Raw genomic sequence first — 54,560 nt, forward strand, 5'->3', positions numbered from 1 at the left:
CCGCCCGGAACGCCGATATTGCCCAGCAGCAGCTGCAGCATGGCCATGCCGCGGATGTTCTGCGCGCCCTTGGAATGCTGGGTCCAGCCGAGCGCGTACATCGACGTCATCGTCTTCGTCGGGGAAGACGTTTCGCCGATCATTTCGCAGATCGTCAGGAACTTTTCCTTCGGCGTACCGCAGAGGTTTTCCACGAACTCCGGCGTGTACACGTCAACGTGCTGGCGCAGCAGGTTCCACACGCAGCGCGGGTCGTCGAGCGACGGATCGGTCAGCACATAGCCGTCGTCACCGATCTGGTACTCCCAGCTTTCCTGGTCGTAGCGTCGGTTTTCTTCGTCGTAGCCAGTGAACAGGCCTTCGTGCCAGCCGAAATCCTCCCGCACGAGGTAGGACGCGTTGGTGTAGTTGTTGACGTAATCCCACTGGATCTTGTCGTTTTCCATGCACCAGCGGATCACGCCCATCAGGAAGGCGATATCCGAACCCGGCCGGATCGGGGCGTAATAGTCGGCCACCGACGCGGAACGGTTGAAGCGGGGATCGACCACGATGAGCTTGGCGCCACGACGGCGCTTGGCTTCGGTCACCCACTTGAACCCGCAGGGATGTGCTTCGGCGGCGTTGCCGCCCATGATGATGACGAGGTCTGCGTTACCAATATCCGTCCAGGAATTGGTCATCGCACCACGGCCAAACGTCGGGCCCAGACTGGACACCGTGGGGCCGTGTCAAACCCTTGCTTGGTTGTCGAACCCGACGATACCCATCGAGCGGACAGCCTTGTAGGTCAGCCACGCTGTTTCATTGGTGGTTGCGGACGCGGCCAGAAAGCCGGTGGTCGTCCAGCGGTTCACCGTCACACCGTCCTCGTTGCGCTCGATGAGGTTGGCGTCGCGGTCGTCCTTGACGGTACGGGCGATCTTGTCGAGCGCCTCGTCCCAGGAAATCTCCTCGAACCGGTCCGAACCCGGGCGGCGGATGCGCGGGTGGGTCAGGCGGCTTTCCGACTTCACGTAGGACTTGAGCGCCGCGCCCTTCGGGCACAGGGTGCCGCGGTTGACCGGATGGTCGGCGTCGCCCTCGATATGGATCAGGTCGGCATGCTCGCCGGCGTTCAGATCGCCATTCGAGTACATGATGACTCCGCACGCCACCGAACAGTAGGTGCAGATATTGCGGGTTTCGGTCATGGTGGCCAGCTTGAACTCGCGCACATGGGCTGTAGTAGCGGCTTCCGCCGCCCCAAACCCCATGGCACCGAGCGTACTGGCCGCCGCCCCGGCGCCGGCGAGCTTCAGGAAGCCGCGGCGGGACAGTTCGACTGTCATTTCTTCTTTCTCCTGACACCTGTCGACGGATGGGTGCATCTGGCCATGGTCTACCGCGGGTATGGGGGAGTCAAGGAAGGCCGGCGGGTATGACAGATGCGTGAAAAGCGGACCTTCCGAAGGGACACAAACAGCACGCAATCGCTACGACAAGAACCTTTGTTCCAGAAATGAACGCAAACAGACAGCTCGTGGAAACTAGAATTGGGGCCTGAATTTCCTGTTCCCGTCCCCTATTCACTCCCATAAGGACCCGTTTCCATGACCAGCAACCGCTTCCTCGACGTCGCCCGCAAGCGCCGCAGCCAGTACGCCCTGGGCAACGACCTCCCGATCAGCCAGGACCAGGTGACCAGCCTGATTCAGGAAGCCATGCGCCAGGCGCCCTCTTCGTTTAACTCGCAGAGCTCGCGCGCCCTGATTCTGCACGGTGCGCAGAGCGTCAAATTCTGGGAGATCGTGAAGGACGAACTGCGCAAGATCGTTCCGGCCGACGCCTTCCCGACCACCGAGCAGAAGATCGACGGCTTTGCCGCTGGCGCCGGCACCGTGCTGTTCTACGAGGACAAGGCACCGGTGCAGGCGCTGCAGGAGCAGTTTCCCCTGTATGCCGACAACTTCCCGGTCTGGTCCGAGCACAGCACCGGTATTGCCCAGTACGCGGTGTGGATGACGCTGGCCGAAGCCGGCATCGGCGCCAGCCTGCAGCACTACAACCCGCTGCCCGACCAGGCGGTTGCCGCTGAATGGGACATCCCGGACAGCTGGGTGCTGCGCGCGCAGATGCCGTTTGGCAGCCACGCCAGCGAGATCGGCGACAAGACCTTTATCGACGACGCCGAGCGCTTCCTCGTCGCCGGCTGATCCGGCCGCCCCTCAACCGGCGTCGAGGCGCCGGCTGGGAATCGCCGCGGCGGCTGCAACCACCACCCGGTTGCGCCCGCCGCGCTTGGCCTCGTAAAGCGCGGCGTCCGCCTGCTCCAGGGCCCGTTCGGGAGGGACTCCCCGAACTCCCGAGCCAACCCCGATACTTATTGTCACCGGCATGCCCAGGGACAGGTCGGCGACCGCCTGACGCAGCTGCTCGCATTCCACCTGCGCCCCGGCTGCATCCATTCCCGGAAACAGCATCACGAATTCCTCGCCGCCATAGCGCGCCACCCGCCCGCGTGCGGCATGGCGCGTACGCAACACGGCCGCAACCTCGCGCAGCACCCGGTCGCCCTCGGCGTGGCCGTACTCATCATTGATGGTCTTGAACCTGTCGATATCGCAGATCGCCACCGCATAGGGCTGGCCGCTCGCGCCGATCTCCTCCAGCGTCTGTGAGAAGGCCCGGCGGTTGTCCAGCCCGGTCAGCGGATCGGTGCGACTCATCTCCGTCAGGTCGGCGTTCTGTTTCACCAGCTCATCCTGATGCAGGCGCAGCTGTTCCTCGTACCACTCGCGTTCCTGCAGGTGATGCTGGAGTTCGGTGGACAGGCGGCGCAGCTCGATCAGGTTTGACGCCTGGCGCGACAGCGCCTCAAGCGCCTTCAGCTGTTCGGGATCCAGCTGGCGGGGCTTCTGATCCATGACACAGAAACTGCCCAGTGGAAGACCCTCCGGGTTGAGCAGCGGGGCGCCTGCATAGAAGCGGATCCCGGCTTCACCGGTCACCAGTGGGCTGGTCTGGAAGCGGGGATCGAGCAGCGCATCCTCAACCACCATCGTTTCCGCCGGATTGAGGATCGCATGTGCGCAGAACGAGATGTCCCGCGCTGTTTCCTGCACCCCGATGCCGATCCGCGCCTTGAGCCATTGCCGCTCCGCATCCACCAGACTGACCATCGCCATGGGGACCTGGCAGATCGCGGCGGCGATCCCGATCAGGTCGTTGAATGCCTCGTCCGTGACGCTGTCGAGCTGTCCGGTCCCCCTGAGGGCGACCAGTCGCTCGGCTTCGTTTTCAGGAAGTGGAGGGCAGTGCATGCTGGGCTCCCGCGAAAAGCACCATGATCCCGTCCGCTGCCGCGCAAGACAACCGTGGCGAGTGGTTGGCAAGCCCCGCCTGACGGGCTCACCATGATGCTGCGCCACAAATGGAGATGGGTCGGATGATCGCAATGGCGGTGTTGCTGGGAGGCGTGCTGGTCTGGGCGGTGTTTCTGTACAACCGGCTGGTACGGCTGCGCAACCAGGTCCGGACCGCCTGGGCGGACATCGACGTGCAGCTGATCCGGCGTCACGACCTGGTACCGCAGCTGGTGTCGGCGGTGCGCGCCTATGCCGGCCATGAAGCCGCAGTGCTCGAAGCGGTGACCGCGCTGCGGGCACAGGCCATGCAGCAACAGGCACCGCAGGCACTGGGCGAGGTGGAATCCGAGCTGGAGCAGGCCATCGGCAGGCTGTTTGCAGTCGGGGAGGCCTACCCGGATCTCAAGGCGAGTGAAAACTTTGCCCGTCTGCAGGAGGACCTGGTGGCGGTGGAGGAGCATCTGCAGTACGCACGCCGCTTCTACAACGGCGCGGTACGCGACTACAACAATGCCACCCAGCGGATCCCGGATGTGGCCATTGCCCGGGGGTTTGGCTTCAACGGGGCGGAGTTCTTCCAGGCCGGCAGCGATGCGCGCACCGCCCCCCGGGTGGAACTGAAGTCATGATCCGCCTGCTGGCTCTGCTGCTGACGCTTGCGTGGAGCGTTCCGGCACTGGCCCAGGATCGCTCGGGCGAACGCATCCTGCGCTACGACGTGGACATCGCCATCCAGGCCGACGGCGGCCTGGAGATCATCGAAACCATTGCGGTCCGCGCCGAAGGCAACCGCATCCGCCGCGGCATCACCCGCGAGTTCCCCACCCGCTACCGGGATCGCGACGGCGACCGGGTGGTGGTGGATTTCCAAGTATTGAACGTACAGCGCAACGGCCAGCCCGAACCCTGGTTCACCGAGCGGATCGGCAACGGCGTACGCATCAATACCGGTAACGATGATTTCCTGGCGGTCCCGGGCATCCACATCTTCATCCTGCGCTACCGGACCAATCGCCAACTGGGCTTCTTTGACGCCCACGACGAGCTTTACTTCAACGCGCTCGGCCACGGCTCGGTCCTGCCCGTGGCAAGCGGCAACGTAACGGTGCGCCTGCCCGCCCCTGTGCCGGTTGCCGACATGCAGATCGATGGATTCACCGGTGCCATGGGTCAGCGCGGCAAAGCATTCAGCGCCAGTGCGCCCACAGCGGGAATCGCCCACTGGAAGCTGGCCGCACCGCTGGCGCCGGGGGAAGGCTTGACCGTCGTCCTCGGTTTTCCCAAGGGCATCGTGGCCGAGCCCGGCTGGTTGCAGCGGGTGGTGTGGCGGCTGAAAGACAATCGTGCCGGCATCGTGGCCCTGATCGGATTCGGCCTGCTGCTGGTTTACTGTCTGCGTCGGTGGCGTCTGGTCGGACGCGACCCGCGGCCCGGCACCATCATCGTGCGCTACGAACCGCCGGCTGACTATTCACCGGCCGAGCTGCGCTTCATGCAGCGCAGGCGCTACGACAGCACCGCCTTCAGCTCCGATCTGCTGTTTGCCGCGGTGAACGGTGCAGTGACGATCCATCGCGAGGCACGGAAATTGCGTGCGGATCGCTGGACCGTGCAGCCCGAAGACCCCGGACAGTCCACGCTGCACCCTGACGCGCCCCCGGCCCACCTGATCAAACATCTGCTGCGATCAGGCGGGAAGAATCTTGAACTGCACCAGAAGAATGCCACCCGGATCCGGATAGCCAGGACGGAACATGCCAGGCAACTCCGCAGTCGGATCATTCCCAGCCACTACCGCGCCAATCACGGCAGCGTGGGCATTGCCATCCTGATCGCGGTCGCCACCTGCATCTGCACGTTCGTGGCGATCGCGCTGGCCGGAGGAGGCTGGGTGCTGGCGCTCCCGCTGCTGCTGGCAACGCTGGTGACCACCGTCGTGTTTGGCCTGGTGATCGGCGCGCCCACCCCGGCCGGGCGGCAGCTGCTGGACGAAATCGAGGGTTTCAGGCGATATCTCAGCGTCGCCGAGCGGCAGGACCTGCAGCGGCTGCAGGGCCCAGGGGAGCGCGAACCCCAGCTGGATGCCGAGCGCTTCGAACGGCTGCTGCCCTATGCCGTGGCGCTGGAAGTGGAAGAAGCCTGGACCGACAGATTCACCGCAGCTGCGGGCGCGGCGGCAGCCGCTGCCGCCACTTCATCGATTGCCTGGTACTCGGCCAGCGGTCGTGGTGCGGGCACCGGGGGCATCGGCGGGATGACCCGTGCCCTGTCGCAGGGCCTGAGTTCGCAGATCGCCTCCTCCTCAACCCCGCCCGGCACGTCATCCGGCCGCAGCGGCGGCGGTGGCGGTGGTGGGGGCGGTGGTTTTTCCGGCGGCGGCGGCGGAGGTGGGGGCGTGGGAGGTCGCTGACCAGGACGCGCCCACAGGATCCTGAAACAACAACGGGATCCCGAAGGATCCCGCTGTGGGTGTTGCGGAACGACTGTCCGGATCAGCGCAGGCTGTATCCCGACACGCGCCAGATCTGGTCTTCATCCAGCCGGAAAGAGACCAGCTCACGCACCGGTTCGGCGCTGTTGGCAAACCGGGTGGGGAACGCAATGTTGATGTACAGGCCGGCGGGCACTTCGCCGCCGTCCTGGAACTGGGTACGGGTGACCACCGCCGGGCCGCGCTCGGTGGGAGCGCCCAGCTGTGCGCGGTCGTTGCCCACCTGCTGGACGAAGCTTTCCCGCGGCAGGATCTGCTTGACCACGTTGGTGGACAGGTCCCACACCTCGCCCATCCGGTTGCTGTCGATCAGCTGCACGACCTGCTGCGCAGCATTGGTCATTTCGGCGTCCTGGCGGACCAGCTGGGCCTGCTGTTCCTCAGTGAGTTGCATCTGCTCCTGCGGCTGGGGCTGGGCCGCCGGCTGCTGGGCGGACACCGCACCCACGGCCGCGGAGAGAGCGATTGCGAGCGCGATCGACTTGAACTTCATCCCGGATACCCCTGCATGTGTGTTGAAGAAGGGCGTCAGTGTATCCCGGGTTTAAAACGGGATGTCGTCGTCGGAAAAGTCCTCGGCCGGCGGACGCTGCTGCTGTTGCGACGGCTCGGGGCGACGCTGCTGCTCCTGACGCTGCGGCCTGCCGCCACCGCCGCCGCTACGCTCATAACCGCCACCACCGCCACCGCCACCGCCGCCGCTACGCTCATAACCGCCACCACCGCCACCGCCGCCACCGCCGCCACCGCCGCCGCCTTCACCACGGCCGCCGAGCATCTGCATCTCGTTGGCGACGATCTCGGTGAAGTACTTCTCCACCCCGTCCTGGCCGGTGTACTTGTCATAGCGGATCTCGCCCTCGACGTAGACCTGTGAGCCCTTGCGCAGGTACTCCGCAACGATCTCGCCGAGCTTGCCGAAGAAGGTCACCCGGTGCCACTGGGTGTTTTCCTGGTTGTTGCCGTCGCGATCCTTGCGCATGCTGGTGGTCGCCAGGCTGATCTTGGTGATCGCCATGCCACCCTGGGTGTACTTGGTTTCCGGATCGTTACCGAGGTTGCCGACCAGGATCGCTTTATTGATGCCACGGGCCATGAATTATTTCCTTGCAGAGGTGGCCGGCGCAGGGCGCGGCCGATGGGTTCGGGGACCATTGAAGTATACCGGCGCCACGCCCGCCACCCCCAGCCGGCCCGTCGCCGGGTCAGGGTCCGCCGCGCCGGCGCGTGGGGCAACTCCTGGGCCCGTATAATCCCCGCTCCCCCAGATCCTGCATACCCATGGCCCAGGCAAATACCGCACCCGTCCCCGACCTTGCCGCCATCCAGGCATTCGCCGCCGCCGACATGGCCGGCATCGATGACCTGATCCGGCGTCGCCTGGCTTCCGACGTAGTGCTGATCAACCAGGTGGCCGAGCACATCATCTCCGCCGGCGGCAAGCGCCTGCGGCCGATGCTGGTGGCCCTGGCCGGGCGTGCCTGTGGTGGCGAAGGCGCCGAGCACCACCAGCTGGCGGCGATTATCGAATTCATCCACACCTCCACCCTGCTGCACGACGACGTGATCGACGAGTCGGACCTGCGGCGCGGGCGCAGCACCGCCAATGCGATCTGGGGCAACGCCGCCAGCGTGCTGGTGGGCGACTTCCTGTATTCGCGCAGCTTCCAGCTGATGGTGGAATTGGACCGCATGGAAGTGATGCAGATCCTGGCCGATGCTACCAACCGCATTGCCGAGGGCGAAGTGCTGCAGCTGCTGCACGTGCGCAACCCGGATGTGGACGAGGCGGCCTACCTGCAGGTGATCGAGCGCAAGACCGCGGTGCTGTTTGCCGCCGGAACGCGTCTGGGCGCGCTGGCCTCGGGCGGCGACGCAGCGCTGCAGCAGCGCCTGCACGATTACGGCCTGCAGCTGGGGTATGCCTTCCAGATTGCCGACGACATGCTCGACTACTCCGCCGAAGGCGAGGCGTTGGGCAAGAACCTGGGCGACGACCTGGCCGAGGGCAAGGCCACCCTGCCGCTGATCCACGCCATCGCCCACTCCGACGCGCCGGTGCGCGATCGCCTGCGGGCGATCGTGGAAGCCGGCGATTCCAGCGCCATGGACGAGGTGCTGGCCGCGATCCATGCCTGCGGCAGCCTGGAATACAGCCACCGCCGCGCGGTGGAATACGCCGAAGCGGCCGAAGCCGCGCTCGACGGCCTGCCAGACAGCGACGCCGTCGCCGCCCTGCGCGGCCTGGCCCGGTACGCGGTCGAACGCGGATATTGAGGTCGTCGGGGACGTAGCCCCGACCTACCGGAGGCACGCGGTTAAGCGGTGCCGACGTGCGAAATCCGCTTGCCGTAGGGCGGGGCTACGCCCCCGACGTGCCTTCCGCGCCCTCACACGCCCGGCCTGATCAGGCGATACCGAGGCCAGGAATCGCGGCGATGGCGTCCGGATCAAAGCCGGCTAGCGCGGCGAAGTGCCGGCCGCGCGCGGTGTAATCGCGATAGGGCCCGAAGCTGGGCGCGCCCGGCGACAGCAGCACGACGCCTCCGCCCTCACCCACCGCCCCGCCAAGCAGCCGGCGCGCCGCGTCGACCGCCGCCGGCAGATCAGCCGCGGCCTCAAGCCGCATCCCGGTCCGTGCGGCCAGCGGCTCCAGCACGCTGTGGATGCGTGGACCGTTGGCACCCATGGTCACCGCTGCCCAAGGTGGATGCGAAGCAATCGAATCGGCGAACCCGCTCCAATCCAGCCCGCGGTCATGGCCGCCCAGCAGGATGGCCACGCGCGCATCGCGATACACCTCAAGCGCCGCCAGGCTCGCCGCCGGGGTGGTGCTGATGGAATCGTTGACCCAGCGCAGCCCTGCCTGCTCCCCAAGCGGCTGCAGCCGGTGCGGCAGCGGCACGAACTCCCGCGCATGCCCCGCCAGCGGTGCCGCATCCAGTCCAAACGCCTCGATCGCGGCCAGCGCCGCACACAGATTGATGCGGTTATGGCGACCCGGCAGCGGCACGTCCGCTGCATCCAGCACCGCCAGGTCACCGCGATACACCACCTGATCGCGAAGATGCCAACCCGATTCATGGTTGAACCAGATGACCTTGCTGTCCGGCAGTTCCAGCTCGGACAGCCGCGGATCGGCCGCATTGAGCACGGCATGACGGGGGCGGGCCGCCGTCACCAGGGCCAGCTTGTCCTGTACGTAGCGCTCTTCGCTGCCGTGCCAGTCCAGGTGTTCCGGGAAGATGTTGCTCACCACCGCAACCTCAGGACGCGCGCCCGAGGCGGCCACGTCGCCGGTCTGGAAGCTGGACAGCTCCAGCACCCAGGCCTCGGCCTGGCCGTGCAGCAGCTCCAGCATCGGCATGCCGATATTGCCGGCCAGCGCAGTGCGCACTCCTGCCGCACGCAGCAGATGGGCCAGCATCGCGCTGATGGTGCTCTTGCCCTTGGTGCCGGTGACGCAGATGGTGCGCGCATCGGGCCGCGCCGCAAACCACAGCGCGGTGCCGCCGACGAAACGGGTGCCGCGCGCCTGGGCTTCCAGCAGCTCGGGCCGATAGGCGCTGATGCCGGGCGACTTCACCACCAGGTCGAAGGCGGCCAGCCGTTCGGCCGAAACCACGGTTTCCACCGCCAGCCCGGTATCGGCGACGCTGACCTGCGCGGCCTCTTCGGGCGAGCAGAACAGGGTCAGCGAAGCCGGGCCATCGGCCAGCTCGCGCAGCGCAGCATGAGCGGCCTGGGCCTCCCGGCCCCAGCCCCACAGGGCCACGCGCTGCCCGGCGAGCCGGTCAATCGCCGGGGGCGAAGCGTTCATGCAGACGCTCCCACAGCTGGGCCGGGATCTGGTGCTCATCGCCAGGCACCAGCAGCGGCGCAATGGTGGGCACATCACCCTGCAGCTGCGGCGCGATCACCTTCGCAAAACGCTTCACCACCGCATCCTCGCGCCACTCGGGGCGGGCGGCCAGCGCAGCCATCGCCGCCCGCGACTCGCGCGCTTCGCCCACGCATTCAAACGGCTTGTGGTCGCGGAATTCCATCAGCGCGTCGTAGCCCGGGATCTGCTCTTCGTCATCAAGCAGGTTGCGCCCGAAGATCGCCACCAGCCGCGGTTTGGGCATGAACGGCGCCAGCGCCAGGAACACGAAGTGGCACTTCGGGCACACCCCGCACCAGCGGTTCACCGGACGCTCGCCGAGCAGGTGGAAGTTGCGGTTGCAGCTGGAAAAATGCGCGTCGTAGCGGTTGGACTGGGCAAACTGCCGCGCCACCGCCAGTTCGCTCAGCGGCCGCAGCAGCGAGTAGTAATGCAGGTCCGCGGCCACGGTGACCCGCAGGTGCTCGCCGAAGGCGCGCTCGAACGCCCAGCCTTTGGACCACTGGTGGTTCACCTCGCCCGTCCCTTCGATCAGGCTGCCGTAGCTGGCCGAGCGCTCGTTGGAAAACACCACTTGATCCACGCCCAGCACGATCGCGGCAAAGGCGAGGATCGCCGAGTTGATCGCGGTCACCGGGATATGCCCGTTCCAGGCGCCCAGGCGGTTGTATTCGAACAATTCCGGGGCCAGCTGGCGGCCGATGTTGAGCGTGGCCAGTCCGGTATGCGCGGCGCAGGCGCGGATCAGCTGCGAGCCGCCGATCCACGACACCGTCTGCTCCACGTCCAGCGCCCGCAATGCCTCAATCGAGACCAGCGAATCCTTGCCGCCGCCGATCGCCACCAGCGCGTGCTTGCGCAGGCCCAGCGTCGGGGCCGCCGCCGCCGGCGCGGCATCGTGCGGGAAGCGGATGCGCCCATGCAGGTCCAGCCCGTTGCGATAGGCGAACTCGCCCAGGCCGTGCAGGTAGATCTCATCCATCAGCCCGGCGGTGGCCGCATCGATCGCGTAGCTATCGATGCGGATGTCACCGGGCACCGCGGCCTTGTAATAGCTGACCCCGGCAATCAGGTGCAGCAGCTGCAATGCCTGTTGTGCAGCGGCAGCGCGCGCTTCATCCAGTTCGAATGGTGCACCCGGCAGGGTGATCTTTTCGATCAGCTCTGGGCCATCGTCAAAGCCATACACCAGCTCGGCCAGGCCGGTGGCCGGATCGAAACCGCAGCGCACGAAACGGAACGTGCGCACCGCGTCACGCGAAAACTCCACCGCGCTCACTTGATGATCTCCACGCGCGGCAGTTCGCGCAGGTTATAGGTGTTGGACATGACCATGCCGTAGGCGCCGGTATCGGCCACCAGCAGCACGTCGCCGGGCGCCGTGGCCGCGGGCAGCGGACGGCCGGTGCCAAGTACGTCGCCGGTTTCGCAGATCGGACCAACCACGTCGAAATCGACCACGTCGGTGTCGTCCAGCCGGCTCAGGTTGTGGATGTCGTGCCAGGCCTCGTACAGCGCCGGACGCATCAGCGCGTTCATGCCGGCATCGCCGCCGACCCGGCGCACGCCGTGCTTTTCGACCACCTGGGTGGTGGTCAGCAGCAGCACGCCGCATTCGGCCACCAGATAGCGGCCCGGCTCGATCGCGATGCGGTAGCCCGGATAGGCTGCTTTGACCTCGGCAATGCCCGCGCTCCACGCATCCAGATCGAACGGTTCATCCTCGGCGCGGTAGGGAATCGGCAGACCGCCACCGATGTCGATGGTGTCGATGCTGCCAATGCGATTGGCAATGCCGCCCAGCTCGTCGCACACCGAGCGCCAGTGTTCGGGGGTGTCCACGCCGCTGCCCAGGTGTGCATGCAGGCCGTCGATGCGAATATCCAGCTGTCGCGCGGCCTGCGTGAACTCTTCGATGCGCCCGACCGGCAGCCCGAATTTCGACGCCACGCCGCCGGTCTTGACCTTGGCGTGGTGGCCTTCGCCCCGGCCCAGGTCCACCCGCAGCCACAGCTTGCGGCCGCGAAACACATCCGGCCAGCGCCGCAGCGCTTCCACGTTGTCCAGGGTCACGATGGCGCCCAGCTCGAACGCGGCCGCGTATTCGTCGATCGGCGCGAAGCTCGGGGTGAACAGCAGGCGCCCGGCTTCCAGCCCGGGCACCGATACGCGCGCGTGGCGCAGCTCGGCCAGCGACACGCATTCCAGGCCAAAACCCTCTTCGGCCAGCGCATTGAGAATCTCCGGGTGCGGGTTGGCTTTGATCGCGTAGAAGCGGCGGTCCACCGGCTCCATCGCCGCCAGCGCGCGGGCACGGGCACGCACCGTGGGCAGGTGATGCACGTAGGCGGGCGTGCCTTCAGCGGCCAGCTCCAGCAGTTGCTCCCGCTCGGCGTGCCACCACGGCGTGCCGCGCACCCGCGCCGTGCCGGACAGTTCGTTCCAGCGCGGGCCGAACACGCCCTGCTCGTGCGCCGGCATCGCACCGCTGGCAATCAGCTGCGCGTGCAGGGTGGCCAGCATGCCTTCGGCGTCGGCCTCGTCGATCACGAAGGTCAGGTTGAGATCGTTGGACGACTGCGAGATCAGGTGCACCCGTTCCTGGCCGAAGGTGGCCCAGATATCGGACAGCTTGTGCAGCAGCGAGCGCATGCCGCGCCCGACCAATGTGATCGAAGCGCACGGCGCGATCACCTTGACCCGGCAGCACTTCGCCAGGTCTTCCGACAGCCGCGACAGCACGTCGGTGCTGACCAGGTTCTCGCTTGAATCCAGCGACACGGTGACGTTGGTTTCCGACGAGCCGAGCAGGTCCACCGACAGCCCATGTTCGCGAAAGATGTCGAACACGTCGGCCAGGAACCCGACCTGCTGCCACATGCCCACCGTTTCCATCGACACCAGCACGATGCCGCCGCGGCGGCTGATTGCCTTGACCCCGGGCACGCTGCCGGCGCCATCGTCGATCACCGTGCCAGGCAGGTCCGGGCGCGCGGTATCCAGGATCGCCAGCGGCACCCCGGCCTCGCGGCACGGGCCCAGCGCGCGCGGATGCAGCACCCGTGCGCCGGTGGTGGTGATTTCCTGGGCCTCGGCGTAGTCGAGTCTTTGCAGCAGGCGCGCATCCGGCACTTCGCGGGGATTGGCACTGAACATGCCCGGCACGTCGGTCCAGATCTCCACCCGCTCGGCGCGCAGCCGGCCGCCGAACAGTGCGGCGGAAGTGTCCGATCCGCTGCGCCCGAACAATGCGGTGCCGCCGTCTTCATGACGGGCGATGAAGCCCTGGGTCAGCAGCAGCGGCGCATCGGACTGGGCGGCGAAATTCCGGCGCCACTCGTCACCCGCCTCGCGCCGGCCGGTGGCGGCCATCCGCGCGGTCCATTCGGTCTGGTTGGGCAGCCGCTGTGCCTGCAGCCAGTCGCGCGCGTCCAGCCAGCCGCAATCCAGCTCCTGTGTACGCAGGTACGCCGCCCCGAGGGTCGACGACAGCAGCTCGCCCTGGGCCAGCACTTCGGCCTGCCAGTCCAGCGTGCGATCGGCGGCGCGGGCATCAGTTGCCAGCGCCTGCAGCGTTGCCAGGCGCCCTGCCAGCACCTGGTCCGCATCCAGCCCGAGTTCGGCGGCGAAATCGCGATGCAGCTGCGCCAGCCGCTCGAAGCCCGGCTGCGCTTCCGCAGCGCCGTCGACGATTTCCTGCAGCGCATTGGTCACCCCGGCCAGGGCCGACACCACGACCAGCGCGCGCGCCTGGTGCAGCTGCGCGCGCTCGGCGGCCAACCGGCCAATGGTGTCCCAGCGCTCACGCTTGGAGACGCTGGTGCCTCCGAACTTGAGGACGATCCAGCGGGCGTTCGACGGTGCGTTCTGAGGCATTGGCAGCGAGATTCCGGGCGAGACAGACAGGTGTAACCAAGCATTGTAGGGCGGCTGCATGCCAGCCGCCCAACCCGTTCCCGGTGCGGATCAATCCGCGCTGTAGACCGCCTCTCCGTCCACCCACGTGGAGCGGATGGTCAGGTCGGCCAGGGTCTGACCGGGAACCTGCAGCGGATCTTCGGCCAGCACCACGAAGTCGGCGCGCAGGCCCGGCGCAAGCCTTCCGGTCTCACCCTCGCTGCGGGTCGCCCAGGCGGATCCTGCGGTGAAGCCGTGCAGGGCTTCACCGGCGCTGAGCTTCTGGTCCGGCAGCCAGCCGCCCGGCGGCTGGCCATCGCGGTCCTGGCGGGTCACCGCCGCGTACAGCCCGAGCCGCGGATCAGCCGATTCAACCGGGAAATCCGAGCCCAGCGCCAGGCGTCCGCCCGCCTCCAGGAACCGGCGCCAGGCATAGGCGCCCTCGAGCCGCTCTTCACCCACGCGATCGCCCGCCCAGGGCATGTCCGACGTTGCATGGGTCGGCTGCATCGAGGCGATCACGCCCATTTCGGCGAAGCGCGGAATGTCTTCGACCGCCATGATCTGGGCGTGCTCCACGCGCCAGCGGTGATCCGAGTCCACCGCATCGCCCAGCACGTCGGCATAGGTATCCAGCACCGTGCGGTTGCCGCGGTCGCCAATCGCATGCGTGGTCACCTGCACGCCGCACTCGCGGGCGCGGCGCACGATGCCGGCATAGACCTCGGGCGCGTAGGCCAGCAGGCCGTGGTTTCCGGCTTCGTCGCTGTATTCCTCCAGCAGTGCCGCGCCGCGACTGCCCAGGGCGCCGTCGATGAACAGCTTGATCCCGTGCATGCGCAGGCGACCGCCGTCGTGGGTGTAGAGGCCGTTGGCACACAGGTCTGCAAGTGCATCACCATCACCGGCGGCGAAGGCTGCAATGCGCAGCGGCAGCCGTCCTTCATCGGCGAAGCGGCGGAACAGGGCCAGGTCGTCACGCGAGACACCCATGTCGTGCACGCCGGTCAGCCCGACTGCCACGGCCGCGGCCAGCGCGCGTTCCAGCGCCTGCTCACGCAGCGCTTCGTCCTGCTCGGGGATGACGCGCTCAACCAGCCGGCGCGCGCCGCCGCCGACGAACACGCCGGTGGCCTGATCGCCATCGCGCACGATCCGGCTGCCCTGCGGGTTCCAGTCGCCGGCAAACGATTGCGCATCTTCATGCGCCTGGGCGCGGCGCATCGCCTCCGAGTTGCCCCAACCCGCGTGGCCATCCACCCGCACCAGCCACACCGGCCGATCCGGAAATGCTTCGTCCAGATCCGCAGCGGTGGGGAACTCGCGCTCCGGCCACAGGTTCTGGTCCCAGCCGCGCCCCAGCACCCAGCTGTCCTCGGGCAGGTCCTGTGCATAGGCCTGCAGGCGCGCGATCACTTCGGCCTTGCTGTCGACACCGGCAAGGTCGGCCCACATCAGCGAAAAGCCAAAGTTCAGCAGATGCCCATGCGCATCGATCAGTCCCGGCACGATCGTGGTACCGCCCATGTCCCTCACTTCGGCACGCGGCCATTCGCGCTGCAGGTCGGCCGCGCTGCCGACGGCCAGGATCCGGCCCTCGCCATCCCACACCATGGCTTCGGCGACCGGCCGGGTTGGATCGGACGTGTGGATGCGATCTGCGGTCAGCAGCCGCACTCCATCCACATCATTGGAAACAGCTTCGGTGCGGGCACAGCCCTGTACAAGCAGGCCGGCCAGCACTAGCGGAAGCAGACGACGCATGCAGAAACTCCCATCCCCGTAAACGGTCGTCACTATGCATGCCGCCCGACGGGCCCGCAAACGTCGTTGCCTGCGCTGCCGGCCTCAGCCGGTCAGCTCCGCCTCCAGGGTGACCGGCACCGCGCTGAGCGCCCTCGACACCGGACAATTCTGCTTGGCGTCCTCGGCAATCGCGCGGAACTTCGCCTCCTCGATCCCCGGCACCCTGGCTTTGGTGAACAACCGGATCGCGCTCAGCGAAGGGCCTCCGTCCGTGGACAGATCGACCTCGGCACGGCTGTCCACGGAATCTGCCGGATGGCCCGCCTCGGCCAGGGCATTCGCGAGCGCCATGGTGAAACAGCCCGCGTGTGCCGCGGCGATGAGCTCTTCCGGGTTGGTGCCCTTGCCATCGGCAAAGCGGCTGTTGAATCCGTACGGGGTGTCCTGCATCAGCCCGCTGGTGGGCGTGCTGATACTGCCCCGCCCTGATTTGAGGTCACCTTCCCAGCGTGCAGTTGCCTTGCGTGAAATACCCATGGGCATGCTCCAGTTGAAGAAGCGCCAGCCTATGGTCACGGCCGTTAAGATCATGCAGGCCTACCCCGCCTCGGGCGAAATCGCCACCCGCAGCGGCCATCCAGCGCGTAAAAAACGCGGTTTTTTGCAGTTTCCTATTGGCCTCGGCCATTTCTTGTCCTACATTCCAACTGCCGATGCGATCGGCCAGACCACTCCACCTCCATACGGAAAAGGAAACATGGCGAAGACAGCAGTGAAGAAGGCGACCAAGAAGGCCGCTGTAAAGAAGGCGACCGCCAAGGCCGCTGCTCCCAAGGCGATCAAGGAGTCGCTGACCAAAGCCGGCCTGATTTCCCATCTCGCCGAGAGCACCGATCTCGCGGCAAAGGATGTGCGCGCTGTCCTGGCCGCTCTGGATGACACCATCGCCGGCTCGCTGAGCAAGCGCGGCGTGGGTTCGTTCACCCTGCCCGGCATGCTCAAGATCACCGCGACCAAGGTGGCGGCCAAGCCCAAGCGCAAGGGCATCAACCCGTTCACCAAGGAAGAGCAGGTGTTTGCCGCCAAGCCGGCCTCGGTGAAGGTCAAGGTGCGCCCGCTGAAGAAGCTGAAAGACGCGGCTTCCTGATTGATCCGCTCCGGGGCGTTTGCCCCGCGATGCTGAAAGGCCGGTTCCAGGGGGAGCCGGCCTTTTTTGTTTCCCGACAGTGCGTTCATTGCCGTTGATCCATTGTGCAGGCGATGTTGGATGCGAATCCCCCGCCACCACCGACCCGCAGGAACTATGCAGCTGCAGCCCGGGCCCTCGTCGTCTGGGCCATTGCGCTGATAGCGGGTGCCTATCTGGCGGGCTGGGCATGGCAGCAGCCGTTCATGGACAAGCCGAAGATGAGCTGGCAGCTGGCCCGCATGCCTCCGCCGGACACGCTGTTCATGCCGGTTCGCAACGTGCAGGCCGCGCGCATCGCCGACACCTTTGGTGCCCCGCGGGGTGCGGATCGCCGGCACGAGGGCGTCGACATCTTTGCGCCGCGCGGCACCGATGTCCTCAGCGTCACGCCCGGCATCGTTACCGCCATTCGCGACACGGGGCTGGGCGGTCGCCAGGTATGGGTGCTCGGCCCGGCCAACCAGCGTCACTACTACGCCCATCTGGACGACTGGGATCCAGAGCTTGCCGTGGGCGATGTGGTCCTGCCCGGCACCGTGCTGGGCAGCGTGGGCGACACCGGCAATGCGCGGGGCACCCCGCCGCACCTGCACTACGGCGTATATGGGGCCGACGGCGCATATGATCCGCTGCCGCTGCTGCTGGCAGCTGTCGCCAGGCTGGAGCAGCCGGACGCTGCGCGTTAGCATCGGGCGCACACCACAGGGGCCAGGCGGAATTTCCATGGGCAAGCGGTTCTGGATCTGCAGCGCAATAGTCGGCATGGCCGCGCTGGTACTTGGCCTGCTCGTTCACGGCCTGCTGCTGCGCGGCGACTACATCGCCCACGCCGAGCTCTATCGAAGCCAGGCCGATGCCAACGCGCGGTTCGGCTGGATCCTCCTGGCCTATGCGCTCATTGGCCTGTCGATGACCTGGCTCTACTACCGCCTGCACGACAGCGTCGAAGTGCGGCTGCAGCAGGGCCTGGCGTTCGGGCTGGCCATTGGTCTGGTGTCATTCGTGCCCTGGCACCTGCTGGTCCACGTGGCCCAGCCGCTGCCGCTGTCCATGATGCTGCGCCAGTCCGTGCTGGATCTGGTGGCCGCTGGCCTGCTGGGCATGCTGCTGGCCTGGCTGCGCCCGCACCGTCGCGAGCTCACCCTGCCGGACTGACCCCTGGCAGCGCGGCCCCGCGGATCAGGATGCCGCGCGTCGCCGCTTGGGCTGCAGCATGGTGCCGGTGCAGTTGTCGGCCCCGCAGCGGCAGGCCCAGAGTTTTTTCAGCTTCGGCGTGTGTCGCTCATCCAGCACGATGCCGTAGTTGTAGGTCAGCTCCTCGCCCTCGGCGATATCTCGGATCGCCTCGATGAACACCTTGTCCTTGTGTGAGCGACCCTTGTCGTCTTCCTCCACCACCGCTTCGCAATTGGGGTCGCAGCTGTGGTTGATCCAGCGCGCCACGTTGGAGTTGTGGTTGCCGTCGATCACGTAGTCATCGTTGACGGTGAACAGGAACGTGTGACCGTTTTCCTCCAGCCCACCGTATTCCTCGTCGACTTCATCGTGGCTGCGCAGGTCGCCCTTGTAGCGGATGATGCGCTCGCCGGCGGCGATATCCGCGGTCGCGAAGACGCCGTTGCCATGGATCGGCGACAGGCGGGCCTCGATTTTACTTTCCTTCTTCTTTTTCTTGGGCATCGGCTGCGGCTTGAGGGATCGGCCGACTATTGTGGCCAACAGCGGGCTGGGATGCGACAGGCTCCGGGAGCATGCGGCTGCACACCTGGCTGAACATCGTCAGCGCCGGACAGCTGGCGGCATTTGAGCCGCGCAGTCTGAAAGAGTACAATTTCGGTCCTCTTTGGAATTTCTCCCCCGCATGCTTCGCGTTACCCGCCTGACCGACTACGCCACCGTGGTACTGACCGCGCTCGCCGCCGAGCCGGAAACCGTGCTGAGCGCGGCCGGGCTGGCCGATCGTGCAGGCCTGGAAGCACCCACAGTGAGCAAAGTGCTCAAGCCGCTGGCCCAGGCCGGGCTGGTTGAAGGCTTCCGCGGCGCCCATGGCGGCTACCGGCTGACCCGTCCGCCAGGCGACATCACCCTGCTTGAGATCGTCGAGGCCATGGAAGGCCCGATCGCAATGACCGAATGCAGTCTCGACCAACACGTGTGCGGCATTGCCAGCCAGTGCGGCGTGCGCGCCAACTGGCGCCGCATCAACGATGTGGTCGCCGCGGCGCTACGCGACGTCAGCCTGGCGCAGATGTTTGCCGACGCACCCGTGTCTGCAGACGCTCCTCCCCCACCCCCGTCCGGGGCCAGGCGCATCGACGCCCGCCTCGCCGGCAACTGAAATACAGGCAGCCTATGGCCACCCAGATCATCGAACCCGTATTGGAAGAAGAGCGCCCCAACGCGCTGGTCCACGAGCAGCTTGGCCGCAAGTATTCGGCCGGCTTCGTCACCGACATCGAGTCCGAGTCGCTCCCGCCGGGGCTGGACGAGGACACCATCCGCGCCCTTTCCGCCAAGAAGGAAGAGCCTGAGTGGATGCTTGAATGGCGCCTGGCCGCCTACCGCCATTGGCTGACCATGCCGGTGCCCAAGTGGGCCAGGCTCAACATCGAGCCGATCGATCTCCAGTCGCTGAGCTACTTCTCCGCGCCCAAGGGCCCCAAGTACAAATCCCTGGACGAGGTGCCGCAGGAGCTGCTGGACACCTACGACAAGCTCGGCGTGCCGCTGCATGAGCGCGCCAAGCTGGCCGGCGTCGCGGTGGACGCGGTGTTCGATTCGGTGTCGGTCGGCACCACGTTCCAGAAGGAACTCAAGGAAGCCGGGGTGATCTTCTGCTCCATGTCCGAGGCGGTGCGCGATCACCCCGAGCTGGTAAAGCAGTACCTGGGCACCGTTGTGCCGGTGGGTGACAACTACTTTGCCGCGCTGAACTCTGCGGTGTTTTCCGACGGCAGCTTCGTGTACATCCCCAAGGGCGTGCGCTGCCCGATGGAGCTGAGCACCTACTTCCGCATCAACGCCAGCCACACCGGCCAGTTCGAGCGCACCCTGATCATCTGCGAGGACAAGGGCCACGTGTCCTACCTTGAGGGCTGCACCGCGCCGATGCGCGATGACAACCAGCTGCACGCGGCGGTGGTCGAGCTGGTGGCGCTGGAAGACGCGGAGATCAAGTACTCCACGGTGCAGAACTGGTACCCCGGCGACGAGAACGGCGTGGGTGGCATCTACAACTTCGTGACCAAGCGCGCCGAGTGTCGCGGTGCGCGTTCGAAGGTGACCTGGACCCAGGTGGAAACCGGCTCGGCGATCACCTGGAAGTACCCGTCCTGCGTGCTGCTGGGCGACGACTCGGTGGGCGAGTTCTACTCGGTCGCCCTCACCCACCACCGCCAGCAGGCCGACACCGGCACCAAGATGGTCCACGTCGGCAAGCGCACCAAATCCAAGATCATCAGCAAGGGCATCAGCGCCGGGCGCGGGCAGAACACCTATCGCGGCCTGGTCAAGATGGACCGCAACGCCGAGGGCGCGCGCAACTTCACCGAGTGCGACTCGCTGCTGATCGGCAAGAAGTGCGGCGCGCACACCTTCCCCTACATCGAGGTCAAGAATCCGACCGCGACCGTCGAGCACGAGGCCACCACCTCCAAGATCAGCGACGACCAGCTGTTCTACTGCCGCTCGCGCGGGATCTCGGAAGAAGACGCGATCAGCCTGATCGTCGACGGCTTCTGCAAAACGGTCTTCCGCGAGCTGCCGATGGAATTCGCGATCGAGGCCAAGGCGCTGCTCGATATCTCGCTGGAAGGCAGCGTCGGCTGACCGTCGCAGCAACCCTATTCGGAAGCGGGCCCTGCCCGTTTGCACAGGAAAAACCAACCGGCGGGCTCCCCGCCTTACGGGAAACACATCATGCTCAAGATTGAAAACCTCCACGCCAGCATCAACGGGCGCGAAATCCTCAAGGGCCTGACCCTGGACCTGCAGCCGGGCAAGGTGCACGCCATCATGGGCCCCAACGGGGCCGGCAAGTCCACGCTGGGCAACATCCTCGCCGGCCGCGACGGCTACGAGATCACCGAAGGCACCGTCGAGTTCGACGGCAAGCCGCTGCTCGAGCTGGAGCCTGAGGAGCGCGCCGCCGCCGGCCTGTTCCTGGCATTCCAGTACCCGGTGGAAATCCCCGGGGTGAACAACACCTACTTCCTGCGCAGTTCGCTCAACGCCCAGCGCAAGGCGCGCGGCGAGGAGGAACTGGATTCCATGGAGTTCCTCAAGCTGGTGCGCGAAAAGCTGTCCGTGCTGCATCTGGACGACAAGCTGCTGCATCGCGGCGTCAACGAGGGCTTCTCGGGCGGTGAGAAAAAGCGCAACGAGATCTTCCAGATGGCCGTGCTTGAACCGAAGCTGGCGATCCTGGACGAGACCGATTCTGGCCTGGACATCGACGCCCTGCGCCACGTGGCCGAAGGCGTGAACGCCCTGCGTTCGCCGGACCGTGCGTTCCTGGTCATCACCCACTACCAGCGCCTGCTGGAATACATCAAGCCCGACGTGGTGCACGTGCTGGCCGACGGCCGCATTGTCGAAAGCGGCGGACCGGAGCTGGCCGAGCAGCTGGAAGAGCACGGCTATGCCTGGGTCAAGGACCGCATTTCCCCGGAGGCAGCATGAGTACCCTGCTCCAGTCGCTGGCCAGCGGCTTCGAAGGCGACGCCGCCCGCCGCTCCGCGCTTGACGCGGCGCTGGGCGATGGCCTGCCCGGCCCCCGCAGCGAAGCGTGGAAGTACACCCCGCTGCGCGCGCTTGAGCGCCGCGAGTTCGCGCTCTCCCGGGACGTGGTGGAGGTTGATCCGTCGCTGCTGGCGGGCATTGCCGCGCCTCGGCTGGTGTTCGTCAACGGTCGCCTCTCCGAATCGCTGTCGGATCGCACCGGTCTGGACGAAGCGATTGAAGTGCTCACCGATGCCCCGACCGGCAGCGATGACACACGCTATGCGGATCGCGACGCGGTTTTCGCACGCCTGGTGACCAGCCTGGCCAAGCAGGGCGTGCAGGTCCGGGTGCCGGCCGGCGTCCGGGTGGCCCAGCCGCTGCAGCTGGTATTCGTCGGCGCACCGCAGGACGGGGCCGAGCTGGCCTGGCATCTGCGCCACCGCATCGACGTTGGCAAAGGCGCCCGCCTGGCTGTCGCCGAGCACCACATCGCCGCCGGCGCACACCGTCATCTGGACAACGCGCTGATGGAAATCAGCCTGGGTGCCAATGCCGAGCTGGAGCACGCACGCGTCCAGTCGGGCGCCGACGGCGCCACCGCATTTCTGCGCACCGAAGCCGAGCTGGCCGAATCGTCCCACTACCGTCGCGTCGACGTGGAGCTGGGCGGCGCGCTGTCGCGCCACGAGCTCAACGTGCGCCTGACCGGCGAAGAGGCCCGCCTGGACGCCAACGGCGTGCTGCTGGCCGCGGGACGCCGCCATCTGGATACCCGCCTTGCCATCGACCACGTTGCAGGCAACACCTCCTGCGGCCTGCTGTGGCGTGGCATCGGCACCGGCCGCGGCCGCGTGGTGTTCCACGGCGGCATCACCATCGAGGCCGGCGCTGACGGCACCGATGCCCGGCTGTCCAACAAGAACCTGCTGCTGTCGCCCGATGCCGAGATCGATACCCTGCCGGTGCTGGTGATCCACGCCGACGAAGTGGAAGCCGCCCACGGCGCCACCGTCGGCCAGCTGGACGAATCCTCGCTGTTCTACATGCGCTCACGCGGCCTGTCCGAGCGCGAGGCGCGGGTGCTTCTGACCCAGGCCTTCACCCGCGAGCCGCTGTCCGCGGTGCAGGACCCGGCCCTGCGCGAGGCGATGGACGCCCGCCTGATCGCCACCCTGGAAACCGTTTCCGGCGTGACGGGCGGATGAGCGTCCGCGCGCAAGGGGCCGACGCCCCGGGAGGAGCGGCCCCGGCAGTGGACTGGGAACGCATTCGCGCGGACTTCCCGCTGTTGCAGCGCCAGGTACACGGCAAGCCGCTGGTGTACCTGGACAGCGCCAACACCGCGCAGAAGCCGGCCCCCGTGATCGAGGCGGTGGACCGGTTCTACCGTCACCAGAACGCCAACGTCAGCCGCGCCGTGCACCAGCTCGGCAGCGAGGCCACCGAGGCCTATGAGGGCGCGCGTGCCAAGCTCGCCCGCTTCATCAATGCCCGCCCCGCGGACCTGGTGCTGTGCAGCGGAACCACGTTCGCCATCAACCTGGTGGCGTATTCCTGGGCCCTGCCGCAACTCAGGCCCGGCGACACCATCCTGGTCTCGCGCATGGAGCACCACGCCAACATCGTGCCCTGGCAGCTGGTGGCTGAGCGCACCGGGGCCAGCATCCGCGTAGCCGAAATCAAACCTGACGGCAGCCTGGACCTGGACGCCCTGTACGCAGCCATGACCCCGGACGTGAAGCTGCTGGCGGTCACCCATGTCTCCAACCTGCTCGGCACCGTCAACCCGGTGCGCGACATCTGCCGCGAAGCCCGCAAGCGGGGCATCGCCACGCTGGTGGACGGCTCGCAGGCGCTGCCGCATCGGGCGGTGGATGTCACCGCGATCGGCTGCGATTTCTACGTATTCACCGGCCACAAGATGTGCGGGCCCACCGGTACCGGCGCATTGTGGGCGCGTCGCGAACACCTCGAGGCGATGCCGCCGTTCATCGGTGGCGGCGAGATGATCAAGGAGGTCAGCTTCGACGGCACCGTGTTCAACGATGCTCCGCACCGCTTTGAAGCGGGCACGCCCAACATCGCCGGCTTCGTTGGCCTGGGCGCGGCGGTGGATTACCTCGACGGCATCGGCATGGGCCATATCGAAGCGCGCGAAGCCGAGCTGCTGGCGCACCTGACCGAAGAGATGGACCGCATCGAAGGCGTGCGCATCATCGGCCGCGCGCCGGAGAAGGCCGCGGTGGTGTCATTCCTGGTGGATGGCGCCCACGCCCACGACCTGGCCACGCTGCTGGACCTGGAAGGCATCGCGGTGCGCTCGGGCCAGCACTGCGCCCATCCGCTGCTGCAGTACTTCGGAGTCGCTGCCACCTGCCGCGCGTCGCTGGCGTTCTACAACACGCATGCGGAAATCGAAGCGTTCGTTGCCGGGCTGCACAAGGTCCGCAAGCTGCTCGGCTGACCGTGACCAGACTGGAATTCAGGCCGGCGACGGCTGCCGACATCGATGCCATCGTCGCCCTGGTGACCTCGGCGTATCGGGGCGATGCCAGCCGCGCCGGGTGGACCACCGAGGCCGACCTGCTCGATGGCCCGCGCATCGACCCGGAGGTGCTGCGCGCCGACATCGAGCGCCCGCACAGCATCGTGCTGCTGGCCTCCTCCGACGCGTCCGCCGACGCGCTGCTGGCCTGCGCCCACGTGGCGGTGGAGGACGGCGCGGGTTACTTCGGCATGTTCGCGGTCCAACCCGGCCAGCAGGGCGCGGGCACCGGCAGGGCCATGCTTGACGCGTGCGAACGCATCGCCACTGACACCTGGGGCATGGACACGATGCGCATGACGGTGATCACCCAGCGCGCGGAACTCATCGCCTGGTACGAACGCCGCGGCTATCGCCGCACCGGCGTCTTCAAGCCCTTCCCCTACGGTGACGAACGCTTCGGCATCCCCAAGCGCGACGACCTGCGCTTCGAGGTCCTTGAAAAGCCAACCACGTCGGCCGCGTAGGGCCGACCTACGACAAGCACGCACCGAGACGATGAACCACATGGAAAACGAAGGCTGGATCCGCGTCTGCGCAACCTCCGAACTGCTGCCCGGCGAGATGCAGGTGGCATGGGACGGCGACACCCCGATCCTGGTGTTCAACCGCGACGGCGACCTGTATGCGCTGGAAGACCGCTGCAGCCACGAGGACTTCGAGCTGTCGGCGGGTGAATTCGACCCGGCTACCGGCACCATCGAATGCGTCCTGCATGGGGCGAAGTTTGACGTCAGTGATGGCCGCGCCCTGTGCGCGCCGGCCTACGCGCCGGCGGTGAAGTTCCCGGTGAAAGTCCACGACGACGCCGTCTGGACCCGCGACGACCGCCACTGACTCCTCGCAAGCGCGCACGACGCGCTCCCGCGAATATTGCTGAACCCTATTGAAACAATAACCATTCTCATTACAATTCTCATTGTTGTGCCGGGCCGGGTGCCCGGCATTCCACTATTCCGCCCGCCTTCATGCCTGGCAGCCGCCGCCAGCCCAGGTTGAAGCGCGCACGTTCATGAACCTGGAGTTGTCTGATGTCCCCACGTAACACCCGCCTGTCTGCGGCCCCGCGGCGCAACCTGCTTGCCCTCACCATTGCCCTGGCCTTCGCCGCCCCCGCTGCGGCGGACACCGGCGCACGCGATCCGGTCAATTTCGACGCCGTGGTGGTGACCGCCTCGGGCTTCGAGCAGAAGATCACCGACGCTCCGGCGAGCATCAGCGTGATCAGCCGCGAGGAGCTTGAGCGCAAGCAGTACGCCAACCTGGCCCAGGCCCTTGGCGACGTGGAAGGCGTGGACATCAACCAGGGCACCGGCAAGACCGGCGGCCTGAACATCAGCATCCGCGGCATGCCCAGCGCCTACACCCTGGTGCTGGTGGACGGCCGCCGCCAGAACAACGGCGGCGACATCACCCCGAACGGGTTTGGCGAAACCGCCAACAGCTTCATGCCGCCGCTGGCGGCCATCGAGCGCATCGAGGTGATCCGCGGGCCGATGTCGACCCTGTATGGATCGGACGCCGTCGGCGGCGTGGTCAACATCATCACCCGCCGCGTGGCCGACGCCTGGATGGGCTCGGTGGGCCTGAACCACGCCTTCCAGGAAAACACCGGCTACGGCGCCTCCACCGGCGCCAACGTGTACGTGGCCGGCCCGCTGGCCGCCGACCGCCTGGGCCTGGCCATCCGCGGCAGCATCAGCGAGCGCGGCGCTTCGGACCTGAGCTTCGATGACGGCTCGGTGGTCAGCCGCCGCGGCGCCGCCGCTGTGGAAGGGCGCAACACCAACTGGGGCGCACGCCTGACCCTGACCCCCAACGACCTGCACGAGGTGTCGTTGGATATCGAGCAGGGCCGGCAGGTGTACGAGAACGGCGACTGCCAGCTCGGCACCCTGGATGGCTGGGGCGGCAACGCCGTGGCCGGCTGCACCACGCCGGACGACAGCGCCGCCGGCTACTCCGACGAGCTGCGTTTCAACCGCGAACAGGCGGTGCTGGCCCACCGCGGCACGATCGGCTTCAGCCTGTGGGAAAGCGCCCTGACCTGGAAGAGCACCGAAACCACCGGCCGCACCATCCCCGGCACCATCGACCTGGCGTGGACCAACTTCCCCGGCATCGTCGGCGGCGCGCCGCGCAAGCTGGAATCGGAAGACCTGATCCTGGACACGCGCCTGGTGACGCCGCTGGGCGAAAGCCACACGCTGAGCGTGGGCGGACAGTACATCGACGCGCAGGTGGAGGACGGCATCGCCGCCGAGCGCTTCGAGCGCAGCTCGTGGGCGATCTTTGTCGAGGACGAATGGCGCATCGTCGATTCGGTGGGCCTGACCTTCGGCGGCCGCTACGAGGACCATGATGCATTCGGCGGCCACTTCAGCCCGCGCGTGTACCTGACCTGGGCGGCCAGCGATGCCTGGACCGTGAAGGGCGGCGTCAGCCGCGGCTACCGCACCCCCAGCGTCAACGACCTGCACGACGGCATCAACGGGGCCACCGGCCAGGGTCGCACCATCACCATCGGCAGCCCGCACCTGAAACCGGAAACCAGCCGCAACCACGAGATCGGTTTCTACTACGACGGCGGCCAGGGCTTCAACGCCAACCTGACCCTGTTCCATACCGAATTCGAAGACATGATCAGCTCCGGCACCCCGGTGGCGAACTGCTGGGCGGCCAGCGGCCAGAACCTGCCGGGCTGCCTGGACATGGGCAGCGGCTTCACCCAGGACAGTTTCTCCCAGAGCACCAACGTGGGCGAAGCCACCAGCCGCGGCGCCGAGCTGGCCGCACGCTGGCACTTCACCGACACCTGGTCGGTGGGCGGCAACTGGACCTGGGCCGACACCGAGCAGAAGAGCGGTGCCGACCGCGGCGCGCCGTTCACCAACCAGGCCCGCAACTCGGCCAACGCCAGCCTGGACTGGGAGACCACCGATGACCTCAGCCTGTGGCTGCGCGCCGAGTACCGCAGCGAGCGCGACCGCTTCACCAGTCTCTACGAGAACCTGAGCGCGTCCGACAGGGCCATCGTGGACGGCCTGGGCCAGCTGAGCTCCTACACCCAGTTCCACCTGGGCGGATCATGGCGCGCATCGGAGAACGTGACCCTCAACGCCACCATCTACAACCTGTTGGACAAGGATTTCCTGGACGGCGACTACTACGTGACCAATACCGGGGACACCAGCTGGGGCTCGCACTACGCCCAGATCGGCCGTTCGGTCACCGGCACCCTGCAGGAAGGCCGGCGCCTGTGGCTGTCAGTCAACGTCGGCTTCTGAACCGGCCGGGCTCGGGCTCAATCGAGGACGCAGGCGCATGGCGATCAGTTCGCCACCGCCTTCGAGCATGAACCGGCTCCGCTGCGAGGACGCCAGCACCGCGGCATCTCCCTGCTCCAGTGCTGGCAGCCCGCTGGCCTGATCGAAGCGGCCCTGGCCTGCCAGCAGGAACAGGAGCCAGCCTTCTGCCGGATCGGCGAAAAACAGCATCGGCCCAACCAGGGGCCGATGCCAGACATCGACTTCCACCAGATCGCGTTGCCACATCAGGTTCAGCGCCACGACCCGTCCGTCGATGGGCTCGCCGGTCACCGGCTCGCCGCCGTCATAGCGTGCCCGCCCATGCGGCGGCAGCAGCTCTTCCGCTCGGCCGTCGCCAAACCGCAGCCGCAGCCCTTCGCCTTCCACCAGCACCTGTTCCCGGGCGACCCCCGGGAACAGCGACCAGGGCGCGGCCTGTTCGATCTCCGCCAGCGACAGCCGCCACAGCCAGTCGCTGTCATCCGGCCAGGCCGCGATTGCCCGGGTCCAGCCGAGGCCATTGCGCCAGCGCTCGCGGCGATGCGTATATGCCGGCAGCACCTGGGGTTTGGACGGAAGGACCATCATCTGCACAGTCTATCCACTGCCTGCTGCCCGACGACCCTGTCCGCGCCTTCCCGCAGAAAAGGCACCGCCCATGCACAGCAGGGTGGGCACGGGCGGCTCTACATCCATGTAACGGCATCCTGCCGGTCCTCGAGGGCTCCCTGCCCCCGTCTTCCGGGAGCACGCGGCTCCCGGAAAGATCAATCAACGCTGCTTGGACACGCCTGCAGTGGCGGGCGCACGCCGGGTCGGGGTGCCGGTCTCGATCCGGTCGCGGTTGCGCTCCACCGTGGCCAGGCCGATGCCCTTCACCAGAGCCAGCTCATCGGCGCTCTTGAACGGTCCGTTGGCGGCGCGATGGGCAACGATTTCCTCGGCCTTGGCCGGTCCCACGTTGGACAGCACCTGCGACAGCTTCTCCGCATCGGCTGTGTTGATGTTCACCTTTTCGCTGGCCGAGGCGCCGCCGAGCATCAGCAACGACAACAGCAAGCTGGCAAAAACGATCCTGATTCCTTTCATGATCCTGCTCCTTGATGGTGTGGTGTCTTTCCAGTCCCCGAACCGGGAGCGTCCCGGCCGGCATGCACAGTCTCCCCATCGGTGCCCGCCGCTCCCATCGCCAAACGCCCCGCACCGGGCCCGGCGGACCCCGCGCCACCGGGTAGGAAAAGCCTGAAGCCGGGCCGCGCTAAAATGGGCGTCTCCCCGCACAGCGAGCACCTCTCCATGGATACCAGCAAGATCAGCCAGTACGTCTCCAGCAAATGGGACGACGAACTCATCGACCAGCTTTCCGACTACATCCGCATCCCCGCCAAGTCGCCCATGTTCGATCCCGATTGGGAGAAGAACGGCCACATGGACGAAGCAGTAAAGCTGATGGCCGGCTGGGCGAAGTCGCAGCCGATCCCCGGCATCCAGGTCGAGGAGATCCGGCTGGAAGACCGCACGCCGGTGATCCTCATCGAGATCCCCGCTGCCAACGGTGGCAGCAACGACGACTGCGTGCTGATGTATGGCCACCTGGACAAGCAGCCGGAAGTCACCGGCTGGGACGAGGACAAGGGCCCGTGGAAGCCGGTGCTGCAGGACGGCAAGCTGTACGGCCGCGGCAGCGCCGACGATGGCTACGCGCTCTACAGCTCGCTGGCGGCGATCACCGCGCTGCACGAGCAGCAGCTGCCGCATTCGCGCATCGTGCTGCTGATCGAGTCGTGCGAAGAGTCGGGCAGCTACGACCTGCCGGCCTACGTTGAACACCTGTCCGACCGCATCGGCATCCCTTCGCTGGTGGTGTGCCTGGATTCGGGCTGCGGCAACTACGAGCAGCTGTGGTGCTGCACTTCGCTGCGCGGCATGACCGGCGGCGACCTGACCGTGGAAGTGCTGACCGAAGGCGTGCACTCCGGCGATGCGTCGGGAATCATTCCTTCCAGCTTCCGCCTGCTGCGCCAGCTGCTGACCCGCATCGAAGACGAGGACAGCGGCCGCATTCTCATCGACGCCCTGCACGCGGCGATCCCGCAGGATCGCGTGGACCAGGCCCGCGAGGCCGCCAAGGTGGTCGGTTCGGAGGTGTACAACAAGTTCCCTCTGGTGCCGGGCCTTGAGCCGGTCACCGATGACCCGGCCGAGCTGATCCTCAACCGCACCTGGCGCCCGGCGCTGTCGATCACCGGCGTGGACGGCCTGCCGAGCCTGGACGACGCGGGCAACGTGCTGCGTCCGAAGACCGCGGTGAAGCTGTCGCTCCGCCTGCCCCCGACCATCGACGGCAAGCGTGCCGGCGAACTGCTGACCGAAGCCCTGGTGCGCGACACGCCCAACGGCGCCAAGGTGACCCTGGAGCTGGAGAAAGCCGCCACCGGCTGGAACGCCCCGGCCCTGGCTCCGTGGCTGGACAAAGCCCTGGATGAAGGCAGCCGCGAGTTCTTCGGCAAGCCGGCGATCCACATGGGCGAAGGCGGCTCGATCCCGTTCATGGGCCTGCTCGGCGAGAAGTTCCCCGGCGCGCAGTTCCTGATCACCGGCGTGCTGGGCCCGCACTCCAACGCCCATGGGCCGAACGAGTTCCTGCACATCGACATGGTCAAGAAGGTCACCGCCTGCGTGGCCAAGGTGCTGGCCGACCACCACCACGCCAGCGCGCGCGGCGAAACCATACGCTGAGCGCGGCGCTCGCCTGGCAACGGGCGATCGGCTAGGCTTTTGCCGGTCGCCCGTCGGGCAAGGGGAACAGAACATGCCAACTCCATTCGGCAGCGAAAGCTGGCTTTACATCATCCTGCTCGGGCTGATCGTCGGCATCCTGGCGCGGGTCATCACACCCGGCCGCCGGCGCCTGGGGATCATCCTCACTTCGCTGCTGGGCATCGGCGGCGCGCTGCTGGCCACGTGGCTCGGCCAGCAGCTGGACTGGTACTCCGCCGGCGAGGCGGCCGGATTCCTGGGTGCACTGGTCGGTGCCATCCTGATCCTCGGCGTGGCCCAGCTGATCCGGCGATAGCCGAGGTGTTCCGGGCCCACTCCATGACGCCCATCACTGGAATCCTGTTCGCCGTTCTCGCCCTGGCTCCACTGGTTGCCGCCGGCAGCCCGCCTTCCTCGAAACTTGACCGGGCCGCAACCGCCGTGCAGCCGCTGGTGGAAGAGGCCGCGGGCAACGGCATCCGCATCTCGGTGGGGCTGGCGGACGTCTCGGGCGGTCACGGCGGCACCCGCATCGTTGGCTCGCCGGACAGCTACAACCCCGCCAGCACGATCAAGCTGGCGCTGCTTGCCACCGTAATGCGCCAGGCGGATCGCGGCATGCTCAACCTGGATGCACCCATCAGCATTTCGCCCTACATGGTCGTTGGCGGCTCCGGCGACCTGCAGCGTGAAGAGATGCCCTTCACCACCACCGTGGGCGACGTGGCCCGGCGCATGGTGGTGCTCAGCGACAACACAGCCACCAACGTGCTGCTCTATTACGTCGGCCTGCCTACGGTGCAGGCACTGCTGGACGATCTGGATCTGGGCACGATGAAGTTCCACCGGCAGATGTTCCCCGGCGACAAAATCCCACCGCCCGCAAATGTCACCGACGCCGCCGATACCGTAGCCCTGCTGCAGGCGGTCTACACCGGTGACCTGCTAACCGAAGCTTCGCGCACCCAGGTGCTGGACTGGATGCGCGCGCAGGAAGTGAACACCAAGTTCGGCGCCGTCCTCGACGGAGACCACATCGCCCACAAGACTGGGGAAACCGGCAAGGTCACCCACGATGTGGGGTATTTCCTGGTGCCGGGCAGCGAAACGATCGTCGCCGTGTTCACCGAAGTGGACGAGTCCACCGGCTACGAGGACACCATGCGCATCGGCAACCCCGTCGTGCAGGAGATCGCCAAAGCGATCCATGCGGAGTTGGAAAGATAGCCCGAGCCGCGCATCCCTCCGATCAAATGAAGGAATCCGGCGCTGCCGTGTAGAAGAAGGGGAACGGCCCTCACGCGGCCGGAAACGAAGGGAGCAGATCTGGCATGCGGACGATGAAATTATGGAGCGTGGCCCTGGCGGCCGTTGTGGTACTGGCGGCGTGTGGCCGCGACGATGCCGCCGCCCCGGGCGAGGAGGCCCAGGCACTGCAGATTTACGAGGTTCCGCCGGCGCAGCTGCAGTCGGTGCACCGCGCGCTGCGGGAAGTCCTGGAGGTCAACAAGACCGGCTCGGTCTCAAGCAGCGACGGCAAACTGGTGGTGTTGGCCCCTGCCAGCACGCAGGCTTCAATCGGCAGCGCCATAGAAAGCCTTTCCCAACTTCCGGCGGACGCCGGGCCGGCCAACGACGTGCCGATCCGCCTGCGCTTCTGGCTCCTGCAAGGCAGCGCCGAAGAGAACCCTGCAGACCCACGCCTAGAGCCGCTGAAGCCGGCCCTGGACGCGGCCTCCAGAGGGCTCGGGCTGCACGGATACAGCCTGCAGGGATTCACCGAAGTGCTCACCACGCCCGGAAAGAGCTTCACGACAGAAACCAGCAACCTCATCGCCCGGGGCGGCGCCAACCTGTCCGGGGCCGGCGTAACGCTCGACATCACGATGGACATGAAGCAGCACGACGCTTTCTGGGACGCCAAGATCGAAACGGGCGCCCTGCTGGAACCGGGCCAGTTCCTCGTCCTGGGGACCAGCGCCGCGGCGGATGGCAGCATGCGGCTGATCGTCGCACAGGCCCAGCTGGCCGCTGACGAAATCTGACGGGATGCCGATCGACGAGGGCGAGCTCGTCGCGTCCTGGCGGCGCGTCGAGCATCCGCTTTATAACGCGCTGTACCGCATGCTGTGGGACGCGCAGGAATGCCAGGACATGATCCAGGATGCCTACCTGCGCCTGTGGAGCCGAAGGACCCGTGTGGATGCGGACCGCATCGACGCACTGGCATGGACCGCCGCGCTCAACCTGGCACGCAATCGCCTGCGCTGGCGCAGGCTACGCGGCTGGCCGGTCGCTCCGGACACGCTGGATGGAATCGCCGGCGGGGAGGATCCGCAGGCCGCAGCCGAACAGGCGGGCCTGCATGCCGCTTTGCGACGGCTTCCCGTGGCGATGCTTGAAGTGGTATTGATGGCCGAATTCAGCGGGATGTCCACGCGCGGGATCGCGCAGGCCCTGGGCATCCCCGAGGGCACCGTCGCCTCGCGCAAGCACAAGGCAGTACAGCGCCTGAAACAATGGCTGGGAGATCAGTGATGGACGAACGCATGCCAACCCGCGCACTGGCCAGGCTGTCACCGCCGCTAGGCGGAGAACAGCGGCTGCGCGCGGCCCTGCACGGCCGTGAGGCAGGCTTTGGCTGGCTCCTGCCGTCTGCTGTCACCTTCGCCTGCCTGTGCGTACTGGCCATCCTCCTCGCGCTGCGGCCCGATCCAATGGACACCCGGATCCGGCACGCGATCAACGAAGCAGTCACGCCGCCTACCGGCGGCATCCGCGTGGCGGATGTGAACGTGGAAAGGGTAGAGAGCCTGGATCCAGCCGTGCGCATCTATCGCCTGGCCGGAGAGCCGGCCGCCGTTCGATCCACGGGAGGCTGACCGCGGGCTGACGCCCACCGCCGCTAAGAGCGCCCGTACACGTCTTCGTAACGGACGATGTCGTCCTCGCCCAGGTAGTCACCGGACTGCACTTCGATCAGCTCCAGCATCTCGCTGCCCGGGTTTTCCAGCCGGTGCTTCGCGCCCAGCGGGATATAGGTGGACTGGTTGGCGTGCAGCTCGAACACGTCGTTGTCGCGCGTGACCCGTGCGGTGCCGCGCACCACGATCCAGTGCTCGGCGCGGTGTTTGTGGGACTGCAGTGAGAGCCGCCCGCCCGGCTTGACCTTGATCCGCTTGACCTGGAATCCATCGTCCTGGTCGATCGAATCGTAGCTGCCCCAGGGGCGATGGACTTCGCGGTGCAGCACCGCGTGGCTGCGGTCGCCGGCCTTGAGCCTGGCCACCACGTCCTTGACCTGCTGCACCCGGTCCTTGTGCGCCACCAGCACGGCATCGTCGGTTTCCACCACCACCAGATCGTCAACGCCGACCATGGCCACCAGGCGGCGCGAATACGCGTAGCTGTTGCGACTGTCGATGGCGATCACGTCGCCGTGGTGGGCGTTGCCATCGGCGTCCTGCTTGCTGACTTCCCACAGCGCCGACCAGGATCCGACATCGTTCCAGCCGATGTCGACCGGCAGCACCCTGGCTTCGGCGGTCTTCTCCATCACCGCGTAGTCGATCGAGTCCGCGGGCGATGCGGCAAAGGCATCCCGGTCCAGGCGGATGAAGTCACCGTCGCGGGCCGCTCCTTCGAACGCCTTGCGCACGGCCGCCACCATCTCCGGCTGGAACTTCTCCAGCTCCTCCAGATAGCGCGATGCGCGGAACAGGAACATGCCGCTGTTCCAGTAGTAACCGCCTTCCGCCAGATAGCCCTGCGCAGTCTCCGCATCGGGCTTTTCGACGAAGCGCAGCACGTCACGCACGCCCGTATCGGTCTGACCCACGTCTGCCTGTATGTAACCGAAGCCGGTTTCCGCGGCTTCCGGAACAATGCCGAACGTCACCAGCGCGCCGGCTTCCGCCGCCGGCATCGCTTCACGCACGGCCGCCTGGAAGGCCGCCGGATCACGCACCACGTGATCGGAAGGCAGCACCAGCAGCAGCGGATCTTCACCCCCGGCAACGGCCTGCAGGGCGGCGGCGGCGATGGCCGGCGCCGTATTGCGCCCGACCGGCTCCAGCACAATTGCCGCACCCTCAACACCCACCAGTCGCAGCTGCTCGGCGGCCAGGAAACGGTGATCCTCATTGGCGACCACGATCGGAGCGCTCTGGGCCAGCGGCGCCACGCGCTGCCAGGTCTCCTGGAGCATCGTGGCCTCGCCCGCCAGGGCAAGGAACTGCTTGGGATAGGCCTCACGCGACAGCGGCCACAGCCGTGTACCGGAGCCTCCCGACAGCAACACCACCTGCAGATTCGACATCACCAACTCGCCTGGACTCGCCCGAAAAGGAGCCTGAGTTTACCCTGTGCCCCATCGCCCACCGCTTCGTTCCCCGCCATGTCGCTGCAACCCTGCTCCGCTTCAACCCATTGGCCCAGCGCGGCGATCCGTCAATGAAGGCGCTGATCTTCGCCGCCGGCCTCGGCCAGCGCATGCGGCCGTTGACCGACACCACCCCCAAGCCGCTGCTGCAGGCCGCCGGCAAACCGTTGATCGTGTGGCATCTGGAGCGACTGGCGGCGGCCGGCGTGCAGGAAGTAGTGATCAACACCTCCTGGCTGGCATCGCAGTTCCCCGCTGCACTCGGTGACGGCAGCCGCTGGGGCCTGGCGATCCATTACTCGTATGAGGGCGAGGTGCCGCTGGAAACCGGCGGCGGCATGTGGCGGGCGCTGGCCCGGCTGGGCAACGATCCCTTCATCGCCGTCAACGGCGACATCTGGACCGACTACGACTTCAAGCTGCTGCCGCCACAGCCGCGCGGCGACGCGCATCTGGTGCTGGTGGACAACCCGGATCACAACGCGGCCGGGGATTTCGCCCTCTGCCCCAACGGCATCCTGCGCAATGACGGCGACGGGCGGCTGACCTTCTCCGGGATCGGGATCTACCGCGCGTCGCTGTTTGATGACTGGCGGCGGATCATCGGTGACGCGCCCGGCGCGGAACGGACCCCACCCGGATTCAAGCTGGCGCCACTGCTGCGCGCTGCCATCGCCGAGAGCCAGGTCACCGGTGAGCACCACACAGGGCGATGGACAGATGTGGGCACGCCCGAGCGGCTTGCCGGATTGGACGCGGAACTGGGCGAGTAGGGAGTTCGTCGCCATCGCCGGCATGGCGGATGTCACGCGGTTTCGCGCGCACGGCGCGCTCCTACTGGAGCCGATGCACACGCAGGTGCGAACGGAAACGCGTGGCCCTTCAGCCCTCGGCCATCACCTGGCGCAGGAAAGGCACGGTGATGCGCCGCTGGGCCGCAAGGGATTCGCGGTCCAGCCGGTCAAGCAGCCCGGTCAGGCGGCCCAGGTCGCGGTCCACCCGGCGCAACAGCCAGTCGATCGCGGCTTCGTCGATCTGCAGTCCGCGCCGGTCGGCACGCACCCGCAGCACCTGCCGGCGGCCCTCATCATCCAGCGCCTCCAGACGGATACGCGTGCACTGCCCCAGCCGCGAGCGCAGGTCGGGCAAGGTCAACGGCAACTCGTCCGGCTGCACCCGCGCGGCGTACAGCACCCCGGTTCCGGACACCCGGGCCCGGTTGTGGAAATCGAACAGGGCAATCTCGTCGCTGCGCTGGCCGGCCATCAGGTCCAGGCCATCCAATGCCACCAGATCGTACTCGTGCAGCCCTGTCAGGGCCTGCTCAAGGCGCCCAACGGCGCTGGCCATGGGCACGTAGGCAACGCGCCGACCCTGCACCTGGGCATGGGCACAGGCGGCCATCACCAGATGGCTCTTGCCGGTGGAAGGGGGGCCAGACAGGTACAGCCAGTCACCAGCCGACCCCGCCGCCAGCGCGCTCAGCTGTTCCACCGCGCCCGGCGGCGCCGCCACGAACGTGTCGAATCGCTGGTCAGGCGGATAGCGCAACGCCAGGGGCAGCTGTCGCCCGCTGCCCGGAGAGCCGATCGGCGGGTTCACGCTGCCGGCGTCCCCTTGCCGTCGCCGCCGGTCACGATGCTGCCGGAATCGACCATCAGTCCGGAAGGACTGCCCGCATACAGGCGGCTGTTGGTGTAGCGCTCGTGCGCGTAGCGCAGCAGCACGTTGGCCACCGCCGCCACCGGCAGCGCGATCAGCATGCCCAGGAACCCCAGCAGCTGGCCGCCGGCCATCACCGCGAAGATCACCGCCACCGGGTGCAGGCCAATCCGGTCACCCACCAGCCGCGGCGTCAGTACGTAGCTTTCCAGCAGCTGGCCGGCAGTGAACACCGCGGTCCCCAGGATCAGCAGCTGCCAGTCGATGCCCTGCGCCTGCACCAGCGCGGCGACCAGCATCAGGATCGCGCCCACCGTCGCCCCCAGGAAGGGCACGAAGCTGATCAGCCCGGCAATCAGGCCAACCAGGATGCCCATCTCCAGCCCGATCAGCTGCAGGCCGACGGCGTAGAACACGCCCTGGGCCACCATCACCAGGAACTGTCCGCGCAGGAAGCCGCCCAGGCGATCATCCGATTCGCGCGCCAGGCGGGCGACAGTGTCGATATGGTCACGCGGAACCAGCGAAGCCACCCGCTCCACCAGCAGATCCCAGTCGCGCAGGAAGTAGAACGTCAGGATCGGCACCAGTACCAGGTTGACGATCCAGGTAATGAACACGAAGCCCGAACGCTGCAGATAGCCGAAAAACGACGCAGCTGCCCCACCCGCCTGCTGCCAGTGCTCACGCACCAGGTCGAACAGCCGCTGCGGATCCGCCCAGTCCGCCAGGGAGAAGCCGGTGCGCCCCTCGACCCACGGAATCGCGGTTCCCACGATCCATTCCTGGATGGAAGGCAGGGATTCGCCAAGGGTCCTGACCTGGCGCTCGATCATCGGCACCAGGATCAGCATAGCCAGGGTCACCAGCAGCACCAGCAGCAGGTACACCAGGCTGACCCCGAAGATCCGCGATCGTCCGGTGCGTTCCACCCGGTCCACCAGCGGATCGCACAGCCAGGCCAGCAGCGCCGCCATCACGAACGGAGTCAGGATCGGCCCCAGCGCAATCAGCAGCCACAGCACCACCGCCAGCACCAATCCCCACTGCAGACGCTTGAGGAACAGGGCGATCGACGCGGTGTCCTGCAAAGGCGCCATGGTCAGCGCACCAGCCGGTAAATCGGGGTGCCGGTATCAAGCAGCATGTCCACCTCCGCCAACACCCGCTCATCGGCCAGGCTGCGGAAGCCCGGCAGCCCGGTCAGCAGCTCCAGCTCCACTTCCAGGCCCTGGGCCGTGGCCCGCACCGGGGTGATCCGCTGGACCACCGACATGCCCTGCAGGTAACCCGCCAGGCGGATGAAATCATCGCTGCTGTCGATCCCGGTGAACGTCACCTGGTAGCTGCCGGCCGGCCCCGTCTCCGGCGCGCGCGCATAGCGCTTGACCAGCGCATCGGCGGCACCGTCGGCGCCGCCGGCCATCGCGGCCTGCGGCCGTGCGTTTTCGGTGGACCACTGCGACAGCACCCGGCCGTTGTCGACGAAGGTCCAGTCGGCCTTCCAGCCGCCGTCGTGCCGGTACAGCTTGCCCAGCAGCTGCATCGGCGGCGCGTAACGGGCCGACAGCCGCGCGACGGCGGCGTGGTCACCCCGCCAGATTGCGCCCGTGGCGGCCTGCTCGGCGGCACTTCCCCGCGGCAGGCCAAGCCCATACCCGCGTTCGCCGGCGCGATCGAGCACCGGGCGCACCGCGTTGTTCTGGTTGAGGGTGACCAGCCGCGCGCCGCGGCCATCATCAATGGCCAGCCACAGCACCGGCCGCGGTCGCGGCTCCGGCCACACCGGCAGGCCCAGCGCGGCAGCCATGCTCTCTACCGCTTCCTCACGGAAGCGCACCACCAGCGTGGTGTGGAAGGTGGGCGCGCCACTGGCCGAGGTGCCCTCGTCCTGACGGTAATCGAAGTTCTCCACGTAGCCTTCGGCGCGCCGCAGCTCGGCCGCCACACCCGGCCGCTCGGCCACCGTCCGGTCTCCGGACAGCTTGCCCAACACCTGGGCCAACGCGCGGCCCAGTGCGGTGCGGCGCTCATTCTCACGCTGGCTGTGGACGCGCACCTCGGCCTCGTACAGGCCCTGCGCGCCGGCGCGGTCTCCTTCCATCCGCTGGGCCTGGACATTGCCGGCCAACAGCAGGCAGCCGGCAACCAGCCAGGCCATCCAGCATCCGATGCGGTTCACGTGCAGCATGTGGTGTTCCCGGAACGTACAGATCGCGGAATGTTGCCACAAAGCCGATGTGCTGTTTGTTGGGGCGCCGTCCCGCCGCGCCAACAACCATGGAGGCCGCGAGGCGTCCCCGGCTGCTAAAATCGCGCATTGTCCTTTACTGGCGGCGCACCCGTGACCACCCCCACCCCGCTCACCTACCGCGATGCGGGCGTCGATATCGATGCCGGCAACGCCCTCGTTGAACGCATCAAGCCGCTGGTCAAGCGCACCCACCGTCCCGGCGTGATGGGCGGGCTGGGCGGCTTCGGCGCGCTGTTCGACCTGTCCGGCCGCTACCGCGAGCCGGTGCTGGTCTCCGGTACCGACGGCGTGGGCACCAAGCTCAAGCTGGCCCAGCAGCTGGGCCGCCACGACAGCATCGGCATCGACCTGGTGGCCATGTGCGTCAACGACATCGTGGTCCAGGGCGCGGAGCCGCTGTTTTTCCTGGACTACTTTGCTACCGGCAAGCTGGATGTGGATACGGCCGCGGCGGTGGTGGGCGGGATTGCCGCCGGCTGCGAGCTGGCCGGCTGCGCCCTGATCGGCGGCGAAACCGCGGAAATGCCGGATATGTACGCCCCCGGCGAGTACGACCTCGCGGGCTTCTGCGTGGGCGCGGTGGAAAAAGCCAACCTGGTGGATGGCTCGCGCGCCCAGGCCGGCGACGTGCTGATCGGCATCGGCTCCAGCGGTCCGCATTCCAACGGTTATTCGCTGATCCGGCGGATCTACGAGCGCGCCGGCAGCCCGGCCGACCTGGACCTGGGCGGCACCCGCCTGGCCGACGCGCTGATGGCGCCGACCACCATCTACGTGAAGCCGCTGCTGGATCTTCTGGCCAACCATGGCGAATCGATCCATGCCCTGTCCCACATCACCGGCGGTGGTCTGACCGAGAACATCGTGCGGGTGATCCCCGACGCGCTGGGCATCGAGGTGGATGCCAGCGCCTGGACACTGCCGCCGGTGTTCGAATGGCTGCAGCGCGAAGGCGCCGTGGCCGATGCGGAAATGTGGCGCACGTTCAACTGCGGCCTGGGCTTCGTGCTGGCCGTGGACGCCTCGGCGGCGACCCAGGTGGAAGCGGGGCTGGCACAACACGGGCTGGACAACTGGCGCATCGGCCAGGTGAGCGACGACGCCGGCGACCGCGTCCGCATCGGCTGAGCAATTGTCCGTGAAGTCCTCCAGCCCGCATGGCGGGCCTTTGCGCATCGCCGCCCTGGCCTCCGGGCGCGGCAGCAACCTGCAGGCCCTGATTGACGCTATTGCCGCGGGCACGCTCAACGCACGCCTGGTGGGAGTGTTTTCCGATCGCGCCGGGGCGGTGGCGCTGGATCGCGCCCGCGCAGCCGGCGTGCCCTGCGCCGCGGAAAGCCCCAAGGCATTCCCGTCGCGCGCCGCCTACGACGAAGCCCTGTTCGCCCACGTTGACGCGGTCCAGCCCGATCTGGTGGTCTGCGCCGGCTACATGCGCCTGATTGGCGCTGCGGCCGTGGAAGCCAGGCCCGGCCTGCTGATCAACATCCATCCGTCGCTGCTGCCCCGGTTCAAGGGCCTGCACACCCATCAACGCGCGCTGGAAGCCGGCGAAACCGAGCATGGCGCGAGCGTGCACTACGTCACTGCTGACCTGGACGGCGGGCCGGTCATCGCCCAGGCCCGGGTGCCGGTGCTGCCCGGCGACGATGAGGACAGCCTGGCCGCACGGGTGCTGGAGCGTGAACATCCACTGCTGGTGGAAGTGGTGCGCTGGATCGCCGACGGGCGCATCCGATTGGGGGAACACAGCGTTCAGGTCGATAACGCCGCTTTGGACACACCGCTTCAGCTCGGGTCAAACAACCGCTTTGCATGATGTCGTCCATGCGACCTCTGGCCCTCTTACTCACCCTGCTGGCCACCCTGCCGATCTGCGTCCTCCCCGGCGCCGCACGCGCGGCTGAGCTCGAGCCTTTCTTCGCCACCTACGAAGCCTGGTACGGCGACCGGCATGTGGGCGAAGCCAGCATGAAACTGGAGCGGCGCGAGACGCCCAACTGGGAAATCGAGCTGCACATCCGCGCCAATCGCGGGCTGATCGGCCTGGCCCGGCTGAACATGCTGCAGAGCACAGTGTTCGACGTGCACCACGATGGCCAGTTTTTCCGCCCGCTGACCCAGCGCACGGAGCGCAAGGCGATCCTGTTCGGCCGCAACACCACCGGCATCTACGACTGGCATACGCATACCGCCCAGTGGAGTGGCGATGTCAGCGAGCGTCGCAGCCAGCCGGTCCCGCTGCAGGACGGCGACATGAGCGCCCTGCTGATCAACCTTGCGGTGATCCGCGACGTCGAGCCCGGAACCACCCTGCGCTACCGCTATGCTGACAACGGTCGCGCCCGCGAGCACGAATACCAGGTGGCCGAATCGCCCGAATCGATCCAGGTGGCCGACATCGGCTACAGCGCCCTGCGCGTTTCACGCATCGAAGACGACGATGATGACGAAATGGTCGTCTGGGTCGCCAACGGCGTACCCACCCCGATCCGCATCCTGCAGCGCGATGGCGACGACACCATCGACCTGCGCCTGATCGAATACCGAGGGACTGAATCACCATGATCAACCAGCCACATCACCACAGCATCCTGCGCAGCGCCGCCCGCCTCCCGGCGGCTGGCAGCGTGCTTCTGAGCGGCCTGCTTCTGTCGGGCGCGCTCCTGGCCGCGGCCCCGGCATTGGCCCTGGAGCCCTTCAACGCGGAATACCGCGCCAGTTACATGGGCATGCAGGCCACCGGCAACATGACCCTGACCCGCAACGGCCAGGACCAGTGGGAGTACAAGGTGGAAGTAGCCGGTATGGGCGCGCGCCTCACCCAGAGCACCACCTTCGATGAACACGACGGCCACTGGCGCCCGCTCAAGAGCGTCGACTCGCAGGCCGGCGAATCCGGCCTGGCCGCGATGCTGGTCAAGAACCGCAGCGTGGAAGCCATCTACGACTGGGACGCCAAGCAGGCCCGCTGGAGCGGCGACGTGGACAGCGATGCAACCGGTCCCGTGCAGCTGCGCGCCGGCGACATGGACGGCATGCTGATCAACCTGGCGGTGGCACGCGACGCAGCCGCCGGGCAGCCGCTCAACTACCGCCTGGTGGAAGACGGCCGCGTGCGCGGGCAGCAGTTCCGGGTCGATGGCACCGAAACCATCAGCGTGGCCGGCGAGCAGCGCGAAGCCACCCGCGTGGTGCGCACCAGCGGCCGTCGCGAAACCATCGCCTGGGTGGTCGACGACCTGCCGGTACCTGCCCGCATCCTGCAGCGCCGCAATGGCCGCGACCACCTGGACCTGCAGCTGCAGTCGTTCAACTGACGACGTACTGTTACCAGCCGCTGCCCGGGAGCCTGCAATGAACCTTTTCAAGACCGCCCTGCTGGGTCTTTCCGTCACTTTGGCCACGGCCTGCAGCCAGCCTGCACTGGCCGAAGAAAGCCTGCAGCCGGGCGACCGTGCGCCGGTGTTTGCGGCCCCGGCATGGCTGGCCGGCGAAGCATTCCAGTTCGATATGGGCGCCGCGCTGGCCGAGGGACCCGTGGTGCTGTACTTCTTCCCGGCGGCCAATACGCCCGGATGCAATCTGGAAGCGGCGCTGTTTTCGCAGAGCATCGACCGCTTCGCCGAACTGGGTGCCACGGTGATCGGCGTGACTGCCGGCAATACCGACCAGCTGCAGGCGTTCTCCGCGGACAGCTCAACCTGCGCCGGCAAGTTCCCGGTCGCAGCCGACGAGGGCGCACGCATTGCCGCCAACTACCGGGCCGTGAGCGGAGACAGCGATTATTCCTCGCGCACCTCATTCGCCATCCGCCAGGACGGAACGATTGCCGCGGTGCACGCGGACGGCAATCCCAACCGCCACGTGCAGGCCATGCTGGCCGGCCTGGACGAGGCTGAATGAACAGATAACCCGTCGCCGACTTTCATCACTTCCCCATAAGGGATGATCAGCAAAAATAGGCGCATCATTTGCCCATTCATGAACCTGGAGGTTCGCATGAAAACCCGGATGACCCTGCTTGCTCTGTCCTGCACCCTGGCCCTTGCCGCATGCGGCGGTGACAGCACCCCGGACGACGCCGATCGCACGATGACGGCGCCGACGGATACCACCATGGACAGCACTGCGATGGATCCCGCCGCACCAGTGGGCGAGCCGGCCATTGGCGAAACCGGTGACCTTGACGACACTGTCGAAGCCGACCCGCTGGACCGTCCCTACACCGAACATTCCACCGGCGGCGCCGAGAATGTCGACGAACAGGCAGGCACCCCCGGACCCCAGGTGGTCGATTGCGGCATCACCATCGAAGGCAATGACCGGATGCAGTACAACACCGACTCGATCGATGTGCCGGCGTCGTGCAGCGAGTTCACCATCACCCTCAACCACGTCGGCAACATGCCGGTCCTGGCGATGGGCCACAACGTGGTGGTGACCGACTCTGACAACTTCACCGCCGTCGCCGCCGATGGCCTGGCCGCCGGTGCGGATGCCGACTACGTCAAGCCGGACGACGAGCGCGTGATTGCTGCCACGGACATGATCGGCGGCGGCGAGTCCACTTCCGTCACCTTCTCCACCAGCTCGCTCGACTCGGGTTCGGAATACACGTTCTTCTGCTCGTTCCCGGGCCATTCCGCACTGATGCGCGGCACCCTGAATTTCGGCAGCTGATCCCCAGCTGACGCTGATTGAAAACGCCCGGTATTGCCGGGCGTTTTTTTGGGTCAGGTCCGCGAAATCTGCGCGCCCAGGCCGGACAGCTTGGCTTCGATGTTCTCGTAGCCCCGGTCCAGGTGGTAGATGCGGTCGATCACCGTCTCACCGGAGGCCACCAGCCCCGCCAGGATCAGCGAAGCGGACGCGCGCAGGTCGGTAGCCATCACCGGAGCGCCGCTGAGGGCCCGCACGCCGGTCACCGTCGCGCGGCTGCCTTCAACGTGGATCTCCGCACCCAGGCGCATCAACTCGTTGACGTGCATGAAACGATTTTCGAAGATCCGCTCATCGATGGTGCCGATACCCTCGGCAATGCAGTTCATGGCCATGAACTGGGCCTGCATATCGGTGGGGAAGCCCGGATGCGGCTCGGTGACCAGATTGACCGCCTGGGGCTTGCGGCCGCGCATGTCGATGGTGATGCGATCACCTTCGATGACGGGCCGGGCGCCGGCGTCCGCCAGCTTGTCCAGCACGGCGGTCATGGTGTCGGCGCGAGTGCCCGTGGCGGTCACGCAGCCACCGGTCATCGCAGCGGCCACCAGGAAGGTGCCGGCTTCGATCCGGTCCGGCAGCACCGCATGCCGGCCTCCAGCCAGGCGCTCCACCCCGCGCACCACGATCCGGCCGGTCCCGGCGCCTTCAATGTCGGCACCCAGCGCGACCAGACAATCGGCCAGGTCCACCACCTCGGGCTCGCGCGCGGCGTTGTCGATCACCGTGGTGCCCCTGGCCAGGCTGGCGGCCATCAGGGCGTTCTCGGTAGCGCCCACGCTGACCATCGGGAACTCGATGTGCCCGCCCTTCAGCTGTTTGGCGCGGGCGCGGATGAAGCCGTGTTCGACTTCCACCTCCGCTCCCAGCGCCTGCATGGCGTGGATGTGCAGATCAACCGGGCGCGAGCCGATCGCGCAGCCGCCCGGCAGCGACACTTCCGCAGCGCCGTGGCGGGCCAGCAGCGGGCCCAGCACCAGCACCGAGGCGCGCATGGTGCGCACCAGCTCGTAGGGAGCCACGTGGCCGGTGGCCGGACAGGGATCGATCCGGAAGCAGGAGTTGGCGACGTCGTGCTCCACTCCCGCGCCCAGCTCACGCAGCAGTCGCGCGGTGGTCAGCACATCCTGCAGGTTGGGCACGTTGTTGATTTCCACCGGACCGTCGGCCAGCAGGCTGGCGCAGAGGATCGGCAGGACGGCGTTCTTGGCGCCGGAAATGGCTACTTCGCCCTGAAGCGCAGTGCCACCGAGGATTCGGATTTTTTTCATGGGAGTAGGCAGCCGCGCGTGGGCGCTCAGCAGTCGCCGGCCGGGATCAGGAAGCAGCCTGGTCCGGAGTCAGCGTGGTCAGGGCCAGGGCGTGGATTTCACCGGTCTGGATACGGTCGCCCAGCGTGGCGTACACCATGCGATGGCGGGCCAGTGGCAATTTTCCGCGGAAGGACTCGGACACGACCACCGCTTCGAAATGGACGCCGTCGGCGCCCTGGACTTCAACGCGGGCGTCAGGCATGCCCTTCTCAATCAGTTCACAGATGGTTTGTGCGTCCAACGTGCGCCAGCTCCGGCTCGTGAAGCCCGCCTGAGCAGCAACCCGCGTCACGGGCGACGGCGGGGTATTCACGGCGGGACATGCGTAAAATGAACAGCTTAGCCTAACGGAAAGCCACCGGCTTGGATATGGTCACCCCTGCAACGCAACCGTCCGCCCCCTCCGGTTTCGCCGCCAGCGGCCGGCGTGTGATCGAGATCGAAATCGACGCGCTGCGGGCGGTCCGTGATCGCCTGGACGGCGCTTTCAGCGACGCCTGCGAGCGCATCCTGGCCTGCCAGGGCCGGGTGGTGTGCACCGGCATGGGCAAGTCCGGCCACATCGCGCGCAAGATCGCCGCCACCCTCGCCTCCACCGGCACCCCCGCGTTCTACGTACATCCGGGTGAAGCCGGGCACGGTGATCTGGGCATGATCACCGATGCGGACGTGGTGCTGGCGCTGTCGTATTCCGGCGAATCCGACGAAATCCTGATGCTGCTGCCGGGCCTGCGCCGCCAGGGCAATGTGCTGATCGCCATGACCGGGCGCCCGGAATCCTCGCTCGGGCGCGAGTCCGACGTGCATCTGGACGTCAGCGTGCCGGCCGAAGCCTGCCCGCTGAGCCTGGCCCCCACCTCCAGCACCACCGCGAGCCTGGCCGTCGGCGACGCGCTGGCCGTGGCCCTGTTGAACGCGCGCGGCTTCACCGCCGATGACTTTGCCCGCTCCCATCCCGCCGGCGCGCTCGGACGGCAGCTGCTGCTTCGCATTGTCGATGTGATGCACGGCGGCGATGACGTGCCGCGCGTGGACGCTGAAGCCACCCTGGCCGAGGCACTGCTGGAGATCAGCCGCAAACGCCTGGGCCTGACATCCATCGTTGACGCCGAAGGCCGCCTGCTCGGCCTGTTCACCGATGGCGACCTGCGCCGCACGCTGGCGGACGAGCGCGTTGATGTGCGCACTACCCTGGTATCGGAAGTCATGACCCGTACCCCGGTGACCATCAGCAGCGACGCATTGGCCGTGGAGGCCGCCCGGCTGATGGAAACCCACAAGATCAACGGTCTGCTGGTGGTCGATGCCGGCGGCCACGTTGTGGGTGCGCTCAACATCCACGACCTGCTGCGTGCGAGGGTGGTGTGATGGACGCATACGCACCCATCTCCACCGAACTGCTCGCCCGCGCCGCACGCATCCGCCTGGCCTGTTTCGACGTGGACGGCACCCTCACCGATGGGCGCCTGCACTTCGATGCCCAGGGCGGCGAGATGAAGGCCTTCCACGTACACGACGGCCAGGGCCTGGTGCTGTTGCGCAAGGCCGGCATCCGCGTGGCGCTGATTACCGCCCGCACCAGCGCCGCGGTGGAACGGCGCGCGGCCGAGCTGGGCGTCGATGCGTTCTGCGCGGTGGCGGACAAACTCGCCAAGGTGGACGCCCTTTGCAGAGAAGCGGGTATCGACCGCGACGAGGTCGCTTTCATGGGCGACGACCTGCCTGACCTTGCCTCCATGCGCGCGGTCGGCCTGGCAGTGGCTCCTGCCAACGCCCACATCTGGACCGCTTCCCACGCCCAGTGGCGTACCACCGCGCGCGGCGGCGAAGGCGCGGCCCGCGAGCTGTGCGATCTGCTGCTGACCGCACAGGGCGCGGTGGAAGGCTTGCTGCAGGCCCGCGTTGACGGGCGCCGGGCATGAGCTGGCGCACCGTTGTCGCCGCGGTCCTGTTGGTAGCGGCCCTCGTTTCCGGCTGGTCGGCCTGGCGCCAGCGTGCCGAGCCGGTGGTGAACACCATCGACCCGCTGCGCTCGGATTACGTACTGACCGACTTCGAGTTGACCGCGCTCAGCGGCGAAGGCAGCGAAGCCTTCACCCTTCGCGCACCGCGGCTGGAACAGCATCCCGAAGACCGTACGATCAGCATCCAGACCCCGCTGTTCCTGGTGCCCGATTCCCACGGAGCACACTGGGAAATCCGCTCGCAGAACGCGCTGGTCACCGCCGAGCACGACGAGATCATGCTGCGCGAGGATGTCCAGGCCGACGGCACCGACAACAATGGCAAGCCGGTCACCATGACCACCGAGCAGCTGAACGTATTCCCGGAAAAGCGCACCGCGAGCAGCCAGGAGCTGGTGATCGTGCAGCAGCCCGGCTCTACAATGCAGGGCCGCGGGCTTGACGTGGACCTGTCCAGCAAACGCTATGAGCTCCATTCCGAGGTAGAGACCCGCTATGTCCCCACGCGCCGTTAGTGCCCTGCTGCTTACTGCCGCCCTGCTGGCGGCCGCGTCCGCGCATGCGCGCCAGTCCGACCGCGACCAGCCGATGGATATCCATTCCGGCCACCAGGTGGGCGGTCTGAACGATGGCGAGCCCATCATCATGTCGCGCGGCGTGGTGATCACCCAGGGCACCCTGGAGATCAAATCCGATCGCGCCGAAGTCACCCTGCGCGGCGGCGAGGTGGACCGGGTGGTGCTGACCGGCAGCCCGGCCACCATGTTCCAGGAGACCGATGAGGGCGAGCCGCTCAACGCGCACGCCAGCCGCATCGTCTACGACATGCGCAACGACACGCTCACCATGACCGGCAATGCGCTGGTGGAGCAGCCGCGCGGTGACATGCGCGGTGAGCGCATCGTCTACAACCTGCAGACCGAACGCGTGGAAGCCGGCGGCGAAGGCGCCGGGCGCGTGCACATGCGCATCCAGCCGCGTACCCAGCGCCAGGACAGCAACTGATGCTGGCCGCGGAAGGCTTGCGCAAGCGCTACCGTTCGCGCGAAGTGGTCAGCGATTTCGGGCTGACCCTGGATGCCGGCGAAGTGGTCGGCCTGCTCGGCCCCAACGGCGCCGGCAAGACCACCTGCTTCTACATGATCGTGGGCCTGGTGACGGCCGACGCCGGACGCATCGTGCTGGACGGGCGCGACATCACCGACGAGCCCATGTACCGGCGCGCGCGCCTGGGTGTGGGCTACCTGCCGCAGGAACCATCGGTATTCCGCAAGCTGTCGGTGGCCGACAACATCCGCCTGGTGCTGGAGATGCGCGACAACCTCGGCCGCAAGGAGCGGGAAGCCGAGCTGGCCAACCTGCTTGAAGAACTGCAGATCAACCACGTGGCCGACCAGGCCGGCGCGAGCCTGTCCGGTGGCGAGCGCCGACGCGTGGAGATCGCCCGCGCACTGGCTGCCCAGCCGCGCATGATCCTGCTCGACGAACCGTTTGCCGGCGTCGACCCCATTTCGGTCAGCGACATCCAGCGCATCATCCGCCACCTCAAGAACCGCGGTATCGGCGTGCTCATCACCGACCACAACGTGCGCGAGACCTTGGGCATCTGCGACCGTGCGTATATCCTCAATGAAGGCAGCGTGCTCGCGCAGGGGGCTCCGGATGCGCTGCTGGCCAATCCTGATGTGCGCAGGGTGTACCTGGGGGATTCGTTCCGCCTGTAACGCTGCGCAGGCGGGATGAACTGAATGTCCGGATCCGGCCAGCCCGGACGTTGCATCATGGAAAACAATGAAGCAGCGCCTGCAAACATCGTTGGGACAACAGCTGGTGCTCACGCCGCAGCTCAGGCAGGCGTTGCACCTGCTGCAGCTGTCCGCGCTGGACCTGGAAGCCGAGGTCAGCGCAGCGGTCGAAAGCAATCCGCTGCTGGAATGGAAAGAGGACGCCGCGCAGACAGGTGACTCCACCCCGGAAGCCGACATCCCGGCACCTTCGGATGACAGTCCGACAGACACCCGGAACGAAGACTGGGGCGGTGGGGAAAGCTGGCAGGGTTCCGGCACGGGCGGCAGCTTCGATGACGACAGCGACTCCACCGACCGGGCGGCGGACCCGGACACCCTGCGCGAACACCTCAGCTGGCAGCTGAATCTTTCCCAGCTATCTCCGCACGACCGCCTGATCGGCGAAGCGATCATCGATGCCATCGAAGACGATGGCTACCTGCGCTGCGGCTTTGACGACATCGTCGCGGCGCTGGGCCCCGAGGCCACGTGCAGTCACGAAGAGATCCAGGCCGTGCTGTGCCGGATCCAGCACATGGATCCAATTGGCGTGGGCGCCCGCGACCTGCGCGAATGCCTACTGCTGCAACTGGCCGTGCTGGACCTCGCAACTCCGGGCCACGAGCTGGCCGTACGCATCGTCGATGAGCTTCTGGAAAAACTGCCGCGACTGGGTGAAGACCGCCTGGCCGAATCGCTGGGCTGTGGGCGTGATGAAGCCGATGTGGCGCTGCAGCTGCTGCGCTCGCTTGACCCCCACCCGGGCAGCTGCATCGGGGCGCTTCCCCAGGACACCTACGTTGCGCCGGACTGCATCATCAGTCGCCACGAAGGCGTGTGGAAGGTCAGCCTGGTGGACGGCCCGGCCAACCGCGTCACCATCCACCGTGGCTACCAGGGCATGATCGGCCAGACCAGCGAGGCCGACGGAACGTACCTGCGCGGCCGCCTGCAGGAAGCGCGATGGTTGCTGCGCAACCTGCAACAGCGCGGCGAAACCCTGCTCAAGGTGACCAACTGTCTGGTCCGCCAGCAGTCGGGTTTTCTCGAATTCGGCCCGCAGGCGCTGCGCCCCCTGACCCTGCGCGAGGTGGCCGCTGAAATCGGGGTGCACGAATCCACCGTATCGCGCGCGGTTGCCGGAAAGTTCGCACATACCCCGCGTGGCACGCTGCCGCTGCGCGACTTCTTTGCCTCGGGGGTCAGCACCGACACGGGCGGCCAGGCCTCCAGCACCGCCATCCAGCAGATGATCCTGGGCCTGGTAGAAGCCGAAAACCCGGGCAAGCCGCTGTCCGACGCCCGGCTGACCGAAGCACTGAAAGCCGAAGGCGTCATGGTGGCCCGGCGCACGGTCAGCAAGTATCGCGAAGCGCTCAGCATCCCCTCTTCCCACGAACGGGTGCGCCTGGGCTGAACTGCTGGTCGATTCCGGTGTCATACACGGTGCAGGCCCTGTGCTTGCCTGTCCGCAGCGTTGGGTTACTCTGTCAGTACGCGCTGCGTACACCCGATCCCTGATGCATTAGGAGAGTTGCCGATGCGAATTGAGACCCACGGGCACCAGATCGAAGTCACCCCCGCACTGCGCGATTACGTTGAAACCAAGCTCAAGCGCCTGTCGCGCCACTTCGACGACCCGTTCGAGATCCGTACCCAGTTGAGCATCGACAAGCCCAGGCACAAGGCCGAAGCCACGGTCACCCTGCGGGGTCGCACCCTGCACGCGGATGCGACCGGCGTGGACATGTACGCCGCCATCGATGTGCTGGCCGACAAGCTCGACCGCGTACTGGTCAAGCACAAGGGCAAGATGGGCGATCACCATCGCGGCGAGAACCCCATCCGCGACGGCAGCTTCGGCTGAGTCCCGCTGCCGGACGATTGCCGCTTGCGACCAGTCAGGAAACACCCATGACCGAGGTATCGGGTTCATCACTGCTGATCGTCAGCGGCATGTCCGGCAGCGGCAAGTCGGTAGCACTCAAGACCTTGGAGGACCTGGGGTACTACTGCACTGACAACCTGCCTGCCGACCTGCTGCCCGACTTCGTGCGCAGCGTGGGCCAGGATGAGGGGCGGGCCCGCAAGCTCGCGGTCGGCATCGACGTGCGCAACCGCCATGATGACCTGGCCAATATCCCGCGGTGGCTGTCGGCTGTCGCAAGCCTGGGATTTGATCCCCGGCTGGTGTTCCTGGAAACGGGCGACCAGCAGCTGCTAAAACGCTATGCCGACACGCGGCGGCGTCATCCGCTGAGCCACCTGGGCCTGTCGCTCCACGATGCCATTGCGCTGGAGCGCCAGGTGCTGCGTCCGCTGCGGACGCTGGCCGACGTGGTGATCGACACGACCACGCTCAATGTCCACCAGCTGCGGCGGAGCATCATCGCCGAGCTTGATCTTTCGGTGGAAAAGTCGTTTTCACTGCTGTTCCAGTCATTCGCGTATCGGCACGGGGTGCCGTCCGACGCGGACTTTGTGTTCGATGCCCGCGGCCTGCCCAATCCCCACTGGGAACCGGAACTGAGGCCCCTGTCCGGCCGCGACGAGGCTGTCAGCGATTACTTCGCATCCAGTCCCGACGTGCAGGAGTACTTCCGCCAGGTGGCAACGTTCCTCGATCACTGGCTGCCAAAAATGCGCTCGGATACCCGTGCCTACTGCACGATTGCTTTTGGCTGCAGCGGTGGCCGCCACCGTTCGGTCTATCTGGCCGAACGCATGGCCAGGCATGCGCGCGGCCAAGGCTGGGAAGACGTCACCACTTTCCACCGGCAGCTGGATTGAAGCAGCTGGATTAAGGCAGCTGGATTGAGGACGGGGCGCTTCAGCGCCCGCCCTGTCCAATCCGGTCAAGTTCAAGCTGGTCAGCGAAGCTCAGCTCTTCCAGTGAGCGGCGCAGGTTCTTGCCATTCTCAACGCCCAGCTCGTGAGTCCGGGCCTGGATCCACTCATCTGCGGATTCCTTGCCGTCCTCACGGATGCGCTGGGCGTATTCGGGTGCCATGGCCTGCATGGATTCCTTCACGCTCTGCTGCATCCGGTCGTATTCCCGATACAGGATCTCGCTGTCCTGCTCGGTAATGGCATCGCCTTCACGCAGACCGGTAATTGCTTCGATCCAACGCTGGCGATGCTGCCAGGCTTCCCCTGTATCTGTCATCGATCAGGCACCCAGGCCCTGCATGAGGCCATCGAAGAAGCTGTTTGCCAGCTGGCCCTGGTCAGCATCCATGCCACCCAGTGAATCGCCGATGGCCGGCATGACCACTTCGTGGAATGCATTTTCGAAGGCGTAGACAGCCGCTTCGACGATCGGACCTGCGAAGGCCTGCACCAGTGCTCCGGAGCCCGGCAACACCTGATTGGCGGCAGCCGACAACGCGGTGGTCAACAGGCTTGGAGCCAGGTCCACCAGGCGATCAAGCAGGTTGCCGGTGAAGTTTCCGGCAAAGTTGGAAACTGTATTGCCTATGGAACCGAGCATGGCCATCTCCTTGGTGGCTTGGTTTCAAAATCTGCACCTCGGGCCTGCGGTCGCTGCCGGCGTCTTGGTGAGACATGGTTTTCACTGATACATGTTCTTCGACAGGGATCGTGCCCCAACCATTGCGGCCCGCGTAAGCTGGGGCGGACCCTAGGATCCGCCCGTGCCGCCCAAGCGATGCTGGCCCGGCACTCCACGCACGTGCAGAATTGCGCCAAGCAGGGATAATGTGCGGATGAACGCCTGACCTGTCGCGCCTGCAAGTGGCGATGGAACCACCCAGGGGCCGCCGCCCACGGCGCGAGTGCCCGCCAGCCGACCTTCCATCCATGGCCGAAGCCGCCCGCCACGACAAGACCGCGCGCCAGCTGCGCCTGCTCTCCGACGCGCTCGACAGCGGTCGGCTGGGGCCCGTGCGGCGGATGGTCAACACCCTCGCCCCGGCCGAGATCGGCAATCTGCTTGAATCACTGCCGCCTGCCAAGCGCATGGTGGTGTGGGGCCTGGTGGACGCGGAAGACGACGGCGAGGTGCTGGTCCACGTTGGTGACGAGGTCCGCGAAAGCCTGATCGCGGACATGGACCCGGAAGAAATCGTTGCCGCGGTTGAAGACCTGGACATCGACGACCTGGCTGACCTGGTCGAAGACCTGCCCGAAGCGGTCACCGACCAGATCCTGCGCTCGATGGACCGCGAGAACCGCGAGCGCCTGGAGCAGGCGCTGTCCTACGACGAGGACACCGCCGGCCGGTTGATGAATCCCGACGTGGTCACCGTACGCGCCGACACCACGGTGGACGTGGTGCTGCGCTTCCTGCGTCTGCGCGGCGAGCTGCCCGAGCACACCGACCACCTGTACGTGGTCAACCGTCGTCACCAGCTGATGGGCTGGGTGGCACTGCAGGATCTGGTGACCCGCGATCCAGCCACCCCGATCAACGAGCTGATCGACGAGGAGCTGGATTCGCTGCACGTGGACGAATCGGCCCAGGAAGTGGCACGCCAGTTCTCCGACCATGACTGGGTTTCCGCACCGGTGGTCGATGACGGCAACGTACTGCACGGGCGCATCACCATTGATGACGTAGTCGACATCATCCGCGAGCAGGCCGAGCACCAGGCGCTGGGCGCCGCCGGCCTGGACGAGGATGAGGATCTGTTTTCTCCGGTCCCCCGTGCCGTGCGCGGACGCGTGGTGTGGCTGTGCATCAACCTGATGACCGCCTTCCTGGCAGCGATCGTGATCGGGCAGTTCGAGGGCACGATCGAGGAGATCGTGGCCCTGGCGGTGCTGATGCCGGTGGTCGCCGGCATTGGTGGCAACGCCGCGGTGCAGGTACTGACCCTGATGGTGCGGGGCCTGGCCCTGGGCCAGGTGGGCGCAAGCAACGCCAGGATCCTGTTGTGGAAGGAAATCCGGGTGGCACTGATCAATGGCCTGCTGATCGGCAGCCTGGTGGGTATCGTCGCGCTGGTCTGGTTCCGCGACTGGCTGCTGTCACTGGTGATCACCATCGCGCTGGTGATCAATTTCAGCTCCGCGGCGCTGGCCGGGGTACTGGTGCCGCTGCTGTTGCGGCGCATGCGGGTAGATCCCGCCGTGGCCGGCACCGTGGTGGTCACCGCGGTGACCGACGTGATGGGCTTCTTCAGCTTCCTGGGCCTGGCAACGCTGATCCTGCTGAACTGATCTGCTGAACTGATCTGCTGGGCTGAGAAAGCCCGTCGGCCGCGCAGGGCCGACCTACGGAGTCGTTGTAGGTCGGGGCTACGCCCCCGACGCTCCGCGGGCGCCGTTCTGGGGCGCAAGCAGCGCCTCCAGCACCGCCATGCGCACGGGAACGCCGTTGGCGACCTGGCGCAGGATCAGCGACTGCGGGCCGTCGGCGACCTCGTCGTCGATCTCCACGCCGCGGTTCATGGGGCCGGGATGCATCACCACGGCGTCCGGCGCCGCGCGACGCAGGCGCCCAGTGGTCAGGCCCCAGTCGCGGTGGTATTCCACCAGCGAGCCGATCAGCCCTTCTTCCATACGCTCGCGCTGCAGGCGCAGCATCATGACCGCGTCCACGCCGTCGATCGCAGCGTCCAGGTTGTCATCCACGAAACAGCCATCCAGGGTGCCATCGTCGGGCAACAGCGTTGCCGGGCCGCACACACGGATCTGACCGGCTCCCAGGGTACGCAGCGCCTGCAGGCCCGAGCGGGCCACGCGGGAGTGCTTCACGTCCCCGACCATCAGCACCTTGAGCCGGGAAAAATCACCGCCCTTGGCCTGGCGCAGGGTGAGCATGTCCAGCAGCCCCTGGGTGGGATGCGCGCTGCGCCCGTCGCCGGCGTTGATGATGGCGGTATCCGGGCCTGCCGCTGCAGCCAGCGCTGCCGCCGCGCCCTCCTCCCGGTCACGCAGGACGAACCCGCGCACGCCCATCGCCTCGATCGTGCGCAGGGTGTCGATGGCCGACTCGCCCTTGGTGGTCGAGGATGTCGAGGCGTCGAAATCAAGTACGTCCGCGCCCAGCCGCTGGGCCGCCCGCTGGAAGCTGAGCCGGGTACGGGTGGAAGGCTCGAAGAACAGCGTGCACATGGCCTGGCCCGACAGGGCATCCGCAGCCGGGCCGCGACCGTCGATGATGGCCTGGGCGTGATCCAGCAGGTTCCAAAGGGTCTCGGCCGGGAGGCCATCCAGGGTCAGCAGGTGACGCAGGCGGCCGGTGGCATCAAGCTGGGAAATCATGGCAAACCGTGCAGACGAAGTGAGCTGATTCTACGGCACAGGCACCGCGTCTTCGGGCGCTTCCATCCAGCGCTGGACGATGATCGCCGCTGCCTCGGCATCCTGCATGGCACCGTCGCGGCGCCGGCGCTTTCCCGCGATCCGGTCCGATGCAAACTGCCGCGCTGCTTCGCGCGAGCTTGAACGTTCATCCACCAGCAGCACGGGCAGCCGGTAGCGCTCGCGCAGCTGGCGGGCAAAGCGCTGCGCGCGCTTGCGGGCCGGCTGGTCGCCATCATCCAGGGTGATTGGATCACCCACGATCAGCGCCTGTGGAAGCCATTCCTGCCGCAAGCGATCGATGTGCGCCCAGTCAGGCGCA

59 protein-coding genes (2 of these 59 only partly in view) are annotated in these 54,560 nt (G+C 66.9%); 37 read left to right on the forward strand and 22 right to left on the reverse strand.

Features of this window, described 5'->3' with window-relative positions:
- Positions 1 to 1,331, reverse strand: the start of a protein-coding gene (gene fdnG, locus WCE59_RS04810; protein WP_343257579.1) for a formate dehydrogenase-N subunit alpha. 1,735 nt of this gene lie to the left of the window's left edge; the window shows 1,331 of its 3,066 coding nt (coding positions 1-1,331); the start codon lies at positions 1,329 to 1,331; the stop codon falls past the left edge of the window.
- A 261-nt stretch (positions 1,332 to 1,592) separates the two neighbouring features.
- Here fdnG and WCE59_RS04815 point away from each other — a divergent pair, with 261 nt between their 5' ends.
- Positions 1,593 to 2,195, forward strand: a complete 603-nt coding sequence (locus tag WCE59_RS04815; RefSeq protein WP_343257580.1) for a nitroreductase family protein — start codon at positions 1,593 to 1,595, stop codon at positions 2,193 to 2,195.
- A 12-nt stretch (positions 2,196 to 2,207) separates the two neighbouring features.
- On the opposite strand, the gene WCE59_RS04820 is transcribed toward WCE59_RS04815, so the two are convergent.
- On the reverse strand, positions 2,208 to 3,302 hold the full coding sequence (locus tag WCE59_RS04820) for a GGDEF domain-containing protein (RefSeq protein WP_343257581.1): 1,095 nt from the start codon (positions 3,300 to 3,302) through the stop codon (positions 2,208 to 2,210).
- A gap of 125 nt (positions 3,303 to 3,427) precedes the next feature.
- Between WCE59_RS04820 and WCE59_RS04825 the strand changes: the two genes are divergently transcribed.
- On the forward strand, positions 3,428 to 3,976 hold the full coding sequence (locus tag WCE59_RS04825; protein ID WP_343257582.1) for a LemA family protein: 549 nt from the start codon (positions 3,428 to 3,430) through the stop codon (positions 3,974 to 3,976).
- Positions 3,973 to 5,757 (forward strand): DUF2207 domain-containing protein, encoded by a 1,785-nt coding sequence (locus tag WCE59_RS04830; RefSeq protein WP_343257583.1) that lies wholly within the window; start codon positions 3,973 to 3,975, stop codon positions 5,755 to 5,757. The genes WCE59_RS04825 and WCE59_RS04830 overlap by 4 nt, the downstream gene beginning before the upstream one ends.
- Positions 5,758 to 5,839: 82 nt before the next feature.
- On the opposite strand, the gene WCE59_RS04835 is transcribed toward WCE59_RS04830, so the two are convergent.
- Positions 5,840 to 6,331 carry a DUF4019 domain-containing protein gene (locus tag WCE59_RS04835; RefSeq protein ID WP_343257584.1) on the reverse strand — a complete coding sequence of 164 codons (492 nt, stop codon included), beginning with the start codon at positions 6,329 to 6,331 and terminating at the stop codon, positions 5,840 to 5,842.
- A gap of 51 nt (positions 6,332 to 6,382) precedes the next feature.
- Positions 6,383 to 6,934, reverse strand: coding sequence for a single-stranded DNA-binding protein (ssb, locus tag WCE59_RS04840; protein WP_343257585.1), 552 nt, complete (start codon positions 6,932 to 6,934; stop codon positions 6,383 to 6,385).
- 185 nt (positions 6,935 to 7,119) lie between these two features.
- Between ssb and WCE59_RS04845 the strand changes: the two genes are divergently transcribed.
- On the forward strand, positions 7,120 to 8,115 hold the full coding sequence (locus tag WCE59_RS04845; RefSeq protein ID WP_343257586.1) for a polyprenyl synthetase family protein: 996 nt from the start codon (positions 7,120 to 7,122) through the stop codon (positions 8,113 to 8,115).
- A gap of 130 nt (positions 8,116 to 8,245) precedes the next feature.
- Here the strand turns inward: WCE59_RS04845 and murD are convergent, their stop codons facing one another.
- The 5 genes from murD to WCE59_RS04870 all read right to left on the reverse strand — a co-directional run bounded on the left by murD (position 8,246) and on the right by WCE59_RS04870 (position 15,901).
- A complete protein-coding gene (murD, locus tag WCE59_RS04850) occupies positions 8,246 to 9,658 on the reverse strand; it encodes a UDP-N-acetylmuramoyl-L-alanine--D-glutamate ligase (RefSeq protein ID WP_343257587.1) in 1,413 nt (470 codons plus the stop codon).
- Positions 9,633 to 10,991: a UDP-N-acetyl-alpha-D-muramoyl-L-alanyl-L-glutamate epimerase gene (gene murL / locus WCE59_RS04855; protein ID WP_449284112.1), complete on the reverse strand. Its 1,359-nt coding sequence runs from the start codon at positions 10,989 to 10,991 to the stop codon at positions 9,633 to 9,635. The genes murD and murL overlap by 26 nt, the downstream gene beginning before the upstream one ends.
- Positions 10,992 to 10,996: 5 nt before the next feature.
- On the reverse strand, positions 10,997 to 13,597 hold the full coding sequence (locus tag WCE59_RS04860; protein WP_343257590.1) for a bifunctional aspartate kinase/diaminopimelate decarboxylase: 2,601 nt from the start codon (positions 13,595 to 13,597) through the stop codon (positions 10,997 to 10,999).
- A 90-nt stretch (positions 13,598 to 13,687) separates the two neighbouring features.
- Positions 13,688 to 15,382 (reverse strand): amidohydrolase, encoded by a 1,695-nt coding sequence (locus WCE59_RS04865; protein ID WP_343257591.1) that lies wholly within the window; start codon positions 15,380 to 15,382, stop codon positions 13,688 to 13,690.
- 84 nt (positions 15,383 to 15,466) lie between these two features.
- Positions 15,467 to 15,901, reverse strand: a complete 435-nt coding sequence (locus WCE59_RS04870; protein WP_343257592.1) for an OsmC family protein — start codon at positions 15,899 to 15,901, stop codon at positions 15,467 to 15,469.
- Between the two features lie 220 nt (positions 15,902 to 16,121).
- On the opposite strand from WCE59_RS04870, the gene WCE59_RS04875 reads away from it, so the two are divergent.
- The 3 genes from WCE59_RS04875 to WCE59_RS04885 all read left to right on the forward strand — a co-directional run bounded on the left by WCE59_RS04875 (position 16,122) and on the right by WCE59_RS04885 (position 17,708).
- Complete coding sequence (locus WCE59_RS04875) at positions 16,122 to 16,511, forward strand: HU family DNA-binding protein (RefSeq protein WP_343257684.1); 390 nt, start codon at positions 16,122 to 16,124, stop codon at positions 16,509 to 16,511.
- 113 nt (positions 16,512 to 16,624) lie between these two features.
- Positions 16,625 to 17,239, forward strand: coding sequence for a M23 family metallopeptidase (locus tag WCE59_RS04880; RefSeq protein WP_343257593.1), 615 nt, complete (start codon positions 16,625 to 16,627; stop codon positions 17,237 to 17,239).
- 37 nt (positions 17,240 to 17,276) lie between these two features.
- The gene (locus WCE59_RS04885) at positions 17,277 to 17,708 is read left to right on the forward strand and encodes a hypothetical protein (protein WP_343257594.1); all 432 of its coding nucleotides are present in this window, start codon (positions 17,277 to 17,279) and stop codon (positions 17,706 to 17,708) included.
- A 24-nt stretch (positions 17,709 to 17,732) separates the two neighbouring features.
- Here WCE59_RS04885 and WCE59_RS04890 read toward each other — a convergent pair whose 3' ends face one another.
- Entirely contained in the window at positions 17,733 to 18,233 is a 501-nt protein-coding gene (locus WCE59_RS04890) for an SET domain-containing protein (RefSeq protein WP_343257595.1), read from the reverse strand.
- 181 nt (positions 18,234 to 18,414) lie between these two features.
- On the opposite strand from WCE59_RS04890, the gene WCE59_RS04895 reads away from it, so the two are divergent.
- From WCE59_RS04895 to WCE59_RS04930, 8 genes are all read left to right on the forward strand, one after another.
- Entirely contained in the window at positions 18,415 to 18,891 is a 477-nt protein-coding gene (locus tag WCE59_RS04895) for an SUF system Fe-S cluster assembly regulator (protein ID WP_343257596.1), read from the forward strand.
- Between the two features lie 14 nt (positions 18,892 to 18,905).
- On the forward strand, positions 18,906 to 20,381 hold the full coding sequence (gene sufB / locus WCE59_RS04900; RefSeq protein ID WP_343257597.1) for a Fe-S cluster assembly protein SufB: 1,476 nt from the start codon (positions 18,906 to 18,908) through the stop codon (positions 20,379 to 20,381).
- Positions 20,382 to 20,471: 90 nt separating this feature from the next.
- Entirely contained in the window at positions 20,472 to 21,233 is a 762-nt protein-coding gene (gene sufC / locus WCE59_RS04905; protein ID WP_343257598.1) for a Fe-S cluster assembly ATPase SufC, read from the forward strand.
- A complete protein-coding gene (gene sufD / locus WCE59_RS04910) occupies positions 21,230 to 22,480 on the forward strand; it encodes a Fe-S cluster assembly protein SufD (protein WP_343257599.1) in 1,251 nt (416 codons plus the stop codon). Before sufC ends, sufD begins: the two co-directional genes overlap by 4 nt.
- Positions 22,477 to 23,739 (forward strand): cysteine desulfurase, encoded by a 1,263-nt coding sequence (locus WCE59_RS04915; RefSeq protein WP_343257600.1) that lies wholly within the window; start codon positions 22,477 to 22,479, stop codon positions 23,737 to 23,739. Before sufD ends, WCE59_RS04915 begins: the two co-directional genes overlap by 4 nt.
- 2 nt (positions 23,740 to 23,741) lie before the next feature.
- Positions 23,742 to 24,287, forward strand: coding sequence for a GNAT family N-acetyltransferase (locus tag WCE59_RS04920; RefSeq protein ID WP_343257601.1), 546 nt, complete (start codon positions 23,742 to 23,744; stop codon positions 24,285 to 24,287).
- Between the two features lie 40 nt (positions 24,288 to 24,327).
- Positions 24,328 to 24,657, forward strand: a complete 330-nt coding sequence (locus tag WCE59_RS04925; protein WP_343257602.1) for a non-heme iron oxygenase ferredoxin subunit — start codon at positions 24,328 to 24,330, stop codon at positions 24,655 to 24,657.
- Between the two features lie 194 nt (positions 24,658 to 24,851).
- Positions 24,852 to 27,107: a TonB-dependent receptor domain-containing protein gene (locus WCE59_RS04930; protein ID WP_343257603.1), complete on the forward strand. Its 2,256-nt coding sequence runs from the start codon at positions 24,852 to 24,854 to the stop codon at positions 27,105 to 27,107.
- On the opposite strand, the gene WCE59_RS04935 is transcribed toward WCE59_RS04930, so the two are convergent.
- Positions 27,087 to 27,716 (reverse strand): HutD/Ves family protein, encoded by a 630-nt coding sequence (locus WCE59_RS04935; protein ID WP_343257604.1) that lies wholly within the window; start codon positions 27,714 to 27,716, stop codon positions 27,087 to 27,089. The two genes, WCE59_RS04930 and WCE59_RS04935, sit on opposite strands and share 21 nt — an antisense overlap.
- A 183-nt stretch (positions 27,717 to 27,899) precedes the next feature.
- Positions 27,900 to 28,217 carry a ComEA family DNA-binding protein gene (locus tag WCE59_RS04940; protein ID WP_343257605.1) on the reverse strand — a complete coding sequence of 106 codons (318 nt, stop codon included), beginning with the start codon at positions 28,215 to 28,217 and terminating at the stop codon, positions 27,900 to 27,902.
- A 207-nt stretch (positions 28,218 to 28,424) separates the two neighbouring features.
- On the opposite strand from WCE59_RS04940, the gene WCE59_RS04945 reads away from it, so the two are divergent.
- The 6 genes from WCE59_RS04945 (at position 28,425) to WCE59_RS04970 (ending at position 32,770) form a co-directional block, all read left to right on the forward strand.
- Positions 28,425 to 29,867, forward strand: a complete 1,443-nt coding sequence (locus WCE59_RS04945; RefSeq protein ID WP_343257606.1) for a M20 family metallopeptidase — start codon at positions 28,425 to 28,427, stop codon at positions 29,865 to 29,867.
- A 73-nt stretch (positions 29,868 to 29,940) separates the two neighbouring features.
- Positions 29,941 to 30,204: a GlsB/YeaQ/YmgE family stress response membrane protein gene (locus WCE59_RS04950; protein WP_343257607.1), complete on the forward strand. Its 264-nt coding sequence runs from the start codon at positions 29,941 to 29,943 to the stop codon at positions 30,202 to 30,204.
- Positions 30,205 to 30,227: 23 nt separating this feature from the next.
- Complete coding sequence (locus WCE59_RS04955; RefSeq protein WP_343257608.1) at positions 30,228 to 31,115, forward strand: serine hydrolase; 888 nt, start codon at positions 30,228 to 30,230, stop codon at positions 31,113 to 31,115.
- 128 nt (positions 31,116 to 31,243) lie between these two features.
- A complete protein-coding gene (locus tag WCE59_RS04960; protein ID WP_343257609.1) occupies positions 31,244 to 31,933 on the forward strand; it encodes a hypothetical protein in 690 nt (229 codons plus the stop codon).
- Positions 31,934 to 31,937: 4 nt separating this feature from the next.
- Positions 31,938 to 32,426, forward strand: a complete 489-nt coding sequence (locus tag WCE59_RS04965) for an RNA polymerase sigma factor (RefSeq protein ID WP_343257610.1) — start codon at positions 31,938 to 31,940, stop codon at positions 32,424 to 32,426.
- Entirely contained in the window at positions 32,426 to 32,770 is a 345-nt protein-coding gene (locus WCE59_RS04970; protein ID WP_343257611.1) for a hypothetical protein, read from the forward strand. Before WCE59_RS04965 ends, WCE59_RS04970 begins: the two co-directional genes overlap by 1 nt.
- A 23-nt stretch (positions 32,771 to 32,793) precedes the next feature.
- Here WCE59_RS04970 and WCE59_RS04975 read toward each other — a convergent pair whose 3' ends face one another.
- Positions 32,794 to 34,206, reverse strand: coding sequence for a mannose-1-phosphate guanylyltransferase/mannose-6-phosphate isomerase (locus WCE59_RS04975; RefSeq protein ID WP_343257612.1), 1,413 nt, complete (start codon positions 34,204 to 34,206; stop codon positions 32,794 to 32,796).
- 134 nt (positions 34,207 to 34,340) lie between these two features.
- Here WCE59_RS04975 and murU point away from each other — a divergent pair, with 134 nt between their 5' ends.
- Complete coding sequence (gene murU / locus WCE59_RS04980) at positions 34,341 to 35,042, forward strand: N-acetylmuramate alpha-1-phosphate uridylyltransferase MurU (RefSeq protein WP_343257613.1); 702 nt, start codon at positions 34,341 to 34,343, stop codon at positions 35,040 to 35,042.
- 109 nt (positions 35,043 to 35,151) lie between these two features.
- Here murU and hda read toward each other — a convergent pair whose 3' ends face one another.
- Genes hda through WCE59_RS04995 form a run of 3 tightly spaced genes read right to left on the reverse strand, consistent with a single transcriptional unit; the run spans position 35,152 to position 38,092 of the window.
- Positions 35,152 to 35,871 (reverse strand): DnaA regulatory inactivator Hda, encoded by a 720-nt coding sequence (gene hda / locus WCE59_RS04985; RefSeq protein WP_343257614.1) that lies wholly within the window; start codon positions 35,869 to 35,871, stop codon positions 35,152 to 35,154.
- On the reverse strand, positions 35,868 to 37,031 hold the full coding sequence (locus tag WCE59_RS04990; protein WP_343257615.1) for an AI-2E family transporter: 1,164 nt from the start codon (positions 37,029 to 37,031) through the stop codon (positions 35,868 to 35,870). Before WCE59_RS04990 ends, hda begins: the two co-directional genes overlap by 4 nt.
- 2 nt (positions 37,032 to 37,033) lie before the next feature.
- On the reverse strand, positions 37,034 to 38,092 hold the full coding sequence (locus tag WCE59_RS04995; RefSeq protein WP_343257685.1) for a DUF2066 domain-containing protein: 1,059 nt from the start codon (positions 38,090 to 38,092) through the stop codon (positions 37,034 to 37,036).
- A 183-nt stretch (positions 38,093 to 38,275) separates the two neighbouring features.
- Here WCE59_RS04995 and purM point away from each other — a divergent pair, with 183 nt between their 5' ends.
- The 6 genes from purM to azu all read left to right on the forward strand — a co-directional run bounded on the left by purM (position 38,276) and on the right by azu (position 42,868).
- Entirely contained in the window at positions 38,276 to 39,313 is a 1,038-nt protein-coding gene (gene purM, locus WCE59_RS05000) for a phosphoribosylformylglycinamidine cyclo-ligase (RefSeq protein WP_343257616.1), read from the forward strand.
- Positions 39,314 to 39,323: 10 nt separating this feature from the next.
- The gene (gene purN, locus WCE59_RS05005; protein ID WP_343257617.1) at positions 39,324 to 40,004 is read left to right on the forward strand and encodes a phosphoribosylglycinamide formyltransferase; all 681 of its coding nucleotides are present in this window, start codon (positions 39,324 to 39,326) and stop codon (positions 40,002 to 40,004) included.
- Positions 40,005 to 40,012: 8 nt separating this feature from the next.
- Positions 40,013 to 40,753, forward strand: a complete 741-nt coding sequence (locus tag WCE59_RS05010) for a DUF3108 domain-containing protein (RefSeq protein WP_343257618.1) — start codon at positions 40,013 to 40,015, stop codon at positions 40,751 to 40,753.
- Positions 40,750 to 41,505, forward strand: coding sequence for a DUF3108 domain-containing protein (locus WCE59_RS05015; RefSeq protein WP_343257619.1), 756 nt, complete (start codon positions 40,750 to 40,752; stop codon positions 41,503 to 41,505). Before WCE59_RS05010 ends, WCE59_RS05015 begins: the two co-directional genes overlap by 4 nt.
- 37 nt (positions 41,506 to 41,542) lie before the next feature.
- On the forward strand, positions 41,543 to 42,091 hold the full coding sequence (locus tag WCE59_RS05020) for a peroxiredoxin (protein WP_343257620.1): 549 nt from the start codon (positions 41,543 to 41,545) through the stop codon (positions 42,089 to 42,091).
- A gap of 108 nt (positions 42,092 to 42,199) precedes the next feature.
- On the forward strand, positions 42,200 to 42,868 hold the full coding sequence (gene azu / locus WCE59_RS05025; protein WP_343257621.1) for an azurin: 669 nt from the start codon (positions 42,200 to 42,202) through the stop codon (positions 42,866 to 42,868).
- A 53-nt stretch (positions 42,869 to 42,921) separates the two neighbouring features.
- Here the strand turns inward: azu and murA are convergent, their stop codons facing one another.
- On the reverse strand, positions 42,922 to 44,178 hold the full coding sequence (gene murA / locus WCE59_RS05030; protein WP_343257622.1) for a UDP-N-acetylglucosamine 1-carboxyvinyltransferase: 1,257 nt from the start codon (positions 44,176 to 44,178) through the stop codon (positions 42,922 to 42,924).
- A 46-nt stretch (positions 44,179 to 44,224) separates the two neighbouring features.
- Positions 44,225 to 44,461 (reverse strand): BolA family protein, encoded by a 237-nt coding sequence (locus tag WCE59_RS05035; RefSeq protein WP_343257623.1) that lies wholly within the window; start codon positions 44,459 to 44,461, stop codon positions 44,225 to 44,227.
- Positions 44,462 to 44,589: 128 nt separating this feature from the next.
- Between WCE59_RS05035 and WCE59_RS05040 the strand changes: the two genes are divergently transcribed.
- The 8 genes from WCE59_RS05040 (at position 44,590) to rapZ (ending at position 50,761) form a co-directional block, all read left to right on the forward strand.
- Complete coding sequence (locus WCE59_RS05040) at positions 44,590 to 45,588, forward strand: KpsF/GutQ family sugar-phosphate isomerase (RefSeq protein ID WP_343257686.1); 999 nt, start codon at positions 44,590 to 44,592, stop codon at positions 45,586 to 45,588.
- Positions 45,588 to 46,142, forward strand: a complete 555-nt coding sequence (locus WCE59_RS05045) for a KdsC family phosphatase (RefSeq protein WP_343257624.1) — start codon at positions 45,588 to 45,590, stop codon at positions 46,140 to 46,142. Before WCE59_RS05040 ends, WCE59_RS05045 begins: the two co-directional genes overlap by 1 nt.
- Positions 46,139 to 46,699 carry an LPS export ABC transporter periplasmic protein LptC gene (gene lptC / locus WCE59_RS05050; RefSeq protein WP_343257625.1) on the forward strand — a complete coding sequence of 187 codons (561 nt, stop codon included), beginning with the start codon at positions 46,139 to 46,141 and terminating at the stop codon, positions 46,697 to 46,699. The genes WCE59_RS05045 and lptC overlap by 4 nt, the downstream gene beginning before the upstream one ends.
- Complete coding sequence (lptA, locus tag WCE59_RS05055; protein WP_343257626.1) at positions 46,680 to 47,189, forward strand: lipopolysaccharide transport periplasmic protein LptA; 510 nt, start codon at positions 46,680 to 46,682, stop codon at positions 47,187 to 47,189. Before lptC ends, lptA begins: the two co-directional genes overlap by 20 nt.
- Positions 47,189 to 47,908 (forward strand): LPS export ABC transporter ATP-binding protein, encoded by a 720-nt coding sequence (gene lptB / locus WCE59_RS05060; RefSeq protein WP_343257627.1) that lies wholly within the window; start codon positions 47,189 to 47,191, stop codon positions 47,906 to 47,908. Before lptA ends, lptB begins: the two co-directional genes overlap by 1 nt.
- A gap of 67 nt (positions 47,909 to 47,975) precedes the next feature.
- Positions 47,976 to 49,388 (forward strand): RNA polymerase factor sigma-54, encoded by a 1,413-nt coding sequence (locus tag WCE59_RS05065; protein WP_343257628.1) that lies wholly within the window; start codon positions 47,976 to 47,978, stop codon positions 49,386 to 49,388.
- Positions 49,389 to 49,511: 123 nt separating this feature from the next.
- The gene (gene hpf, locus WCE59_RS05070; RefSeq protein WP_343257629.1) at positions 49,512 to 49,838 is read left to right on the forward strand and encodes a ribosome hibernation-promoting factor, HPF/YfiA family; all 327 of its coding nucleotides are present in this window, start codon (positions 49,512 to 49,514) and stop codon (positions 49,836 to 49,838) included.
- A 47-nt stretch (positions 49,839 to 49,885) separates the two neighbouring features.
- Positions 49,886 to 50,761, forward strand: a complete 876-nt coding sequence (rapZ, locus tag WCE59_RS05075; RefSeq protein WP_343257630.1) for an RNase adapter RapZ — start codon at positions 49,886 to 49,888, stop codon at positions 50,759 to 50,761.
- A 40-nt stretch (positions 50,762 to 50,801) separates the two neighbouring features.
- Here the strand turns inward: rapZ and WCE59_RS05080 are convergent, their stop codons facing one another.
- Both WCE59_RS05080 and WCE59_RS05085 read right to left on the reverse strand, forming a co-directional pair.
- Positions 50,802 to 51,137: a hypothetical protein gene (locus WCE59_RS05080; RefSeq protein WP_343257631.1), complete on the reverse strand. Its 336-nt coding sequence runs from the start codon at positions 51,135 to 51,137 to the stop codon at positions 50,802 to 50,804.
- Positions 51,138 to 51,140: 3 nt separating this feature from the next.
- Positions 51,141 to 51,461: a hypothetical protein gene (locus WCE59_RS05085; RefSeq protein WP_343257632.1), complete on the reverse strand. Its 321-nt coding sequence runs from the start codon at positions 51,459 to 51,461 to the stop codon at positions 51,141 to 51,143.
- 329 nt (positions 51,462 to 51,790) lie between these two features.
- Between WCE59_RS05085 and mgtE the strand changes: the two genes are divergently transcribed.
- Positions 51,791 to 53,152, forward strand: a complete 1,362-nt coding sequence (mgtE, locus tag WCE59_RS05090) for a magnesium transporter (protein ID WP_343257633.1) — start codon at positions 51,791 to 51,793, stop codon at positions 53,150 to 53,152.
- A gap of 78 nt (positions 53,153 to 53,230) precedes the next feature.
- On the opposite strand, the gene WCE59_RS05095 is transcribed toward mgtE, so the two are convergent.
- Together WCE59_RS05095 and ruvX are read right to left on the reverse strand one after the other, a co-directional pair.
- Positions 53,231 to 54,199 (reverse strand): aspartate carbamoyltransferase catalytic subunit, encoded by a 969-nt coding sequence (locus tag WCE59_RS05095; RefSeq protein WP_343257634.1) that lies wholly within the window; start codon positions 54,197 to 54,199, stop codon positions 53,231 to 53,233.
- A 30-nt stretch (positions 54,200 to 54,229) separates the two neighbouring features.
- Positions 54,230 to 54,560 carry the 3' portion of a Holliday junction resolvase RuvX gene (ruvX, locus tag WCE59_RS05100; RefSeq protein WP_449284113.1) on the reverse strand. It continues 125 nt past the right edge of the window, so only the last 331 of its 456 coding nucleotides appear in the window; its start codon lies beyond the right edge, outside the window — the gene reads right to left on this strand; it ends in the stop codon at positions 54,230 to 54,232.

The organism is Luteimonas qiangzhengi, assembly GCF_039548515.1.
Classification (GTDB): Bacteria; Pseudomonadota; Gammaproteobacteria; order Xanthomonadales; family Xanthomonadaceae; genus Luteimonas.

Excerpts from the sequence above, each read along its gene's own strand:
- WCE59_RS04870 (WP_343257592.1), bottom strand. The coding sequence starts at position 15,901 with ATGGGTATTTCACGCAAGGCAACTGCACGCTGGGAAGGTGACCTCAAA.
- lptC (WP_343257625.1), top strand. The coding sequence starts at position 46,139 with ATGAGCTGGCGCACCGTTGTCGCCGCGGTCCTGTTGGTAGCGGCCCTC.
- ssb (WP_343257585.1), bottom strand. The coding sequence starts at position 6,934 with ATGGCCCGTGGCATCAATAAAGCGATCCTGGTCGGCAACCTCGGTAAC.
- WCE59_RS04885 (WP_343257594.1), top strand. The coding sequence starts at position 17,277 with ATGGGCAAGCGGTTCTGGATCTGCAGCGCAATAGTCGGCATGGCCGCG.
- WCE59_RS05040 (WP_343257686.1), top strand. The coding sequence starts at position 44,590 with ATGGTCACCCCTGCAACGCAACCGTCCGCCCCCTCCGGTTTCGCCGCC.
- WCE59_RS05010 (WP_343257618.1), top strand. The coding sequence starts at position 40,013 with ATGCGACCTCTGGCCCTCTTACTCACCCTGCTGGCCACCCTGCCGATC.
- WCE59_RS04990 (WP_343257615.1), bottom strand. The coding sequence starts at position 37,031 with ATGGCGCCTTTGCAGGACACCGCGTCGATCGCCCTGTTCCTCAAGCGT.
- WCE59_RS05080 (WP_343257631.1), bottom strand. The coding sequence starts at position 51,137 with ATGACAGATACAGGGGAAGCCTGGCAGCATCGCCAGCGTTGGATCGAA.
- murU (WP_343257613.1), top strand. The coding sequence starts at position 34,341 with ATGAAGGCGCTGATCTTCGCCGCCGGCCTCGGCCAGCGCATGCGGCCG.
- WCE59_RS04975 (WP_343257612.1), bottom strand. The coding sequence starts at position 34,206 with ATGTCGAATCTGCAGGTGGTGTTGCTGTCGGGAGGCTCCGGTACACGG.
- WCE59_RS04890 (WP_343257595.1), bottom strand. The coding sequence starts at position 18,233 with ATGCCCAAGAAAAAGAAGAAGGAAAGTAAAATCGAGGCCCGCCTGTCG.
- WCE59_RS04815 (WP_343257580.1), top strand. The coding sequence starts at position 1,593 with ATGACCAGCAACCGCTTCCTCGACGTCGCCCGCAAGCGCCGCAGCCAG.
- WCE59_RS04875 (WP_343257684.1), top strand. The coding sequence starts at position 16,122 with ATGGCGAAGACAGCAGTGAAGAAGGCGACCAAGAAGGCCGCTGTAAAG.
- murD (WP_343257587.1), bottom strand. The coding sequence starts at position 9,658 with ATGAACGCTTCGCCCCCGGCGATTGACCGGCTCGCCGGGCAGCGCGTG.
- WCE59_RS05045 (WP_343257624.1), top strand. The coding sequence starts at position 45,588 with ATGGACGCATACGCACCCATCTCCACCGAACTGCTCGCCCGCGCCGCA.
- WCE59_RS04865 (WP_343257591.1), bottom strand. The coding sequence starts at position 15,382 with ATGCGTCGTCTGCTTCCGCTAGTGCTGGCCGGCCTGCTTGTACAGGGC.
- WCE59_RS04860 (WP_343257590.1), bottom strand. The coding sequence starts at position 13,597 with ATGCCTCAGAACGCACCGTCGAACGCCCGCTGGATCGTCCTCAAGTTC.
- murA (WP_343257622.1), bottom strand. The coding sequence starts at position 44,178 with ATGAAAAAAATCCGAATCCTCGGTGGCACTGCGCTTCAGGGCGAAGTA.
- WCE59_RS04820 (WP_343257581.1), bottom strand. The coding sequence starts at position 3,302 with ATGCACTGCCCTCCACTTCCTGAAAACGAAGCCGAGCGACTGGTCGCC.
- sufC (WP_343257598.1), top strand. The coding sequence starts at position 20,472 with ATGCTCAAGATTGAAAACCTCCACGCCAGCATCAACGGGCGCGAAATC.
- WCE59_RS04825 (WP_343257582.1), top strand. The coding sequence starts at position 3,428 with ATGATCGCAATGGCGGTGTTGCTGGGAGGCGTGCTGGTCTGGGCGGTG.
- WCE59_RS04835 (WP_343257584.1), bottom strand. The coding sequence starts at position 6,331 with ATGAAGTTCAAGTCGATCGCGCTCGCAATCGCTCTCTCCGCGGCCGTG.
- sufD (WP_343257599.1), top strand. The coding sequence starts at position 21,230 with ATGAGTACCCTGCTCCAGTCGCTGGCCAGCGGCTTCGAAGGCGACGCC.
- WCE59_RS04915 (WP_343257600.1), top strand. The coding sequence starts at position 22,477 with ATGAGCGTCCGCGCGCAAGGGGCCGACGCCCCGGGAGGAGCGGCCCCG.
- WCE59_RS04845 (WP_343257586.1), top strand. The coding sequence starts at position 7,120 with ATGGCCCAGGCAAATACCGCACCCGTCCCCGACCTTGCCGCCATCCAG.
- WCE59_RS04940 (WP_343257605.1), bottom strand. The coding sequence starts at position 28,217 with ATGAAAGGAATCAGGATCGTTTTTGCCAGCTTGCTGTTGTCGTTGCTG.
- WCE59_RS05015 (WP_343257619.1), top strand. The coding sequence starts at position 40,750 with ATGATCAACCAGCCACATCACCACAGCATCCTGCGCAGCGCCGCCCGC.
- WCE59_RS04935 (WP_343257604.1), bottom strand. The coding sequence starts at position 27,716 with ATGATGGTCCTTCCGTCCAAACCCCAGGTGCTGCCGGCATATACGCAT.
- WCE59_RS04945 (WP_343257606.1), top strand. The coding sequence starts at position 28,425 with ATGGATACCAGCAAGATCAGCCAGTACGTCTCCAGCAAATGGGACGAC.
- WCE59_RS04830 (WP_343257583.1), top strand. The coding sequence starts at position 3,973 with ATGATCCGCCTGCTGGCTCTGCTGCTGACGCTTGCGTGGAGCGTTCCG.
- WCE59_RS05065 (WP_343257628.1), top strand. The coding sequence starts at position 47,976 with ATGAAGCAGCGCCTGCAAACATCGTTGGGACAACAGCTGGTGCTCACG.
- mgtE (WP_343257633.1), top strand. The coding sequence starts at position 51,791 with ATGGCCGAAGCCGCCCGCCACGACAAGACCGCGCGCCAGCTGCGCCTG.
- WCE59_RS05095 (WP_343257634.1), bottom strand. The coding sequence starts at position 54,199 with ATGATTTCCCAGCTTGATGCCACCGGCCGCCTGCGTCACCTGCTGACC.
- WCE59_RS04930 (WP_343257603.1), top strand. The coding sequence starts at position 24,852 with ATGTCCCCACGTAACACCCGCCTGTCTGCGGCCCCGCGGCGCAACCTG.
- WCE59_RS04895 (WP_343257596.1), top strand. The coding sequence starts at position 18,415 with ATGCTTCGCGTTACCCGCCTGACCGACTACGCCACCGTGGTACTGACC.
- WCE59_RS04950 (WP_343257607.1), top strand. The coding sequence starts at position 29,941 with ATGCCAACTCCATTCGGCAGCGAAAGCTGGCTTTACATCATCCTGCTC.
- WCE59_RS04880 (WP_343257593.1), top strand. The coding sequence starts at position 16,625 with ATGTTGGATGCGAATCCCCCGCCACCACCGACCCGCAGGAACTATGCA.
- WCE59_RS04955 (WP_343257608.1), top strand. The coding sequence starts at position 30,228 with ATGACGCCCATCACTGGAATCCTGTTCGCCGTTCTCGCCCTGGCTCCA.
- WCE59_RS04925 (WP_343257602.1), top strand. The coding sequence starts at position 24,328 with ATGGAAAACGAAGGCTGGATCCGCGTCTGCGCAACCTCCGAACTGCTG.
- rapZ (WP_343257630.1), top strand. The coding sequence starts at position 49,886 with ATGACCGAGGTATCGGGTTCATCACTGCTGATCGTCAGCGGCATGTCC.
- hpf (WP_343257629.1), top strand. The coding sequence starts at position 49,512 with ATGCGAATTGAGACCCACGGGCACCAGATCGAAGTCACCCCCGCACTG.
- WCE59_RS05085 (WP_343257632.1), bottom strand. The coding sequence starts at position 51,461 with ATGCTCGGTTCCATAGGCAATACAGTTTCCAACTTTGCCGGAAACTTC.
- lptA (WP_343257626.1), top strand. The coding sequence starts at position 46,680 with ATGTCCCCACGCGCCGTTAGTGCCCTGCTGCTTACTGCCGCCCTGCTG.
- WCE59_RS04965 (WP_343257610.1), top strand. The coding sequence starts at position 31,938 with ATGCCGATCGACGAGGGCGAGCTCGTCGCGTCCTGGCGGCGCGTCGAG.
- azu (WP_343257621.1), top strand. The coding sequence starts at position 42,200 with ATGACCCTGCTTGCTCTGTCCTGCACCCTGGCCCTTGCCGCATGCGGC.
- sufB (WP_343257597.1), top strand. The coding sequence starts at position 18,906 with ATGGCCACCCAGATCATCGAACCCGTATTGGAAGAAGAGCGCCCCAAC.
- WCE59_RS04995 (WP_343257685.1), bottom strand. The coding sequence starts at position 38,092 with ATGGCCTGGCTGGTTGCCGGCTGCCTGCTGTTGGCCGGCAATGTCCAG.
- WCE59_RS05020 (WP_343257620.1), top strand. The coding sequence starts at position 41,543 with ATGAACCTTTTCAAGACCGCCCTGCTGGGTCTTTCCGTCACTTTGGCC.
- WCE59_RS04970 (WP_343257611.1), top strand. The coding sequence starts at position 32,426 with ATGGACGAACGCATGCCAACCCGCGCACTGGCCAGGCTGTCACCGCCG.
- lptB (WP_343257627.1), top strand. The coding sequence starts at position 47,189 with ATGCTGGCCGCGGAAGGCTTGCGCAAGCGCTACCGTTCGCGCGAAGTG.